47 protein-coding genes and 1 pseudogene are annotated in these 40,539 nt (G+C 71.3%); 17 read left to right on the top strand and 31 right to left on the bottom strand.

From position 1 onward, the window contains the following. The 3 genes from ACFFNX_RS03920 to dnaK form a co-directional block, all read right to left on the bottom strand. Positions 1-467 (bottom strand): DnaJ domain-containing protein (locus ACFFNX_RS03920; protein ID WP_378195192.1); only part of this gene is annotated, 467 nt, incomplete at its 3' end. Further along, positions 451-1,038 (bottom strand): nucleotide exchange factor GrpE, encoded by a 588-nt coding sequence (locus tag ACFFNX_RS03915; RefSeq protein WP_378195189.1) that lies wholly within the window; start codon positions 1,036-1,038, stop codon positions 451-453. The genes ACFFNX_RS03920 and ACFFNX_RS03915, both read right to left, overlap by 17 nt. Then, on the bottom strand, positions 1,035-2,927 hold the full coding sequence (gene dnaK / locus ACFFNX_RS03910; protein ID WP_378195186.1) for a molecular chaperone DnaK: 1,893 nt from the start codon (positions 2,925-2,927) through the stop codon (positions 1,035-1,037). Before dnaK ends, ACFFNX_RS03915 begins: the two co-directional genes overlap by 4 nt. 202 nt (positions 2,928-3,129) lie before the next feature. Here dnaK and ACFFNX_RS03905 point away from each other — a divergent pair, with 202 nt between their 5' ends. Then, positions 3,130-3,561 (top strand): DUF2267 domain-containing protein, encoded by a 432-nt coding sequence (locus ACFFNX_RS03905; protein WP_378195184.1) that lies wholly within the window; start codon positions 3,130-3,132, stop codon positions 3,559-3,561. Between the two features lie 297 nt (positions 3,562-3,858). Then, positions 3,859-4,230: a DUF2267 domain-containing protein gene (locus ACFFNX_RS03900; protein WP_378195181.1), complete on the top strand. Its 372-nt coding sequence runs from the start codon at positions 3,859-3,861 to the stop codon at positions 4,228-4,230. Between the two features lie 15 nt (positions 4,231-4,245). Here ACFFNX_RS03900 and ACFFNX_RS03895 read toward each other — a convergent pair whose 3' ends face one another. Next, positions 4,246-4,476 carry a hypothetical protein gene (locus ACFFNX_RS03895; RefSeq protein WP_378195178.1) on the bottom strand — a complete coding sequence of 77 codons (231 nt, stop codon included), beginning with the start codon at positions 4,474-4,476 and terminating at the stop codon, positions 4,246-4,248. Positions 4,477-4,567: 91 nt separating this feature from the next. After that, positions 4,568-6,235 carry an aa3-type cytochrome oxidase subunit I gene (gene ctaD / locus ACFFNX_RS03890; protein ID WP_378195175.1) on the bottom strand — a complete coding sequence of 556 codons (1,668 nt, stop codon included), beginning with the start codon at positions 6,233-6,235 and terminating at the stop codon, positions 4,568-4,570. A gap of 300 nt (positions 6,236-6,535) precedes the next feature. On the opposite strand from ctaD, the gene ACFFNX_RS03885 reads away from it, so the two are divergent. Further along, a complete protein-coding gene (locus tag ACFFNX_RS03885) occupies positions 6,536-7,462 on the top strand; it encodes a glucose-6-phosphate dehydrogenase assembly protein OpcA (protein WP_378195172.1) in 927 nt (308 codons plus the stop codon). Here ACFFNX_RS03885 and ACFFNX_RS03880 read toward each other — a convergent pair. The 6 genes from ACFFNX_RS03880 to ACFFNX_RS03855 all read right to left on the bottom strand — a co-directional run bounded on the left by ACFFNX_RS03880 (position 7,459) and on the right by ACFFNX_RS03855 (position 11,803). Continuing rightward, positions 7,459-7,881, bottom strand: coding sequence for a hypothetical protein (locus ACFFNX_RS03880; RefSeq protein ID WP_512699844.1), 423 nt, complete (start codon positions 7,879-7,881; stop codon positions 7,459-7,461). The genes ACFFNX_RS03885 and ACFFNX_RS03880 overlap by 4 nt on opposite strands. A 367-nt stretch (positions 7,882-8,248) precedes the next feature. Then, complete coding sequence (locus ACFFNX_RS03875) at positions 8,249-9,016, bottom strand: SDR family NAD(P)-dependent oxidoreductase (protein WP_378195169.1); 768 nt, start codon at positions 9,014-9,016, stop codon at positions 8,249-8,251. Between the two features lie 142 nt (positions 9,017-9,158). Further along, positions 9,159-9,644, bottom strand: a complete 486-nt coding sequence (locus ACFFNX_RS03870) for a cyclophilin-like fold protein (RefSeq protein WP_378195166.1) — start codon at positions 9,642-9,644, stop codon at positions 9,159-9,161. 17 nt (positions 9,645-9,661) lie between these two features. Then, positions 9,662-10,327, bottom strand: a complete 666-nt coding sequence (locus tag ACFFNX_RS03865; protein ID WP_378195163.1) for an SDR family NAD(P)-dependent oxidoreductase — start codon at positions 10,325-10,327, stop codon at positions 9,662-9,664. A 16-nt stretch (positions 10,328-10,343) separates the two neighbouring features. After that, entirely contained in the window at positions 10,344-10,754 is a 411-nt protein-coding gene (locus ACFFNX_RS03860; RefSeq protein ID WP_378195160.1) for a (R)-mandelonitrile lyase, read from the bottom strand. A gap of 32 nt (positions 10,755-10,786) precedes the next feature. Then, positions 10,787-11,803, bottom strand: coding sequence for a zinc-dependent alcohol dehydrogenase family protein (locus ACFFNX_RS03855; RefSeq protein ID WP_378195157.1), 1,017 nt, complete (start codon positions 11,801-11,803; stop codon positions 10,787-10,789). Between the two features lie 213 nt (positions 11,804-12,016). On the opposite strand from ACFFNX_RS03855, the gene ACFFNX_RS03850 reads away from it, so the two are divergent. The 3 genes and pseudogenes from ACFFNX_RS03850 (at position 12,017) to ACFFNX_RS03840 (ending at position 13,650) form a co-directional block, all read left to right on the top strand. Beyond that, on the top strand, positions 12,017-12,898 hold the full coding sequence (locus ACFFNX_RS03850; RefSeq protein ID WP_378195154.1) for a helix-turn-helix domain-containing protein: 882 nt from the start codon (positions 12,017-12,019) through the stop codon (positions 12,896-12,898). A gap of 115 nt (positions 12,899-13,013) precedes the next feature. Then, positions 13,014-13,310 (top strand): annotated as a pseudogene (locus tag ACFFNX_RS03845) (recombinase family protein); the annotation flags it as partial. A 19-nt stretch (positions 13,311-13,329) separates the two neighbouring features. After that, positions 13,330-13,650 carry a hypothetical protein gene (locus tag ACFFNX_RS03840; protein ID WP_378195201.1) on the top strand — a complete coding sequence of 107 codons (321 nt, stop codon included), beginning with the start codon at positions 13,330-13,332 and terminating at the stop codon, positions 13,648-13,650. 112 nt (positions 13,651-13,762) lie between these two features. Here ACFFNX_RS03840 and ACFFNX_RS03835 read toward each other — a convergent pair whose 3' ends face one another. The 7 genes from ACFFNX_RS03835 to ACFFNX_RS03805 form a co-directional block, all read right to left on the bottom strand. Next, positions 13,763-14,782 carry an ABC-2 membrane transporter-related protein gene (locus ACFFNX_RS03835; RefSeq protein ID WP_378195151.1) on the bottom strand — a complete coding sequence of 340 codons (1,020 nt, stop codon included), beginning with the start codon at positions 14,780-14,782 and terminating at the stop codon, positions 13,763-13,765. After that, positions 14,779-15,669, bottom strand: coding sequence for an ABC transporter ATP-binding protein (locus ACFFNX_RS03830; protein ID WP_378195148.1), 891 nt, complete (start codon positions 15,667-15,669; stop codon positions 14,779-14,781). The genes ACFFNX_RS03835 and ACFFNX_RS03830 overlap by 4 nt, the downstream gene beginning before the upstream one ends. After that, positions 15,666-16,058, bottom strand: a complete 393-nt coding sequence (locus ACFFNX_RS03825; RefSeq protein ID WP_378195145.1) for a GntR family transcriptional regulator — start codon at positions 16,056-16,058, stop codon at positions 15,666-15,668. Before ACFFNX_RS03825 ends, ACFFNX_RS03830 begins: the two co-directional genes overlap by 4 nt. Positions 16,059-16,681: 623 nt before the next feature. After that, a complete protein-coding gene (locus ACFFNX_RS03820) occupies positions 16,682-17,023 on the bottom strand; it encodes a cation diffusion facilitator family transporter (protein WP_378195142.1) in 342 nt (113 codons plus the stop codon). Between the two features lie 438 nt (positions 17,024-17,461). Further along, complete coding sequence (locus ACFFNX_RS03815; RefSeq protein ID WP_378195139.1) at positions 17,462-17,599, bottom strand: site-specific integrase; 138 nt, start codon at positions 17,597-17,599, stop codon at positions 17,462-17,464. A 541-nt stretch (positions 17,600-18,140) separates the two neighbouring features. After that, positions 18,141-18,425: a hypothetical protein gene (locus ACFFNX_RS03810; RefSeq protein WP_378195136.1), complete on the bottom strand. Its 285-nt coding sequence runs from the start codon at positions 18,423-18,425 to the stop codon at positions 18,141-18,143. A 373-nt stretch (positions 18,426-18,798) separates the two neighbouring features. Then, complete coding sequence (locus ACFFNX_RS03805) at positions 18,799-19,674, bottom strand: helix-turn-helix domain-containing protein (RefSeq protein WP_378195133.1); 876 nt, start codon at positions 19,672-19,674, stop codon at positions 18,799-18,801. A 386-nt stretch (positions 19,675-20,060) separates the two neighbouring features. On the opposite strand from ACFFNX_RS03805, the gene ACFFNX_RS03800 reads away from it, so the two are divergent. Next, the gene (locus ACFFNX_RS03800) at positions 20,061-21,401 is read left to right on the top strand and encodes an MFS transporter (RefSeq protein ID WP_378195130.1); all 1,341 of its coding nucleotides are present in this window, start codon (positions 20,061-20,063) and stop codon (positions 21,399-21,401) included. A 25-nt stretch (positions 21,402-21,426) separates the two neighbouring features. On the opposite strand, the gene ACFFNX_RS03795 is transcribed toward ACFFNX_RS03800, so the two are convergent. From ACFFNX_RS03795 to ACFFNX_RS03785, 3 genes are all read right to left on the bottom strand, one after another. Then, positions 21,427-22,026 (bottom strand): DsbA family protein, encoded by a 600-nt coding sequence (locus ACFFNX_RS03795; protein ID WP_378195126.1) that lies wholly within the window; start codon positions 22,024-22,026, stop codon positions 21,427-21,429. Between the two features lie 113 nt (positions 22,027-22,139). Further along, positions 22,140-23,555 (bottom strand): MFS transporter, encoded by a 1,416-nt coding sequence (locus ACFFNX_RS03790; protein WP_378195123.1) that lies wholly within the window; start codon positions 23,553-23,555, stop codon positions 22,140-22,142. A gap of 30 nt (positions 23,556-23,585) precedes the next feature. Continuing rightward, positions 23,586-24,416 (bottom strand): alpha/beta fold hydrolase, encoded by an 831-nt coding sequence (locus tag ACFFNX_RS03785; RefSeq protein ID WP_378195120.1) that lies wholly within the window; start codon positions 24,414-24,416, stop codon positions 23,586-23,588. 87 nt (positions 24,417-24,503) lie between these two features. Here ACFFNX_RS03785 and ACFFNX_RS03780 point away from each other — a divergent pair, with 87 nt between their 5' ends. Beyond that, positions 24,504-25,448: a LysR family transcriptional regulator gene (locus ACFFNX_RS03780; RefSeq protein ID WP_378195117.1), complete on the top strand. Its 945-nt coding sequence runs from the start codon at positions 24,504-24,506 to the stop codon at positions 25,446-25,448. 149 nt (positions 25,449-25,597) lie between these two features. Here the strand turns inward: ACFFNX_RS03780 and ACFFNX_RS03775 are convergent, their stop codons facing one another. Next, positions 25,598-26,392 (bottom strand): maleylpyruvate isomerase family mycothiol-dependent enzyme, encoded by a 795-nt coding sequence (locus ACFFNX_RS03775; RefSeq protein WP_378195114.1) that lies wholly within the window; start codon positions 26,390-26,392, stop codon positions 25,598-25,600. Continuing rightward, on the bottom strand, positions 26,389-27,219 hold the full coding sequence (locus tag ACFFNX_RS03770; protein ID WP_378195112.1) for an IclR family transcriptional regulator: 831 nt from the start codon (positions 27,217-27,219) through the stop codon (positions 26,389-26,391). The genes ACFFNX_RS03775 and ACFFNX_RS03770 overlap by 4 nt, the downstream gene beginning before the upstream one ends. A gap of 114 nt (positions 27,220-27,333) precedes the next feature. Between ACFFNX_RS03770 and ACFFNX_RS03765 the strand changes: the two genes are divergently transcribed. From ACFFNX_RS03765 to ACFFNX_RS03755, 3 genes are all read left to right on the top strand, one after another. After that, positions 27,334-27,993, top strand: a complete 660-nt coding sequence (locus ACFFNX_RS03765) for a nitroreductase family protein (protein ID WP_378195109.1) — start codon at positions 27,334-27,336, stop codon at positions 27,991-27,993. Positions 27,994-28,207: 214 nt separating this feature from the next. Beyond that, entirely contained in the window at positions 28,208-28,603 is a 396-nt protein-coding gene (locus ACFFNX_RS03760; protein WP_378195106.1) for an FAD-dependent monooxygenase, read from the top strand. Further along, complete coding sequence (locus tag ACFFNX_RS03755) at positions 28,582-28,935, top strand: hypothetical protein (protein ID WP_378195103.1); 354 nt, start codon at positions 28,582-28,584, stop codon at positions 28,933-28,935. Before ACFFNX_RS03760 ends, ACFFNX_RS03755 begins: the two co-directional genes overlap by 22 nt. Before the next feature lie 51 nt (positions 28,936-28,986). On the opposite strand, the gene ACFFNX_RS03750 is transcribed toward ACFFNX_RS03755, so the two are convergent. Beyond that, positions 28,987-30,177 carry a beta-1,3-glucanase family protein gene (locus ACFFNX_RS03750; RefSeq protein ID WP_378195100.1) on the bottom strand — a complete coding sequence of 397 codons (1,191 nt, stop codon included), beginning with the start codon at positions 30,175-30,177 and terminating at the stop codon, positions 28,987-28,989. Positions 30,178-30,330: 153 nt separating this feature from the next. Further along, positions 30,331-30,834, bottom strand: a complete 504-nt coding sequence (locus tag ACFFNX_RS03745) for a hypothetical protein (protein WP_378195097.1) — start codon at positions 30,832-30,834, stop codon at positions 30,331-30,333. 209 nt (positions 30,835-31,043) lie between these two features. On the opposite strand from ACFFNX_RS03745, the gene ACFFNX_RS03740 reads away from it, so the two are divergent. The 4 genes from ACFFNX_RS03740 (at position 31,044) to ACFFNX_RS03725 (ending at position 35,399) form a co-directional block, all read left to right on the top strand. Then, positions 31,044-32,171 carry a phosphotransferase family protein gene (locus ACFFNX_RS03740; protein WP_378195094.1) on the top strand — a complete coding sequence of 376 codons (1,128 nt, stop codon included), beginning with the start codon at positions 31,044-31,046 and terminating at the stop codon, positions 32,169-32,171. 3 nt (positions 32,172-32,174) lie between these two features. Beyond that, a complete protein-coding gene (locus ACFFNX_RS03735) occupies positions 32,175-33,275 on the top strand; it encodes an Rv3169 family protein (protein ID WP_378195091.1) in 1,101 nt (366 codons plus the stop codon). 71 nt (positions 33,276-33,346) lie between these two features. After that, positions 33,347-34,522 (top strand): 4-hydroxybenzoate 3-monooxygenase, encoded by a 1,176-nt coding sequence (locus tag ACFFNX_RS03730; protein WP_378195089.1) that lies wholly within the window; start codon positions 33,347-33,349, stop codon positions 34,520-34,522. Positions 34,523-34,571: 49 nt separating this feature from the next. After that, entirely contained in the window at positions 34,572-35,399 is an 828-nt protein-coding gene (locus ACFFNX_RS03725) for a phosphotransferase enzyme family protein (protein ID WP_378195086.1), read from the top strand. Between the two features lie 46 nt (positions 35,400-35,445). Here ACFFNX_RS03725 and ACFFNX_RS03720 read toward each other — a convergent pair whose 3' ends face one another. From ACFFNX_RS03720 to ACFFNX_RS03700, 5 genes are all read right to left on the bottom strand, one after another. Then, positions 35,446-36,309 carry an amidohydrolase family protein gene (locus ACFFNX_RS03720; protein WP_378195198.1) on the bottom strand — a complete coding sequence of 288 codons (864 nt, stop codon included), beginning with the start codon at positions 36,307-36,309 and terminating at the stop codon, positions 35,446-35,448. A gap of 96 nt (positions 36,310-36,405) precedes the next feature. Then, entirely contained in the window at positions 36,406-37,596 is a 1,191-nt protein-coding gene (locus ACFFNX_RS03715) for an MAB_1171c family putative transporter (protein ID WP_378195082.1), read from the bottom strand. 13 nt (positions 37,597-37,609) lie between these two features. Next, positions 37,610-38,113 (bottom strand): hypothetical protein, encoded by a 504-nt coding sequence (locus tag ACFFNX_RS03710; protein ID WP_378195079.1) that lies wholly within the window; start codon positions 38,111-38,113, stop codon positions 37,610-37,612. A gap of 67 nt (positions 38,114-38,180) precedes the next feature. Beyond that, positions 38,181-38,612 carry a helix-turn-helix domain-containing protein gene (locus ACFFNX_RS03705; RefSeq protein WP_378195076.1) on the bottom strand — a complete coding sequence of 144 codons (432 nt, stop codon included), beginning with the start codon at positions 38,610-38,612 and terminating at the stop codon, positions 38,181-38,183. Between the two features lie 38 nt (positions 38,613-38,650). Further along, complete coding sequence (locus ACFFNX_RS03700) at positions 38,651-38,839, bottom strand: hypothetical protein (RefSeq protein ID WP_378195073.1); 189 nt, start codon at positions 38,837-38,839, stop codon at positions 38,651-38,653. Between the two features lie 114 nt (positions 38,840-38,953). On the opposite strand from ACFFNX_RS03700, the gene ACFFNX_RS03695 reads away from it, so the two are divergent. After that, on the top strand, positions 38,954-39,943 hold the full coding sequence (locus tag ACFFNX_RS03695; RefSeq protein ID WP_378195070.1) for a hypothetical protein: 990 nt from the start codon (positions 38,954-38,956) through the stop codon (positions 39,941-39,943). A gap of 38 nt (positions 39,944-39,981) precedes the next feature. Here ACFFNX_RS03695 and ACFFNX_RS03690 read toward each other — a convergent pair whose 3' ends face one another. Continuing rightward, on the bottom strand, positions 39,982-40,116 hold the full coding sequence (locus ACFFNX_RS03690) for an SAM-dependent methyltransferase (protein WP_378195195.1): 135 nt from the start codon (positions 40,114-40,116) through the stop codon (positions 39,982-39,984). Positions 40,117-40,303: 187 nt separating this feature from the next. Here ACFFNX_RS03690 and ACFFNX_RS03685 point away from each other — a divergent pair, with 187 nt between their 5' ends. Further along, a complete protein-coding gene (locus tag ACFFNX_RS03685) occupies positions 40,304-40,462 on the top strand; it encodes a hypothetical protein (RefSeq protein WP_378195067.1) in 159 nt (52 codons plus the stop codon). The last annotated feature ends 77 nt before the right edge of the window (positions 40,463-40,539 follow it).

Genomic DNA, 40,539 nt, shown 5'->3' with positions numbered 1-40,539 from the left:
CGCGCGCCGTGGTAGGCGTCCGTGACCGACAGCTCGACCTGGGCCTCCTGGTCCGCGCCCGGCATCGGCCCCCAGCCGCCGCCGTACCGCGCCCGGCGGCCGCCCGCGCCGCGGCCGGCGAAGACGTCCCCGAACAGATCCTCGAAGTCGATCCCGCCGAACCCGCCACCGCCGGTTCCGGCTCCGGTACGGGTGCCGGCACGGGCGCGCGCCCAGGTCTCGGGATCGACGTCCTCGGGGACCCGGCGGAAGTCGGCGCCGAACGCGTCGTAGCGTTTGCGCTGCTCGGGGTCGGACAGCACCGAGTACGCCTCGGAGGCGTCCTTGAACCGCTCCTCGGCGTCGGGGGACTTGTTGACGTCGGGGTGGTACTGGCGGGCGAGCTTGCGGTAGGCGCGCTGGATCTCGTCCTGGCTCGCGGTCCGCGACACCCCGAGATCGGCGTAGAAGTCACGAGGCGGGGCCATCGGTCCGCCCCTTGGCGACCACCACCTGAGCCGGCCGCAGTTGCCGCGTTCCCTCGCCGTACCCCGGCAGCGTCACCGCGACCACGGTCCCCTCGGGCGCGTCGGTGTCCGCGAGGGTGCTCACCGCCTCGTGCCGGAACGGGTCGAACGGCACGCCGACGTCGTCCTGGCGGGGGTAGCCGAGGCGTGCGATGACGTCGCGGGCCTGGTCGAGGACGGCGCGGACGCCCTGGATGACGGCTCCGGGTTCGGTGTCGGCGTGTTCGAGGGCGCGTTCGAGGTTGTCCAGGAGGCAGCCACTGCGCGGCGGTACGGGCGCGTTCGGCGTCGCGTTCCTCGTCCAGGGCCCGGACGGTGCGTTTGCGGTAGTTGTCCAGGTCCGCCAGCGCCCGCCGCCACCGGTCCTCCAGCTCCGAGATCTTCGCCGCGGTGTCCTCTCCGGCGGCCTCGACCGGGCCCTGATCGGCCTCTTCGGCCGGTGCCCCGGCCTCGGCGGATGCCCCGCCGGGGTCCGGCGGCCAGGTGCGCGGCTCCCGCCCGGCCTCGCCGGTGCCGCCGCCCGCCGTCTCACTCATCGGTGGTGAACTCCGCGTCGATCACGTCTTCGCCGCCGGGCGATGGCCGTCCCGGTTCGCCGGGAGCACCCGGTCCTTCGGGCCCGCCGGCGGTGCCGATGGCGGACAGGCCGTGGTAGACCTGCTGGAGCTCGGTGGTCAGGGAACGGACCCGGTCGATCGGAGCCTCTTCCTTGATCGCTTGGCGGGCGTCGTTGATGAGCATCTGCGCCCGCGCCCGCTCGTGCTCGGGCACCCGCTCGCCGAACTCGCCCAGGCGCCGCTCGACCTGGTAGGCGACCGAGTCGAGGGTGTTGCGGGCGTCGATGGTCTCCTTGATCCGGGCGTCCTCGCTGCTGTGCGCCTCGGCGTCGTGGATCATCCGGTCGATCTCCGACGGATCCAGATTGGTGCTCTCACTGATCGTGATCGCCTGCTGGGCTCCGGTGTCCTTGTCCCGCGCCGAGACGTTCAAGATCCCGTTGGCGTCCACGTCGAAGGTCACCTCGATCTGCGGCTCTCCCCGTGGGGCCGGACGGATGTTCTCCAGCCGGAACCGGCCCAGCGTCCGGTTGTCCGCCGCACGCTCCCGCTCGCCCTGCAGCACCACCACGTCCACCGCCGTCTGGTTGTCCTCGGCGGTGGAGAAGGTCTCGCTGCGCCGCGCCGGGATCGTGGTGTTGCGGTCGATGGTCTTGGTCATCACCCCGCCCAGGGTCTCCAGGCCCAGCGACAGCGGCGTGACGTCCAGCAGCACGACGTTCTCGACCTCGCCCTTGAGCACCCCGGCCTGGATCGCCGCGCCGATCGCGACCACCTCGTCGGGGTTGACCGTCATGTTCGGCTCCTTGCCGCCGGTCAGCCGCCGTACCAGGGCCTGGACCGCCGGTATCCGCGTCGACCCGCCGACCAGGATCACCTCGTCGATGTCGTCGGCGGTGATCTTCGCGTCGCTCATCGCCTGCCGCATCGGGCCCTCGCACCGCGCCAGCTGGTCCGCGATCAACTGCTCGAACGTCGAGCGCATCAACGTGGTGTTCAGGTGCTTGGGTCCGGAGGCGTCCGCGGTGATGAACGGCAGGTTGATCGTCGTCTGCGTCACCGAGGACAGCTCGACCTTCGCCTTCTCGGCCGCCTCGAACAGCCGCTGCAACGCCTGCGGGTCGTCCCGCAGGTCGATCCCGGTGTCGCGCTTGAACTCCTCCGCCAGGTGGTCCACGATCCGGCGGTCGAAGTCGTCGCCGCCGAGGTGCCCGTCGCCGGACGTGGCCCGGACCTCCACCACGCCGTCCCCGACGTCGAGGATGCTCACGTCGAAGGTCCCGCCGCCCAGGTCGAACACCAGGACCGTCTCGTTGCCCTTCTTGTCCAGCCCGTAGGCCAGCGCGGCGGCGGTCGGCTCGTTGATGATCCGCAGCACCTCCAGCCCCGCGATCCGCCCCGCGTCCCTGGTGGCGTGCCGCTGGGCGTCGTTGAAGTACGCCGGGACCGTGATGACCGCCTCGGTCACCCGCTCGCCCAGGAACTTGCCCGCGTCATCGGCCAGCTTCCGCAGAACCAGCGCGGAGATCTCCTCCGGCGCGTACTGCTTGTCTCCCACCTGGAACCGCACCGCGCCGTCGGGCCCGGCGACGACGTCGAACGTCACCGCGTTCAGCTCACTGGACACCTCATCGAACCGACGCCCGATGAAGCGTTTGGCCGAATAGATCGTCCCCTTCGGATTCAGGATCGCCTGACGACGTGCCAGCTGCCCCACCAGCCGCTCGCCCTCGGGAGTGAACGCCACCACCGACGGCGTGGTCCGCGACCCCTCACTGTTCGGCACCACCGACGGATGGCCTTCGACCATCGCCGCGATCACCGAGTTCGTCGTCCCCAGATCGATCCCCGCCGCCTTCGGCATGACCCCTCCTCGCCCGAGGTGGACCCCTTTCGATACGACGCTGCTCGCCGTCGCTGCCGGCCGCATCCTCAACCTTGGTAGCGCTCGGACGACGAGGCCGTGATTCCCGTCCCGCCGTTCGTTTGCGCTGCGAGGGCCTGGGGGAGGGGCCCGTTATGGCGGTCTGGGGACGCGGTCGTAATCCCAAGGAACGGGGCACCGGATGACTCAGACGGGATATTCATCGTTCGACACCACGCTGCACAAGACGAATCGCATGTTGCGGCAGATCGAGGAATCCTGCGGCTGGCCGAAGGAGCGGCGGAACCAGTCCTACAACGCCCTGCGCGCGGTGCTGCACGCGGTGCGCGACCGCCTGACGGTCGACGAGGCGGCGCACTTCGCCGCCCAGCTGCCGATGCTGGTCCGGGGCCTCTACTACGACGGATGGCATCCGAGCGAGGTGCCCGTGAAGATGCATCGCGAGGAGTTCCTCGATCACATTCGCCGTGAGATGCCGCCGTACGAGGTGGAGGGCGGGGTCGAGAAGCTGGTGAGCTCGGTGACACAGGCGCTGCGGCTCTACGTCACCGACGGAGAGTGGGAGGGGATCAAGGCCGAGCTGCCCAAGGACCTGGCGGCGATGCTGCCCTGAGCACGGCGCGGACCCGCCCCGAGCACGGCGCGGACCCCGCCTCGCGGGGCCCGGCGGTATGGCGAGGCGCTGTGGACAACCCCGAAGGCCCTGGCGTACTACCCGGACTAGGGATGTCGCGCCGGGGCGTGGCGCATAGCGTCCGGCCGTGAGGGCCACTGACGTGTCGCCGCAGGAGAGTCGCACCGCGCCGCCCCCGCCGCCCGGCGGGGGCGGCGCGTCTCTGGGCCGCGGTCCGGGCCGCGTGCCGCGGCCGAAGGCGTACGCTCGCCGCTTCGTCGGCGGTCAGGAGGTGGCATGGAGTACTCCGGATTCCTCCAGATCACGCAGAGCGAGGCCGGCGGAGACTCCGAGGAGACCGAACGTGCCGTTCGGGCGGTCCTGACGACGCTGGCCGAACGCCTCTCCCGCGACGAGGCGCGTGACCTCCTCCAGCGGCTGCCCGTGGAGATCAGGCCCTGGCTGCACACCGAGCGTTCCGCCGAGCGCTTCGACGTCGGGGAGTTCCTGCGCCGCGTCGCCGAGCGCGAGGGCGTGGACCTCGAGTCCGCCGAACGCGACGCCCGCGCCGTCTTCGCCGCCCTCCGTGAGGCGGTGGGCCACGATGAGTACGCGGATCTGACCGTCCGGTTCCCGCCGGACTACGGCGTCCTGCTGCCCCGGCCCTGACTCCCGGCGGTCACGTCACATGCGCCGGCGGAGGAACTCCTTGCCCTGCTCCGCGCCCTTGCGGCTCTCGGCCTGGGCGCGGCGGAACAGATCGGCCAGTTCCGTGTCGCCCGCCCGGTCGGCGTCGGCGATGTAGGTCTCCAGCCTCAGCGCGTTCTTCAGGCACGTCTCGGTGAACCAGAGCAGGTTGTAGTCCTTGTCCGCGGTTCCGGTGATCTGCCCGGTCTCCTCGTTACGTACGGTCATGAGCGCCCCCTGTCGGCCGTTCGCGTTCCGCCATGAATACTGCTCAACTACCCGGCTTGACCTGGGCATATGTCGGATCCGAAGGGCGGCCTCACCCCTCGCCGGACAGGTCGCCGCCGGCCGGCAGCGGCGTGTGCGGATAGTGCAGGTCGAACGCCGGCCGGTCGGACCGGATCCGGGGGATCTCGCGGAAGTTGTGGCGCGGCGGCGGGGACGAGGTGGCCCACTCCAGCGAGTTGCCGTACCCCCAGGGGTCGTCGGCCATGATCTTCGGTGAGTGCCGGGCGGCCCAGTAGACGTTGTAGATGAACACCAGCGTGGACAGGCCGAGCAGGAAGGCGCCCGCGCTGGAGACGGCGTTCAGCGCCGTGAACGGCCTCCAGTAGTCGGGCACGCGCCGTTGCATGCCCTCCGCGCCGAGCCAGTGCTGGACGAGGAACGTCGTGTGGAAGCCGACGAACAGCAGCCAAAAGTGGATCTTGCCGAGCCGGTCGTTCAGCATCCGCCCCGTCATCTTCGGCCACCAGAAGTAGAACCCGGCGAACATGGCGAACACCACGGTGCCGAACAGCACGTAGTGGAAGTGCCCGACGACGAAGTAGCTGTCGGTGACGTGGAAGTCCAGCGGAGGCGAGGCGAGGAGCACCCCGGTCAGCCCGCCGAACAGGAAGGTCACGAGGAACCCGATCGACCACAGCATCGGCGACTCGAACGACAGATGCCCGCGCCACATCGTGCCGGTCCAGTTGAAGAACTTCACCCCCGTCGGGATCGCGATCAGGAACGACATGAAGGAGAAGAAGGGCAGCAGCACCTGGCCGGTGGCGAACATGTGGTGCGCCCACACCGTGGCCGACAGACCCGTGATCGCGATGGTCGCGCCGACCATGCCGACGTAGCCGAACAGCGGTTTGCGGCTGAACACCGGAATGATCTCGGTGATGATCCCGAAGAACGGCAGCGCGACGATGTAGACCTCGGGATGGCCGAAGAACCAGAACAGGTGCTGCCAGATCATCGCCCCGTTCGACTTGGCCTCGAACACGCGCGCGCCGAGCTTGCGGTCGGCCTCCAGGACGAGCAACGCCGCGGTCAGCACGGGGAAGGCCAGGAGCACCAGGACGCCGGTGAACAGGATGTTCCACGTGAAGATCGGCATCCGGAACATCGTCATCCCCGGCGCGCGCATGGTGACGATGGTCGTCATGAAGTTGACCGAGGTCAGGATCGTGCCCAGGCCGGAGAGCACCAGCCCCATGATCCACAGGTCCCCGCCCACGCCGGGGGAGTGGGTCTTGTCGCTGAGCGGCGTGTAGGCGGTCCAGCCGAAGCTCGCCGGGCCGTTCGGGTCGAACATCGACGCGAGCACCATGAGCCCGCCGAACAGGAACAGCCAGTAGCCGAGGGCGTTCATCCGCGGGAAGGCGACGTCGGGCGCCCCGATCTGCAGCGGCACCAGGAAGTTGGCGAAGCCGCCGAACAGCGGGGTCGCGAACAGCAGCAGCATGAGCGTGCCGTGCAGCGTGAACAGGCTGTTGTACCGCTCCTCGGTGACGAACTGCAGGCCCGGCGCGGCGAGCTCGGCCCGGATGATCATCGCCAGCAGGCCGGCGATGAGGAAGAAGCCGAACGCCGTCGTCAGGTACAGATAGCCGATCACCTTGTGATCGGTCGTGCTGAGCACGGAGACGACGCGTCCACCGCGGGCAGGCCGGGGCCGCTCCGGAGCGGTCGGTGGTGTACGCCCCGTAAGTACCATGACGGGTCTCCAGTACCGTCCGGCATCGCCACCCCCAGCCGTTCCCTCTGGGCGCGGCGGCCAACCCCGCCCCGCCGTCCCAGGTCGGAGCCTCGCGTCCGGGGGGCGGCTTGCCCAGGTTTTTACCCCGCACCCTTGATCCGGCGGAGCCGAAGAGGTCCGCTGGAAGAGGACGTGCATCACGCCCCGTGTCCCGGTCCGGCACCCGTACGGCCGGGGGAACACCATGGACGACGGGCGTCGGCGCGAGGCCGATCGCCCGGCCCGCGCACTCGCACCGGCGCCCGGGAGGTACGGATCATGATCATCGATCTGGTGGGCACGACGACCGGCAAGATCGAAGAGGCGCTCATCGCCGTACGTCACCGGGTGGGCGGTCCGGCGTGCGGCAAGGTGCTGACACTCGTGATCGTCACCGACGAGGTGGGCCAGTACGACGCGCTGCGATGCTCGGCCGAAGCGTCGCAGGACAGCCCCAGCCGGATCCTCGCCGTCATCCGGCGCAGCGGCGAGGAGCCCCGGCTGGACGCGGAGGTCCACGCCGGTGACACCGGCCCCGGCGAGACCGTCCTGATGCGGATGTACGGGTCGCTGGCCCAGCATGCCGAGTCGGCCGTGCTGCCGCTGCTGCTGCCCGACACGCCGGTCATCACATGGTGGCCGGGTGAGGCCCCGAGCCGCCCCGGCGACGAGCCCCTCGGCGACCTCGCCCAGCGGCGCATCACCGACGTCACCGGCAACGCCGACCCCCTCGAGGCGCTGACCCGGCTGGCGCTGGCCTACCGGCCCGGCGACACCGACCTGTCCTGGACCCGGCTCACACCGTGGCGCTCGCTGCTGGCCAGCGGGCTGGACAAGCCCTACGGGGCCATCACGGGGGTCTCGGTGGAGGCCGTGCTCGGCAACCCCAGCGCCGTGCTCCTCGCCTCCTGGCTGTCCGAGCGGCTGGCGGTACCGGCCGAGGTGGGCTGGTCCAACGGGCCGGGCGTGACGTCGGTCGCGCTGGAGACGACGTCCGGACGCCTCTGCGTGACACGCCCGGACGGGCGGGTGGCGACCCTCAGCCGCCCCGGCCAGCCCGACCGGCAGGTGGGGCTGCACCGGCGACCGAAGGCCGAGCTGATCGCGGAGGAACTGCTCCGGCTCGAACCCGACGAGATCTACCGCGAGGCCCTCCTGGGCTGGCCACAGAACGTCTCCCTCCGCGTCCCCGCCGGCGCGTCCTAGAACGGCGGCCGTAGATCGTGATCTTGTCGTCGCCTGCTGAGGCGGAACGCGTCCGAGAAATCCTCCGGCATGGCCAGCAGCCCGAATTCACCGGTCACGGACGCGAACTCCTTGCCCGTGACGTGCCGCCACCCCGCCTCACCGAGCCGGTAGAAGGCCTCGCTGTGCGATTTAGCAGGCGAATACGCCCTCCCACGCCTGGCCGCTTCCCGCTGGAGACGGACGACCACCATCGCCCACCAGCAGTGCGGATGCTTGAAAGCCTGGGGGTCGAGCTCCTCAAGCCCTGCGGCGATCTCCGCCCGGGGCGAGTGCATGCATGCACCCAGCCGGCGAACGAACTCGGCGAGGGCCTCCAGCGTGGTGTTCACGACCTCGAACTGGGGCTTTTCGTCGGCATCTCTCAAAGAGAGGAGCACGACGACCCCGTCATTCGCGTCTTCTCTGCACTACGTCAACCAGCCGATGACTGAATCCGCCGTGGAGGCTGAGATTTCCGCTCGCTGGCCGGGATGACAGCGGGTATTCAGGCTGGTCAGCGGGTGCGGCGTCGGCGCAGTCCGAGTCCTATCGCGATCACCCCGATGACGGCGGCGGTGATGGTGAGGAAGGTCCCCCACCCGGTGCCGGTGGTCGTAGTGGGTGTGGGTGTCTGTGGGATTGGGACCGTGCCGGTGGATCGTGTGGTCGCCGGGGTCGGGGATGCGCCGGCGGTGGTGAGGGTGAAGTGGAGCATGCGCAGGAGCTGGACGAGGACGACGAGGGGGAGGCGTGAGCAGGGTCTGACTATTGGGCGGTGTAGCCGCCGTCGACGGGCAGCGCGATGCCGGTGACGTAGCTGGCGCCGCCGCTGCACAGCCACAGGACGGCCTGGGCGATCTCGTCGGCGGTGCCGAGGCGGTCGATGGCCTGACCGGTTTCGGCCTGGGCGCGGTCGAGTTCGCCGCCGTCGATCATGGCGTCGACCATGGGGGTGGCGATGGTGCCGGGGCAGACGGCGTTGATGCGCACGCCGCGGGCGCCGTATTCGAGGGCGGCGCTCTTGGTCAGGCCGATCACACCGTGCTTGGTGGCGTGGTAGGCGGCGCGGCCGGGATTGCCGACGAGGCCGCCGAGGGAGGAGCAGTTGACGATGGCGCCGTGGCCCTGGGCGCGCATGTGGCGCAATTCGTGCTTCATGGCGACCCAGATGCCGCGTAGGTTGATGTTCTGGACGCGGTCGAACTGCTCGGCGCTCTCGTCGGCGGCATCGGTGGGCGGGGGCATGATTCCGGCGTTGTTGTAGGCCATGTCGAGCCGTCCGAACTCCTCGACGGTGCGGTCGACGGCCGCAGCGACCTGGTCCTCGTCGGTGACGTTGCAGACCAGCGCGAGGACCTGGTGGCCGTCGTCGGCGAGCTGCTTGGCCGCGGCGTGAACGGCGTCCTCGTTGATGTCGGCGAGGTCGACGGCGGCGCCGGCTTCGGCGAAGGCGCGGGCGGTGGCCAGGCCCATGCCGGAGGAGGCGCCGGTGACGAAGGCGACCTGGCCTGTGAAGTCGTAGGCGGGGTTCATGTCGTTGTTCTCTCGTGCGAGGTGAGGGGCAGAGGCGGACGGCGGGGCGTCCGTGGCCAGCGGACACAGGTACCTGCTCGGCGCCGTGTGGGGCCGGGTCGGTGTGCTGGTTGTGGGCCGGGACGGTCGCCGGGGGCGGGCGTCAGGAAGCGGATTCGATGGTGATGCGGGTCGCCCGGCCGAGCTGGTCGGCATGGACGTTGAGGTGGCCGAGGATGAGCAGGTCGGCGGAGGGGGCGGGCCCGTCCTGGTAGAAGAGGGCGAGGTTGCCCCAGGGCGCGTAGTAGGCGATGTCGCCGACCTGGGCCGCGGCCGGTTCCGGGGCGCGGTCGGTTGTCAGCCTGCGCGGCAGGTCGGCAACGCGCTCGGTGCTGTGGAAGTCGGTGAGGTCCAGGGTGAGCGGCAGCAGCTCCGCGAAGTCGCGCGCGGCTGGGCTGTCCTTCAAGGTGGCGCCGACGGGTTGGCCGTCGAGGGTGACCTGGATGCCCATGGGTGCGCTCCTCTCGGAGGGGGATGACGTGGCGGCGGGAGGGTTGTCCTGGGTGTCGCTGGAGCAGGCGGTCACGGTGAGCAGAAGGGCGGCGGCCGGAGCGGCGCGGGCCAGCGCGCAGCGGACGGTGGGGTACATGGGGGTCCCTGGGGTGGTCAGGTGGGCATGGGCTCGGCGTAGTACCGGAAGCCGTCGCGCCCTGTGTGGATGGCGTACAGGCGTTCGGCCAGCCCGTCAGGGCTGGCGTGCTCGGCGTCCGGGCGGATCGCGCCGGGAATGATCAGCTGGGCGGCGTGAATGTTCTCCGGCGCGAGGGCGTCGTGGAGCATCGCCGCGTAGGCGCTCTCGGCGGCGAACGCGATCGAGGTGCCGGCCACCTTGGGGTTCGGGCGCACGGCGCTGCCGCCGTTGACGAACAGCAGCGTGCCGCGGCCCAACTCCCGCATCCCGGGCAGGACAGCGTTCACACAGGTGACCGGTCCCTTGACGGAGAAGACCAGCGGGTCGTCCAGGTCGGTGGCGGTCGTCTCCAGCACCGGCTTCATGAAGTCGCCCCGCGGCACGGGGCTGAACTGGAGGATCTCGACGGGCCCGAGCGTGTCGGCGGTATCCCGCAGGGCCGTGGTGAGGGAGCCGGGATCGAGGACGTCGGCGGTGAAGCCGCGGGCCTGGATGTTGTCCCGGGCCAGCTCGGCGACCAGGTCTTTCTGATGCTCGGCGCTGCGGGAGATGAGGGCGACCGAGTGGCCGGCGGTGCCGAAGCGGCGGGCGGCGGCCAGTCCCAGGCCGGGGCCGGCGCCGATGAGGGCGAAGGTGGTCACGGTGTTCCTCTCCGGTTCAGGCGGTGGCCGGGGCGGCAGCGTACTCGGCGTCGGAGACGGGCGCGCCCCAGTGCACGACGTCGTGGGTGTCGTCGCCTTCGTTGATGGCGAGGTGGACCATCAGGCGGTTCGGGGCGGCGCCATGCCAGTGCTCCTCGTCGGCCTCGAACAGGACGCGGTCGCCGGGCCGGATGACTTCCACCGGTCCGCCGCGGCGCTGGCACAGGCCGACCCCCTCGGTGACGAACACGGTCTGGCCGAGCGGGTGGCGGTGCCAGTGCGTGCGGGCGCCGGGCATGAAGTGCACCAAGGACGCGGTGACGCGAGAGGGGGCCGGGGCGGCGGCGACCGGGTCGATGTAGACGTCGCCGGTGAACCAGTCGGCCGGGCCCTTGGCGGTGTCGAGCGAGCTGCGGGTGATCTGCACGAAGTGCTCCTTTGCGGGGGAGGGCCGGCGGGTCAGGGCTGGAGGAGGGTCTTGATGGCGCGGCGCTCGTCCATGGCCTTGTAGCCCTCGGCGACCTGGTCCAGGGACAGGGTGAGGTCGAAGACCTGGCCCGGGTCGATCCGGCGGGTCAGGACGCGCTCGATCAGGTCGGGGAGGTAGTGGCGTACGGGGGCGGGACCGCCGCGCAAACCGACGTGGGAGAAGAACAGCTCCTGCCCGTCGACGGCGACGTCGTGCGGGACGCCGACGAAGCCGACGTTGCCGCCGGGCCGGGCCGAGTGCAGTGCCTGGAGCATCGACTCGCCGGTGCCGACGCACTCCAGCACGGAGTCGGCTCCGATCCCGCCGGTGAGCTCCTTGATCCGCTCCACGCCCTCCTCGCCGCGCTCGGCGACGATGTCGGTGGCGCCGAACGCGCGTGCGAGCTCCTGCCGGGACGCGTGGCGGGACATGGCGATGATCCGCTCCGCGCCCAGTTCCTTCGCCGCGATCACCGCGCACAGGCCGACCGCGCCGTCGCCGACCACCACAGCCGTCGACCCGGGCTTCACCTCGGCGGCGTCCGCCGCCCACCAGCCGGTGCCCATCACGTCGGAGACGGCCAGCAGCCCCGGCCACAGGCTCTCGTCCGGCACGTCCTTGGTGGCGACGAGGGTGCCCTGGGCGTTGGGGATGCGCACGTACTCGGCCTGACAGGTCGACATGAACTCGCGGTGCAGGCAGTTCGACTGGAAGCCGTTAGCGCAGTTCGCGCAGGTGTTGTCGGAGGTCGCAAACGAGCCGACGACGAACTGGCCCGGTCTCACCGCGGTGACGGCCGAGCCGACCTCCTCCACGAAGCCGACGTACTCGTGGCCCATCGGGTGCGGGTCACCGACCGGCTCAGCGCCGCGGTAGGGCCACAGGTCCGAGCCGCACACACAGGTCACGGCCATGCGGATGACCGCGTCGGTCGGATAAATGATCTTCGGGTCGTCCACGGTCTCGAACCGGACATCGCCGGGAGCGTGAATCACTGCGCCGCGCATGAGAGGGGTCCTTTACGTGCCGGGCGTGCGGCCACCGGAAGGCCCGGGACCGCCGCCGTGTACGGAGACGGGGTGCACGCCAGCCGTGACGGGCCGGGCGGAGAGCACCACGTCATCCAGGGAACCCCGTGCTGGCGCCCGGAGCGAGGCACCATCAAGGGGTGTACCGGCAGTACATCCCTATGGCCGCGTGCGGGACGTACCGTCGAAGGCGTGGACAACCAGGAAGAGGTCCGCGAGTTCCTCACCTCGCGGCGCGCGAAGATCAGCCCCGAGCAGGCGGGCCTGCCCGCCGGCTCCCGTCGGCGGGTGCCCGGCCTGCGCCGCAGCGAAGTCGCCGCGCTCGCCGATGTGAGCGTGGAGTACTACGCCAAGCTGGAGCGCGGCAATCTCGCCGGCGCCTCCCCGGCGGTCCTCGAAGCCGTCGCCCGCGCTCTGAATCTCGACGATGCCGAATGCGCTCACCTGCTCAACCTGGCCCAGGCCGCCGACGGCTCCGACGCCCTCACCCGGCCCCGCCGCCGCACCAGCCGCACGTGGACGCCGCACCGGAGCCTGCAGTGGACCCTGGACGCGGTCACCGCCGGGCCGGCGTTCGTCCGCAACGGCCGCATGGACGTCCTCGCCGCCAACCCGCTCTTCGAAACGTTCTACAGCGACCTCTACGCCACCCGCGGCAACCAGCAGAACCTGGCCCGCTTCACCTTCCTCGACCCCGCCGCACGCCGCTTCTACCCGGACTGGAACACTTTCGCCGACATCACCGTCGCCATCGTCCGTACCGAAGCCGGCCGTAACCCGCACGACAAGGACCTGCACGACCTCGTCGGTGAGCTGTCCACCCGCAGCGACGAGTTCCGCACCCGGTGGGGCGCCCACAACGTCCGCCTCCACAGCACCGGCACCAAGCACTTCCACCACCACACCGTCGGCGACCTCATCCTCGCCTTCGAGGGCCTGGACCTCACCGCCGAACCCGGCCTCACCCTCACCATCTACACCGCCGAACCCGGCTCAGCTTCCGAAGAGGGCCTGCGTCTTCTCGCCTCCTGGGCCGCCACGCCCCAGACCCACACAGCCCACCCCATCGAATGAGGCTTCCGGCGTGACTCACCGCTAATCTGCCTGTCGTCAAATGACCCTTTGACGACAGGCGACCCGGACCATCGTCGGCCCGTTCGAAACACGGGAAAACCGGCGACCCGATCCAATGCGATCCGTTCCGGATCGACGACAGGGTTTGACGACAGATAGAACCGTCATCGGCGACAAAGCCAGCGGACGAAGGGGCGGCGTGGTCATGGCGGAGCTGGTCTACACGCGCGTGTCCACCGACGAGCAGAGCACCCAGCGGCAGACCCACCTGCTCGCCGAGGCCGGCCTCGTTGACGGCGCCGACGGCGTGCGGCTGTTCACCGACCCGGCCACCTCCTCGAAGATCCCCGCGCTGGAACGGGCCGGCTTCCGCGCGCTGGTCGGCTATGCGCGGCCCAGCGACCGGCTGACGGTCTCGGAGCTGTACGGCCGTGGCCGACCTGATGCCCGGCCTACCCGACCGGCCCCCACCCGCTGCCGACGCGCCACAGCCGGTGCGGGTCGAGATGCCGGGCAAGATCGCCCGATACCTGGCCGACCACGACGGCCTGGGCGACGCCGAATGGCAGGCCCTGCGGAAGGGACGTGAGGTGCGTCGTGGCCAGGGCTACAGCCTGCACCTCACCGCGCCGCCCGACGTACACCACGCGCTGCTTGCCGCCGCGGCGATGCTGGGCGACGAAGCGGCGTCCCCGGCGGAGCGCAAGGCATACCGGATCTACGCGGAGCGGCTGAACAACGCGACGCTGTGACGGACTACAACCGGATCACCGGGCGTGCACAGAACTTCGGACATCCGTGCAGGCCACTTCAGAGATGCCGGGGCCGGCCTCCGGACGGCGACCGCCCCCCCACAGCCCTTGATCAGGGCAGCCGGCGGAGCCGGTGGAAGCAAAAACCGGTGAGGCCGAGGGTGAGGAGCGCGTAGATGCCCAACTCGCACCACTGGAGGGACCAGAAGCGACCGGGCGGCTGGTAGGTCATCGCCTGCCGGTAGCCAAGCCGGTTGATCTCGGCCATGCACGCGTCCCGGGTCGGCGCGCCCTGGGAGGGCGCGCATGCCCCGGAGGTCAAAGACACCTTGACATCGCCGACGGCGCGCCCGGACGCGTCAATGGTGCGCTGGGACAGGATCCACGCGCCCGTTTCGGGCGGCTTGATCCGCAGGCGCACCGAACCGTCGGCGGTGTTGGCCATGAGGGATTTCAGGTTCGCGCCGGTGATCGCGGTGGTGGCACGGGTCGGCGGCAGCAGGTGGGGCCTGACCAGGAGCGGCACGGCGACCTGGACGGCGGCGAAGACGGCCAGAGTCAGGGCCATCGCGGGCACGGTTCGCCGGACGAGCATCCCGACGACCACCCCGAGGACGAACGCGAAGGCGGCATAGCCGACGGGGACGATGCCCCGCGCGCCGAACACCAGGGGCGACAGCCGCGGCAGTTCGTCCGCCGCGCTCTTGTCGATGGGGCCCGACCACCAGGTGATCGCCAGGCTTCCCAGCGCGGCGGCCGCCGTCGTGGCCAGCCCGACGAGCGCGAGCTTGACGGCGAGCCAGCGCGTGCGCGTGACGCTCTGGTTCCACACCAGCCGGTGGGTGCCGCTCTCCAGTTCGCGGCCGATCAGGGGCGCTCCCCAAAACAGTCCGACCAGGCCGGGCAGGAGCAGCACGAGGGCGATGAGCGCGAGGAAGACCATCTGGTGATCGTCGAAGAACTGCCCGGTGAACGTCGAGCAGTCGCCTGCGGCCGTGCAGGCCGACCGTCCGGAGGCGTAGTCGTCGGCAAGGCCGGGACCGGTGACGGCCAGGACGGCCGCCAGCGCGGCGAGCGCGGCGAAGCCCGTTGTCGCCTGGGTACGGAACTGGCGCAGTGTCAACCAGATCATCGCTGGACCTCCAGAGCCGGCCGGGCGCCTGTGTCCCCGTCGGGGTTCATGTAGGCGAGTACGAGGTCTTCGAGGCCGAGACCGCTGACGGTCCAGGCCGGGTCGTGGATCGGGCCTTCGGAGCGGACGATCAGGGTCGTCTGGCGGCCGGTGTGGCCGGCCGAGACGACATGCTGGTCGCCCGGCAGCCGGGCCGGGTCGCGGCGCGGCCCGGTAAGGCGGTGGTGTGCGGCCAGCAGCTCGTCTACCTCGCCCGCGATCCGGACCTGCGACGACACCAGCACGACCAGGTAGTCGCAGGCCCGCTCCAGGTCGGACACCAGGTGGGAGGAAAGCACGACGCCGAGCCCCTGCTCGGCGACGGCCTCCATCAGACTCTGCAGGAAGTCGCGGCGGGCGAGCGGGTCGAGTGCGGCGACCGGCTCGTCCAGGATCAGCAGCTCGGGCCGCTTGGCGATGCCGAGGGTGAGGGCGAGCTGGGCGCGCTGGCCGCCCGACAGCCGCCCGGCCCGTTGCGCGGGATGCAGGCCGAGCCGCTTGATCCGCTCCCACGCCAGGGCGTCGTCCCACGCAGGGTTGAGGCGGGCGCCCAAGCGCAGGTGCTCCTCGACGCTCAGCCCCGCGTAGACGGGGGTGTCCTGGGCGACGAAACCGACCTTGGCGAGTTGCTCGGGACCGGCGCCCGGACGGCCGCCGCACACCTCGATCGTGCCCGAGGTCGGGGTGAGCATCCCGGCGGCCAGGTTCAGCAGCGTGCTCTTCCCAGCACCATTGGGACCGACCAGCCCCACCACGCGCCCGGCGGGGATGTCCAAAGTGCAGTCCGACAGCGCCTGGCGGCGCCCGTAGGTCTTATTGAGTGCGCGGGCGCGCAGAGTGGCGGTCACGCGGTCTCCTCCTGTCCGGCGGTGTGAAAGGCCGACATGAACAGGGCCTCGATGCTCTCGTCGTCCAAGCCGGCCCGGCGGGCCTTGGCCAGCCAGCGCCGCAGCTCGGCGCGCAGCGGGCCGTGCGCGGCCAGCGAGGTGTGGGCGAGAGTTGCCGTCACGAACGTGCCGACCCCGGGACGGGCGGCGACCAGGCCTTCGTGCTCCAGTTCGCGGTAGGCCTTCAGCACCGTGTTGGGGTTGATCGCCAGCTGCGCCACGACCTCCTTGACCGTGGGAAGCCGGTCGCGCTCCTTCAGCAGCCCGAGCCTCAGCGCATGCCGGACCTGCCGGACGAGCTGCTGGTACGGCGGCAGCCCCGAGCCCGGATCCAGATGGAACTCAAGCACCGTTCCTCCATTTATCTAGGTGCCTAGTACTTTAGAGGGGTAGCGCAAGACCTTGTCAAACCCGCAGCTGAGAGCACCAGGCGCCATCGGGTCGGGCACCAGAATGTTGGGATCGCTCGTCAAGCCAGCAGGTCGACGCCTGAAGGAAGAACCTCAGCCGGACCGTCGCCGAAGATCGGCTCCCACCGCGCCCAGGCCTGCCACCCGGAAACCCGCGACGTCCCCATCGCGACAGCCCTCTGGCTGCAACAGGCCATGGACTGACACCACACCGCCACCCACATCCTGCCCCCGGCCTGCGCCTGAAGTTGTCCGGCGGCCGCATCACCAAACACGCCATCGACCTGGACAACGTCGCCGGACCCGCCATCGCCGACTATCTCCAGACACAGGGCTGAACGCGCACCCGGACCTATGTTCTCGTCGGGTTCTGCCGACTCATAGTCAGGCCGTCGGCTTCTCAAGCCTGGCGGGATCAATGCTCGCTGACCTCTTCGAGCATCTCCTCCGAGTCACGGTCCCGGGCGAGGACATCGAGCGCGGCCGCGCTCGCCTGGCCCCAGGCCTGCGGCCCCGCCGCCTACCTGGGAAGACGCCTCAGATGGCGGCTGGTGGTAACTCCCTTACCGGCAGGCCGACCACGGCGGCGATGGCAACCGCGAGCAGGTGCGAGACCGGCTGGGGTGGATCAGCCGGTCGATGGCGGCGTAGGCCGCGGCGATTGAGGGCGCCGCGATGGTCACCGAGATCGCGACCCCGGCCAGATCCTCGGCTCGCCCGTAGCCGTAGGTGTAGCGGCGGGTCGGCGGGCGCCGGCCCAGCACGAACGCGATTACCAGCGGGACCGCCGTGAGGGCGTCAGCGGCGTTGTGCAGCGTGTCCCCCAGCAACGCCACCGACCTCGAAATGGCGACCACGACCGCCTGGATGACCGTCGTGACGCCCAGCCCGCCAAAGAGATCCACAACGCCCGCATGCCTTCGGCCGAGGCCTCCATCGCTGCGTCGACCTTGTCGGCCGCCTCGTGGGAGTGCGGCCGGAACACATGCACGACCTTGTCCCAGACACCGGAAGAACCGTGTTCGTGGCCGTGCTCGTGGCGCTGCCCGCGATACCAATAGCCCCGCAGCGTCGGCGGCGTTCCCGGCGGGAAGTGCCCCATGCTGTTGAGCACGTTCCAGGCCAGCAGACCCGCACGGCGGCTGGTGTCCCCGCGCGAGTCGAGCACGAGACCGAGCCGGGCGCTTTCCTCGGCGTAGTGCAGGAGCGCTTCGGGTGTCAGGTCGGCCAGCGCGATCGCCTGGGTGGCCAGCGCGCAGCACACGTCGAACAGCGCGATGTACTGGTTGCGCCGGGAGGCGCGGCAGGCGGTGACCGCGGCGAAGAAGGCGTCCAGCCGCTCATCACACCTCCACCAGCGTCATCTTCGGGTCGTTGGCCATCCGGGTCGCGGCCGTGTGCCGCAGGTCATGCAACGTCCAGTTGGTGCCGAGCTTGTCGTTGGCGCGCTGCAGCACCCGCCGCATCGCCCAATACGACATCGGCCGCTGCTGTCCCCGCCGAGTCCGCCACAATGCTCACTCGCCGCGGGCACCCCGTCGGCGTCCAGGTACAACACCAGGTACCGGAACGCCTCCGGGCTGGCGGGCACCGCCTGACACAACCGAGTGCCTTTCGACACGACGTAGACGCGCAGCCCAGCCCAGTCGACATCGCCGACCGTAACTCCCAGCAGCTCGCTGGCTCGCGCGCCGCTCGAGACGTAGAACAGCAGCAGTGCCCGGTCCCGGTCGCACGTCATCGCGGCGAGCAGCTCATCCCACGCCGCGTCCGGCAGTGCTCGCGGAACGGCTTCGGGCACCCGCTGCCGCAGCCGGGCGCGCCGGAAGACCGGCGCCGCCTCGATCGGGCTGCGATGGGCCAGCGCGGAGCGGCGATCGGCCGAACTCGGCACCGGGTTGACCACCGGGCCGCCGCCGTGGTGGGCGTGGAAGGCATAGAACCCGTACACCACGCTCAAGGCGTGGTTGATCGTCCGAGGCGCGTACCCCTCGGCCAGCACCACCTTGCCAGTCCGCAGGTTCACCGTCCCGGGTGCGGGCGCGAGCGGCGACGCTGCGGATTACCCGCCGTCCGCATCCAGCCCACCAAGACGTCGACCTCCGCGCCGGTCGCCTTCTCCCAGGCCACCTCCAGCACCCACAACACCCGAAACCAGCGCAGCAGGTCAAAGGCGTAACTACGACACGTCAACACGCTCATATCGCTGAGCGCCAGCTCCTTCATGTAGCCGCTCACGGGCGCGACCTCCACGCCGCCACCATCCCGAACCACGAACGGCGGAAACCGGCCCGTCGACTTCTCCACGCTCCCGAGCCGAGGCACACCCGCCCGGCCCTCCATCAACGCCTGCCGCAACTTCGACACCCACCAAGCCTTCCGGTCGCCGAGCAGCCTGCCCGGGAATCGCAGTACTTGGTGTAGTCAACAGTCCAAGGAAGTACAGCATGTCGCCATCGGAGTCGGTTCCGCCCAGGATCAGGGCCCGATCGTCCTCGCCCAGGGAGATGACGGCGAACAGCCCGGGGGGCCCGTCGGGGATGTCCGTGCCGAAGTGCCCGCCTGCGCTCCTGGGCAGCCCGGTCTCGGTGAGGAGCACGAGGTCGGTGTCGGACAGCCCGAGTTCCCTCCCCGTCTCGGTCGTTCGTCGTGCGCGCGGCACCGACTTCTGGTGACGCGGTCACCAGAAGTCGGTGCAGGCGTTTCGGGGAAGGCCGGCCGGCCGGCGCGGTGTGTCGCCGCAGGCGCGGAACCTCCATCCCGGCGCGATCTCGTGGGCGCGGCTGGCGAAGGTGGCGCCGGTCGTGGTGAACGGGCCGCACTGGGTCCACGTCTTGCCGTCGTTGCGCGTCCAGTCCATCCAGACGCGGTCGCCGTACCGGGCATGGGTGATCTGCGCCCAGACCAGCTCGTGGCCGCCGATGCTCCGGGTGAGCAACTGCACCGTGGCCGTGTGGTCGCGGCCGTGCACCTGGACGGGCGCGAGCGGCGCCTGGCCGTCCTGCCGGCCCGGCCAGGGCCAGTCCTTGCAGGCGGCGAACTGCTGTACCACCGGGACGGCCTGGGAACGGGGCACCAGCCACCGTCCGACGAGCACGCCGGAGCCGCCGAAGACCAGCGCCGTCAGCGCGATCAGGGCGGCGACGACCAGCCGGCCGCGGCGATCGAGCCGGCGAAGCGGCACCCGGTCCCCGGCCGTCGCGGACGGCTGCGGATCCGGCGGCGCGGCCGGGTCCGGGAACGGTCCCGGCGGTGGCGGGCAGTCGCCCCGCCGGTGACCGTCCCCGGTGAGGTGGTTCCACAGCGGGCGCAGCCGCGCGGGATCGTCCCCGGCCAGCCGTGCCAGCCGCTCGATGACCGCCCACGGCGGGACGATCCGCCCGGACAGGTAGCGCGATATCGACGAGTCGCTGGCGTGGACGAGTTGTTCGAGTTCCTTGAGGCTCTTTCCGGTACGCGTCCGCAGCGCCTGCAGTTCGGCGGCGAGCCGCGGCCCGGCGTCGCAGTCCGCTGATTTCGACGGCTTCGGCGCGGGTTCTTCCGCAGGCCGTTTCATCCCACCGAATCCCATCCGGTTTGCGCGGTCGAGCGCTGCGACACTGTCATGGGCTGCCGTCCCGCGAATATTCCTCATTCCACGACATGCGGTGTTAATCCCACCACATGAGCCGTACATGTGGGGTGGAATGGGATCAACTCCCACATCGGGCGCGCAAGTCGCCGGGCGGTTTCGTCAAGCGGCGATGAGGGCTCGGCATTGTGGGCGTGATCTCGATTCGGTCCGCGTAAAGTCCCCGCGAGTGCAGGCACCAGCGCGGGAAAGGCGCTACCGATGAACGACCGTCATTCGTCCGGTTCTGGTCCTTTGGTCGGCATTGTTCGCGGCACGTCGCCGGGGCATCCGGCTCCTGACCCACGACGCGGCGGCGCTTAGCCCAGGCCGTGATCGACTCGCTGCGGGGCCCGACGTCCACCGGTCGGGCGGCCGCGCATCTGGCACGCATCACCGGTCCGCTGCGGACCGACTCGCGGTTCCGCCGGTGTTTCGTGGCCGACCAGGTCAACGCCGGCGGCACGACCATGGCGACGGGGGCGCTGGCCTTCACCGTGCTCGGCATCGGCGGCGGGGCGAGCGGGATCGCCATGGTGCTGCTGGCCACCATGACGGCGGGCATCCTCGCGGGCCCGCTGGGCGGAGTGGTCGCCGACCGGTTTCCCCGCGCGTCGGTCATCTCCGTCGTCCAGGTCATCATCGGGCTGATCACGATGATCGAGGCCATCCTGATCTTCACCGGCCGGGCCGCCGTGTGGAACCTCGCGACACTGGCCGCCGCGAACTCCGCCGCGGCGTCGTTCTCCGGACCCGCGCGTACGGGCCTGATCGGCTCGATCGTCGCGGAGGAGCAGCTGAGTGAGGCGAACGCCCTCAGCCAGTTGGCCCGGCACGTCGTCTTGACCATCGGCCCGGCGATCGGCGGGGCCGTCGTCGCGATGGCGGGCGCCGGCTACGGAGTGGGATGCAACGCCGTCTCCTTCTTCGTCTCCGGCGCGCTGATGGCGAGGATCCACGCGCCGTGCGCCGACCGGCGGCCGTCCACCATGCGCGCCGACCTGATCGAGGGCTGGACCACGATCCGTACCCGGCGCTGGATCTGGACCTGCCTCATCGGCGCCGGGGTCATGATCCCGGCCTGGCACGTCGGCTACGGCATTCTCGGGCCGCCGTACGCCGAGACCTGCCTGGGCGGCGCGTGGGCGTGGGGTTTGATCGCCTCCAGCCTCGGCTGCGGCATGGCGCTGGGCGCGGCCGTCTCGCTCATCTGGCGTCCGCGCCGGGCGGGGTGGACCAACTGCCTCGGGACGGCGGCACTGGCCCTGCCGGACCCGCTGATGGCGGCCGGGGCGCCGCTGCCGGCGGTGATGGCGGCGGTCGTCGTCGCCGCGTGCGGGCTGAGCATGTCGGTGGTGGCGTGGCGGACCGCGATCCAGCAGGACGTACCCGCGGACCAGCAGGGCCGGGTCTCGGCGTTCGCCGACATCGCCGAGATCGGCCTGACCCCGGTCGGCTACCTCCTGGTCGCACCCGCCACCGACGCCATCGGCATCCGGGCCACCCTGCTGGTGTGCGGGATCATCGTCGCCGGCGCCAGCCTGGCACCGCTGCTGAGCCGCGACGTACGGACACTGACCCTCGTGACCGCAGTCCCGCCGGTCGTCGAGGAGCTCCCCGACGACCCGGCACCGGACCTGACCCCGCCACCGGTGAGCACACCGGCCTCCTGACACCGCGGCACGGCCACGCGGCCGATCACAACCGCGGGCATGGCCCCGACCCCGCGCCGACCGCGAACGTCACGTAGACGGACCGGCCGAGGCGGGCGTGGCCGAGCATGCATCGGGTGAACGCCGGATCGGCCAGCGTGACCGGGCCGCCGACGCCGGCCGGTGACCCCTGGCCCTCCGTCCGGGGGTGTGGCGAACAGTGCGTGGGCGTACGGGACGAACCGGCCGCCACGCAGCCGGGGGAGGGCGACGCTCGCGACGAGCAGTGGCCGGTCGACAGCCGATCCAGGACAGCCATCGGCTGGCAGACGAGGGTGGTCAGCCCACTCGCGGCCAGGCGTTCCAGCGCCGAGCCGGCGGTCTCCTCGAACTGCTTGCAGAACGGGCACTGGAAGTCGATGACGATCGCCCCGCCGCCGTCCCCGTCCCGGCCGCCATCATCATCACCGTCGCCGCCATCGCCGCTGCCGCCCCCGTCGCCATCGCCGCCGACCCTCGCCCCGCCCCCGCCTCCGTCGTCGCCACCATCGCCGCTGCCGCTGCCGCTGCCGACACCGTCCCCGTCGGCCGGAGTGCCCCGGGGCATCTGCTCCGGTGCCGACGCGTGTGGTGTCGATGTCGTCATGTGGCTCTCTCGTCCCGGCGGGGAATGGCGGTCGGTGATCGTGCCGGGCCCCGGGGCGGTCGTGCCGGTCGCTTCCCGCCGCCCCGGCGGCCGATCCGCATCGGACCGGGGTCTCACACCCCGGTCGGCCTTGGTCCCGGTTCGGCATCGCCTCCGGCCGCCGTGCCCCGTGCGACCGGGGCCTCGTCCGCGAACGGCTCTCCGCGCAGCCGGAGGCTGATCAGCGCCGTGACGGCGAAGACGGCGCCCTCATAGGTCATGGCGTGCGAGAACGCGTCGCCGGGGAGGCCGAAGTAGGCCAGCCCGGCCGCGGTCACCCCGATCGAACCGCCGAGCTGCTGGGCCGTGGGCAGCAGCCCGGACACCGACCCCGCCGCGGCGCCGTCCACCTTCGCCAGCACCAGGGCGAACACCGACGTGGTGAACAAGCCGAACGCCGCGCCCCCGGCCGCCAGCACCGGTATCGCCGTCCAGCGGCCGGCCGTGGTCCGGATGAGGGGGGCGAGCGCGACGGCCATTCCCGCCAGCACCAGCGACGCGACCGTGAGCACCGCCGCCCCGTGGCGGCGGGACAGGGCGGGCGCGGCCCGGCTGCCCAGGACGGCCGCGGCCGCGAACGGTGCCGACACCAGCGCCGCGGAGACGGCCGGGTAGCCGAGGGCGGTCTGCAGGTGCAGGAACAGCAGGTACGTGAACGACGGCACGCCCGCGTTGAACACGAACACCAGCGACACCCCCCACCGTGCCGTCCGGTCGCGCAGTACCGACGGATGGATCAGCGGGTCCGGCCGGTACCGGAGCGTCGCGGCGAAACAGCCGAGCGCGGCCGCGGCGACGGCGAGACCTGCCCATGTCCACCAGGGCCAGCCCGCCTCCCGGCCCAGCGCCAGCGGCAGGATCAGCGCGCCGAATCCCACCGTGGTCAGGACCGCGCCCACCCCGTCCACCCGCTGTCCGCCGGCGCCACGCGTACGGGGCAGCACCGTCGCCCCCGCCAGCGAGACGAGCGTCACCGGCACCGTGACCAGGAACACCGGCCGCCAGCCGAGGCCGAACACGTCGGCGCCGACGAGCAGCCCGCCGACCAGCGGTCCGGCCAGTGAGGCCACGCCCATCGTGGCCCCGTAAAGGCCCATGGCACGCGCCCGTCGCGTCGCGGGCAGGGCGACCTGGATGATCGACAGCACCTGCGGGGCGACCAGGCCGCTGCCCGCGCCCTGCACCAGCCGCGCCGCGATCAACGACGCCGCGCCGGGCGCGGCGGCGCAGGCCACCGACCCGGCTGTGAAGATCACGGTGCCCACCACGAACAGCCGGCGGTACCCGTACCGGTCGCCCAGGCGTGCCGCCGTGATGAGCAGGCACGCGTAGGCCAGGGTGTATCCGGCGAGGACGAGCTGCACCGCGCCGGGACCCGCGCCCAGGTCGGCCTGCATCGCCGGGGCGGCGACCTGCGCGACGGTGACGTTGAGCAGTTGTACGAAGGTGGCGCTCAGCACCGCCGGCAGAACGAACCGTCCGCCGTTCACGACCGTCCGCCGTTCACGACCGTCCGCCGTTCACGAGACGAGGGCGGCGGCGAGCTCGTCCGGCCGGGCGGCGAACGGGCTGTGGCCGCCCGGGAGGGTATGCACGGTGAACGGCCTGCCGGGGAAGGCCGCGTCGGCCTCGGCGATCATCAGGTCCTGTACGGCGGGCGTCAGCGCCCGGTCATCCGCACAGCGCAGGAAGGTCCGCGGGATGCCTCCCCACCGCTCCGCGGTCAGCGTGACCGGGCTCGCCGGGATCGCCAGCGGCAGGTCGGGACTGAGCACCGAGCGCCAACGGTCGAACCGGTCCACGGGGGTGTCGTGGTAATGGGTCTGCCGCAGCTCTTCGACGTAGGCGGGGTCGGCCGAGATCGGGTTGATCCGTACGGCGCCCAGGGCGGCGGGGTCGCCGAGGTTGAGACCCTGCCCCAGCGCGGCGGCGTTCTCCGGCGAGCCGAGATAGTCCAAGAACCGCGGCCGTCCCCCCGGGACGAACGCGGTCAGGTACACCATCCTGTCGACGAGCCGAGGCGCCTTCTCCGCGGCCAGCGACAGGGGACCGCCGCCCGCGCTGTGCCCGACGAGCACGACACTGCGGTGGTGCCGGACCCGGCGCAGCGTCTCCACGACGGCCTCGGCGCACTCGTCCATCGTCACGGTGGCGAGTCGGGACCTCTCGGTCGCGAGGCCGGGCTGGCCGGGCAGCAGGTATCCGGTGGGCAGGGGAGCGTCGAAGCCGTGTCCGGGCAGGTCGACGGCCACACTGGCGGAGCCGAGCCCCACGAGTGCGCGCTGGGTCGCGGCCCAGTGCCCGGAGCCGTGCCAGGCGCCGTGTACGAGGACGAAAACCGTGCTGTTCATGCCCTCATCCCAGGCGATGACCATCGCGATATCCACGGAAAGATATGGCAGATGGCCTGGCGATATATCCGAGATATCGTCGACGCCATGGAGGCACGACACCTGCGGTATGCGCTCGCCCTCGCCGAGCACGAGCACTTCGGTCGGGCGGCCGGTGCGCTGGGGATCGCGCAGCCGCCGCTGTCCAAGCAGATCGCCGACCTCGAGCGCGAGGTCGGGGCCCGGCTGTTCGACCGTACGCGCCGGGGGGTGTTCCCGACGGCGGCGGGCGAGGCGTTCCTGGCCCGTGCACGGCGGGCGCTCGAGGAGATCGCGGCGGCCGTGGTCGACGCGGGCCGGGCCGCGCGCGGCGAGACGGGCCGGCTGCGCCTGGGGTTCATCGCCTCGGCGCTGCTCGACCCCCTGCCCGGCGTCCTGCGCCGGTTCGGCCGGGAGCGGCCGGACGTACGGCTCGAACTCCACGAGATGGCGACCAGCCGCAGCACCGCCGCGCTGGTCGCCGGCGAACTCGACGTGGCGATCACCCTCGGCCCGCCGCGGAACGCGGGAGCCGAGCACCTCGTCTCCGTGCCGATCGGGCACGATCACCTGATCGCCGTGGTGAGCACCGCGCATCCCTACGCCGGCCGGCCGTCGGTGACCGTGGACCAGTTGCGGCGGCAGCGGCTCATCGTGGCGGGCGGCGAGGACGAGCCCGCCGTCAGCGCCGGGTTGCGAACCCTGCTCGGCGAGGACTCCCCGGCGCTCGGCGGCGCGACCGTCGCCAGGGACGTCCACACGATCGTCGGCCTGGCCGCCTCCGGCGTGGGCGTCGGCCTGGGCCCGTCCCGGATGCTCGCGGTCCCGCGCCCGGGGACGTGGTTCTGCGAGGTGACCCCGCGCAGGCCCCTGCCCGACCTGATCCTGTCCTTCGCCGCGCGGGACCACTCGCCGGTGCTGGGCGCCTTCCTCGACACGATCCGGCGAAACTGCCCCGCGGTCGGCGCCGCGCTGGACGACCGGCTCCGCGCCCGGCGCGCAGAGCCCGGGTGAGCCCGGCCGACGACGACGTCCGAGCGCCCGACCACCGGCAACGGCGCTTGCGGCTCATCGTGCCGGTGGTCCGGCCCGGCGCGCGGCCACCGGCACGTACGCGGGATGCCGCCGGACACCCGCGTGGGCGTACGCCTCGGAGGCGGCCGTCAGAAGCCGGGGAAGACGCGGCGCAGATCGTCCAGCGTGAGCGTGCCGCCGGTGAGCTTCACCGAGTCCGGGGTGTGCGCGGGAGCGTGCCGGCCGGTGACCAGGCGCAGCCACCACTCCGCCGGCGCGGTCAGCGACGCGTCCGGGTCCGCCGGGGTGTCGGTCACCGTCACCGTCTCATCCACCCGGACCCCGAAGGACCGCTCCGGGGAGGTGGTGGTCACCGCGATCGTCACCGGCCGGCCGTCGAGTTCGGCGGCCTTGCCGACGAAGCCGATGAGCTGCCCGGCCTGCTCGAACAGCAGGGGAGCGGCCTCCGGCGCGAGCGTCGCCGCCGGGTCGAAGGCCGCCTTGACGTCCCACACGTGGTGGGCGACCTCGTTGAGCCGCAGCCCGGCGGCGGAGGCGAGGTCCACGGGCGCGGGCAGGAAGCCCAGGTCGATGCGGAGACTCTCCCTGGTCGGCGCGTCGATCGCCTCGTAGCGGCGCACCAGCGTCTCGTCGGCGGTCAGGAAGGTCTCGGCCCGCTCCTCGCGCGACATGGCGTCCCACCGCGCCCACACGCGCCGGTTGAAGTCACCGTCGGGGCTGCCGGTGCCGTTCAGCGCGCCATCCAGCGAGGCGAGGGCGATCTCCGCGCCGCTGCCCAGGTGGCTCAGCACCTGCGAGACGTCCCACTCGGCGGCCCCGGACGGGCGGGCCAGGTCGTCGGGGGTGAAACCGCGCACCATCGCCGCGAGGTCGTCGTGGCCGGTGCGCAGGGCCTGGATCGTCTCGTCCGCTCGGTCGCTCATTCGATGGTCTCCCGTGGGGTTGGGCTGCGACGGCCGCGGGTCGCGCGGCCCTGATCGAGAAGGTTAGACCGTGGCGTCGCGATGCCGTCGCGCGCCCGCCGCCCGCTGGAGCCGTCCTCGCTCCGGCGGCGCAGGACCTCACCGAGGATGGCGGCGAGGCGGGACGGCGAGGCGTTCGACGGGGCGGCCACCGCGATGACGGCCTCGCCCGCGCCGGGCAGCGGCGCCGCCACGGAGATGACGCCGCGCCGGTGCTCCTCCCTCTCCACGGCGATCCCTCGCGCGCGGACCCGGCGGAGCTCGGCGTCCAGCCCGCCGGGGGTCGTGATCGTGTACGGCGTCAACCGGGGGAGCGGGAAGCGCAGCGACCGCGACAGCGCGGGCACGCGCGTCAGCAGGACCTTCCCGGCCGCCGTCGCGTGCGGGGGCAGCGAGCCGTCGTCGTGGAGCACCGCCGATGACCCGGCCCGCTCCAGGACCCTGACCTCGGTGCCGTCGAGAACGGCCACGTACGCGTCCGCCCGCGTCCGCGCCGCGAGGTCACGCAGGGTGGGGAGGACGGCCTCGCGCAGCCGCCGGGGGCACGGGGCGGCGTTCCCGAGCCACCACAGGCGCTGCCCGATCCGGTAGGAGCCGTCGCGGAAGCGTTCGAGGCCGCCCCACTCCACGAGCTCGCGTACGAGGCGCAGGGCCGTCGGCATCGGCAGCCCGGTCCGCCGCACGATGTCGGCCAGCCGCAGCGCCTCCTGCGGCCCGGCGAACGCGTCGACCACCGCGAAGATCTTGCTGGCGACGGTTCGTCCCGCCTCATGTGCGTTGCCCGCCATCGCGCCTGTCCTTTCCGCCGCGCTCCGCGCCTTTCACTGGCCGAAAGCCCGCTCTTTCCGTACGGGACCGGCGGCCCGCAGGCTCGACGGCACCAACCCGTGAAGGAGTCTTCGATGACCGTGCCGGACCTCACCCCCGACGAACTGCTGGCGACGACGCGCATGGTCCGGCTGCGGCTCGACCTGACCCGCCCGGTGTCCCACGAGCTGCTGCGGGAGTGCGTCGACCTGGCGGTCCAGGCTCCGACCGGACGGAACCGGCAGCGCTGGCACTTCGTCGTCGTCACGGACGCCGAGCGCAAACGCGCGCTCGCCGACGTCTGGCGGGCGGGGATGGACAGCCCGATCGCCGCGGCCGACGCCGCGCTGACCGCGCAGGACCGGCGCCGCATGTACGCGGAGGGCGTCACCCTCGAACGCGCCCGGGCGGGCCTGGAGCGCCTCTACCACCATCTGCACGAGGTGCCCGCCCTGGTGGTGCCGTGCATCGAGGGCCGTACGGAAGGCGCGTCGATCGTCGGGCAGGCCAACACGTGGGGGTCGATCCTGCCCGCCGTGTGGAGCTTCATGCTGGCGGCGCGCGCCCGCGGGCTGGGCACCTGCTGGACCGGCGGCAACCTGCGCCGCGAACGGGAGGCGGCCGAGGTGCTCGGCATCCCGTACGCCGACGTGATGCAGGCGGCGCTCATCCCGGTCGCGCACACCGTCGGCACCGGCTTCCGGCCCGCGCGGCGCATCCCGACCGGTGAGGTGCTGCACTGGGACCGCTGGTAGGTCCCGCCCGTCAGTGTCCAGGCGCGCCGGGTCGGGCACGGGGGGTCTCCGGGCTACGCCGATGGTCATGTCGAGCCGCAACCCGGGTGCTTTTCCGGCTATTCCCACCGGGTGACTCGTCTCCGGCGGCGGCCATGGACGGTCGCGGCCGTGCCGCCTGGTGTCGATGGGACGGCCGTCGAGTCCTCGACACACGACCAGCCGGGAGGGCCGGATGCGCAGGATCCTCATCGTCGGAGCCGGCCAGGCGGGCCTGATGCTCGCGCTCGGCCTCCAGCAGGACGGCTATGAGGTCACCGTCATCTCCGCGCGTACCCCCGAGGACCTGCGCCATGGCCGGGTCATGTCCACCCGGTACATGTTCGGGCCCGCGCTCGCCCTCGAACGCTCCCGCGGTCTGCACTTATGGGACGACGAGGCGCCTCGCGCCGTCGGCCGGCGCGTCACGCTGGCCGCCTGGCTGGAGCTGTCCGAGGATCGCGGAGGCCGGGTCGCGTACCGATCCGTCTCCGCACCTTGTACGGCGGGTTCCCTCCCGTCATTCGTCACCCGATCGGCCGCCTGCCGTCCGGCTCCCGCGTGCTCGGCATGGCCGACGTCGTGGTCCTGAACGACCCGGTCGCCGGGCAGGGAAGCAACAACGCGGCCCACTGCGCCGCGATCTACCAGCGGCGCATCCGCGAGCACGGGGAAGAATCCTTCGACGAACCGTGGATGCGGGCCACGTTCGAGGCGTTCTGGGACTACGCGCGGCACAGCACGCGCCGGTCGAACACGCTGCTCGGACCGCTGCCCGAGCACGTACAGCGGGTTCTCCAGGCGGCCGCCCGGCATCCGGAGGTCGCCGCTCGTTTCGCGGCCGGGTCCGCCCGGCCCCCGACGCTCGACGACTGGCTGCTCGACCCTGACAAGACCGCCGCCTACCTGGCGTCGTTCTCCTGATCCCGCGCGTGCCCGGCCCGGTCGTCGCCGGGCCGGGCACGCGCCGGGCTCTCAGGCGACGGTGACGGTCAGGTGCTGCGGGTCGCCATCGCTCGCGGCGCCGGAGACGTCCGGCTGCCCGTCCGGGCAGACGTCGTCGTAGGGGAAGGCGTAGCCGATCGGGGTGTGGGCGTGCACGATCCGCGCCCAGTGGTTGGTGGTCGCGTCCTGGTAGAACCCCGACTCCGGGGTGCCGTTCGGCTGGTCGGCGCTGCTCAGGATGGTGCTGCGGTTGAACGCCGCGGCGATGCGCGCGAGCAGGCCCTTCTTGATGTCCGAGTCGCTCGGGTTGTTGGCGAACGGCCCGTCGTTGCAGGTGAAGATGTCCTTGGACGCCGGCCGCGTGAACGTGCTCCCGTCGTTGAAGGTGAGCACGCCGCCGTTGACGCGCCCGGTGAAGACGCCGCGTCCGCCCTGGATGTCCACCGTGAGATCGGTCCCGGCGTACTTGTCCCAGACCCGGCCGACGTAGTCGTCCCAGTACGAGGCGAAGGCGCCGGAGTCGCTCGCCATGTGGTCCTGCGGCGCGATGACCCGGAGGACGCCGTTGTCGCTGCGGATGACCAGCTCGTCCCAGGGCTGGCCGTCGGCGTTCTTCTGCGCGACGAGAGCGTCGGCCACCGCGTCGACCGCCCCGGCGGGCGCGGGGGCGACCGTGTGCGTCGAGTCGCCGACGAGTTCGAGTCCGATCGGCAGCGCGGTCAGCAGGTCGACGTAGGAGATGTTGGCGAACAGCTGTTCCGGGTTGTAGGTGAACTCACAGAACGACCAGGTCTTCTGGTAGTTCGCGTCGGACGGGTTGGCGAATGCCGGCTCGACGAGAGCCGGGCCGGGGTTGACGTAGAAGTCGAGCGTGTCGTTCTTCACGAAGTAGATGCGCGCGGCGTACATCTGGACGAGGGCGAGGTTCGCCTCGCCGCCGGCTCCGATCGGGATCGAGCAGTCCACGGGCAGCGGGGTCTGCGGGGCCGACGGCGATTCGAGATGGTACGGCGTGCCGTCGGCGCGCAGCAGCATCGGCTTGTCGGTGCCCTGTTCGCGGCCGGTGATGTAGGCGTTGACGGGGCTGGAGCCGTGGTTCGCGAGTGTGAGGGCGCACGTCGCGGCGGCCGCGGACGCCGGCCTGCCGAGCAGTCCGCGTCCGAACGGGACGGTGAGTGCGGCCGCTCCGGCCGCGGTGAGAAATGATCTGCGGGTGACCAACGGAACTCTCCTGGCGGGGTCGGTTCGGTTGCCGTTTGCCTTGACACACGTGTCATGGCGACACGGTGACGACTGTCAAGGTCCCCGATCCGCCACCCTACTGTCAAGAGTCCTTCCAATTAATCCGCAGGGTGATCGCATTGATCCGCGGGGTCACTCGGTCCGTTGCCCGCTCGTCGAGGCCGGGACGATGCGGTAGTCGCGCTGGAAGACGAGGTTGTGAAGGTCGGCGGCGACGATGGCGCGGAGGGTCGGCAGCGCACCGGCGGCGTGTTCGGGCGTGAAGACGTTGAGAGGCCAGTCACCGACGGTGGCACCGCGCAGGTGCGGGTGATGGAACCCGCTTCCATACCAGGCGCGGATGGTGATCGGATCGATGCCCGCGGCGCGTTGCTCGGGCCAGGAGAGTGCCCAGACGGCGTCGATCCCGTCACGGCCCTGGCGTACGCCGGTGGCGGTCACCTCGCCGGTCTCCAGGAGCAGGTGCGTGTTCACCTCGTGCAGCGCCTGACGGGCGTACGGGTCCAGCAGCCCGGCGGCGGCGGTGAACAGCCGTTCCTTGTCACGCCGGGGCCCGGCACCCCCGTGCGTGCCGTCCCGCAGATCGGCGAAGTGGCGCAGCAGCGCGTCGAGGGACTCCGGCCGTGTATCGGTCATGCCCCCATGCCTACCCGATACGGCCCACACCGTGGGACCGGTGGCGTGGGGTGGTCGATGACACCGGGTTCCCTAAGTACGGTTCATCCTCGCCCGGGGGTATCGGGGAACGTTGGGGCGGTCGGGGCCCTCACGGCAGATCTGTTCGTGTCGCGGCCCGCCGGGTAACCTCGGTGGAATTCCGCTTCAGCGGGCTGGGAGGAAGTTCGATGGATCGCCCACGCCCACCGGCAGGCCTGAGGCTGCGGCGCTCGGGCCGTGACACGGCCGCGTTACCCGCCCGCCTCGCCGCATGGCTGGCGACCGTGCTTCCCGCCGGGACCCGCGACCTCGGCGTGGCGTTGCTCGACGGCATCGACGCCAACGGCATGTCCTCGGAGACACTGTCCCTGGACGCCACCTGGACCGAGGACGACGGGCACCGGTCCGGCCGTTACGTCGCGCGGGTCGTCCCGGCGCCAGAGGACGTTCCGGTCTTTCCCGAATACTCCTTACGCGACCAGTACGAGACCATGCGCCTGGTCGGTGCGCTGACCGACGTGCCCGTCCCGCGCGTTCGCTGGCTCGAACCCACGGGCGAGGTGATCGGCAGCCCGTTCTTCCTGATGGACCGCGTCGACGGAGTCGTCCCCCGCGACGTGCTGCCCTACAACTTCGGCGGCAACTGGCTCTTCGACGCCGCGCCGGAAGACCGGCGCCGCCTCCAGGACCGTACGGTCGAGACGATCGCCCGGCTGCACGCCATCCCCGACGCGGGGTCGACGTTCGGCTTCCTCACCCCGCCCCACGGCGACAGCCCGCTCGCACGCGGCCTGGCGTACACGACGGCCTGGTACGACTTCGCCGTCACCGGCCTGGGCCGGTCTCCGCTGGTCGAGCGCGGCCTGGCCTGGCTCGCGGCCACCGTGCCGCGGACCCGCGAGACGGTCCTGTGCTGGGGCGACGCCCGGATCGGCAACATCCTCTACCGCGACTTCGCGCCCGCCGCCGTACTCGACTGGGAGATGGCCGCGCTCGGCCCGCGCGAGCTGGACGTCTCCTGGCTGATCCTCGCCCACCGGGTCTTCGAGTCGATCACCACGGCGCTCGCGCTGCCGGGCATGCCGGACTTCCTCCGCGAGGAGGACGTGACGGCCGCGTACGAGAAGGCCGCCGGCGTCACCCTGGACGACCTGCGCTGGTACCACGTGTACACCGGCGTGCGGTGGGCCATCGTGTTCATGCGGACCGGCGCCCGGCAGATCCACTTCGGTGAGGTCGAACGCCCCGCCGACATCGAGACCCTGCTCCACCATCGACCGCTGCTCGTCGATCTGCTCGATGAGGCAGGTGCGTAAGGCATGGTCGGCCCGCTCGACGAGTACCCCATCCACCAGGCCCCGCTGCCGGTCACCTGGCCGGCCACCGGTGACCGCAACTTCTACGACCGCTGTTACCTCAACGCGCACGACCGTACCGGCGACATCTTCGTCGTCACCGGAATGGGCTGGTATCCCAACCTCGGCACGAAGGACGCCTTCGTGCTGGTCCGGCGCGGCGACACGCAGACGGCCGTGCACCTCGGCGACGCGATCGACGACGACCGGCTGAACCAGCGGGTCGGCGGCTACCGGATCGAGGTCGTCGAACCGCTCAGGCGGCTGCGCGCGGTCCTGGAGGAGACCGAGGGCATCGCCTTCGACCTGACCTGGGAGGGGTCGTTCGACGTCGTCCGGGAGCAGCCGCACATCCTGCGCTCCGGAAGCCGGGTGACCCTCGACGCCCAGCGGTTCGCCCAGGTGGGCACCTGGTCCGGCTCGGTCGTCATCGACGGTGAGGAGATCGCGGTGACGCCGGACCGCTGGGTCGGCACGCGCGACCGTTCGTGGGGGATCCGCCCGGTCGGCGAGCCCGAACCGGCCGGCCGGCCCGCGGACCCGCCGTTCGAGGGCATGTGGTGGCTCTACCTGCCGCTGCGCTTCGACGACTTCGCGATCGTGCTGATCGCCCAGGAGGACCCGGACGGCTTCCGCACCCTCAACGACTGCACCCGCGTGTGGGGCGACGGCCGGGTCGAACAGCTCGGCTGGCCGCGCGTGGACATCTCCTATGCCTCCGGCACTCGCATCCCCACCGGTGCCGTGATCCGCTGCGGCGGAGCGTACGGGGAGCCCGTCACGCTGGAGGTGGAGTCGCTGCTGCCGGTCGCGCTGCACATCGGCGGTGGCTACGGCGGCGACTCCGACTGGTCCCACGGAGTGTGGAAGGGCCCGGGGTTCAGCGAACGGCGCACCTACGACCTGAGCTCCCCGGACGTCGCCGGCAGGATGATGTTCGGCATGGTCGACCACGTCGCGCGCGCCGAATGCGACGGCGCGACGGGCTACGGCCTGTTCGAGCACGGAGCGCTCGGCCGGCACGACCCGAGCGGCTTCACCGACTGGTTCACCGTCGCCCCCTGAACCCGCGGACACCTTCCACTCAGTGAAAGAGCGTGACCGTCTCGATACGGCGCCGGTCTTGACTGACCGACATGCGTACAGAGGTCGCCATCATCGGTGCCGGTCCGGCCGGCCTGCTGCTCTCCCACCTGCTGGCCCACGAAGGCATCGAGTCGGTGGTCATCGAGACCCGTACGCGCGAGTACGTGGAGGCCCGGATCCGGGCCGGCATTCTGGAGAGCTCGACCGTCGAACTGCTCGACGCCGTCGGGCTGGGGGATCGCCTGCACGAGGAGGGCGACGAGCACCGCGGCATCTATCTGCGGTGGCCGCACGAACGGCATCATCTCGACTTCGTCGACCTGGCCGGACGCAGCGTCTGGGTGTACGGGCAGACCGAGGTCACCAAGGACCTGGGCCGTGCGCGCGAGGCCGCGGGCCAGGAGTTCTGCTACGGCGTGAGCGACACCGCCGTGCACGACCTGACGACCGACCGTCCGTACGTCACGTTCCGGTCCGCGGACGGCCACGACGTGCGTCTCGACGCGGACGTCATCGCCGGGTGCGACGGCTCCTTCGGCCCGAGCCGCGGCGCGGTGCCCGGCGCCGCGAAGAGAACGTGGGAGCGTACCTACCCGTACTCCTGGCTCGGGATCCTCGCCGACGTGGCGCCGTCGACGGACGAGCTCATCTACGCCTGGCACCCGGACGGCTTCGCGCTGCACTCGATGCGCTCGGAGACCGTCAGCCGGCTGTACCTTCAGGTCGCCCCGGACGAGGACATCGCCGAATGGCCCGACGACCGGATCTGGGACGAGCTCGCCGTACGGCTCGGGCACGGGCAGGACGGGTGGGAGCTCACCCCCGGACCGATCACCGACAAGAGCGTGCTGCCGATGCGCAGCCACGTCATGGAGCCGATGCGGTACGGGCGGCTGTTCCTGGCCGGCGACGCCGCGCACATCGTGCCGCCGACGGGAGCGAAGGGACTGAACCTCGCCGTGGCGGACGTGGCCCTGCTGGCGCCGGCGCTGACGGCGATGCTCCGCAAGAACAACGCGGCCCTCGCCGACGCCTACTCCGACACGGCGCTGCGGCGGGTCTGGCGCTGCACGCACTTCTCCTGGTGGATGACGACGATGCTGCACGCCGGCGGCGACCCCTTCGACGCCCAGCTCCAGCTGTCCCAGCTACGGTGGGTGGCCGGCAGCAGGGCCGGGGCGACCGGGCTCGCGGAGAACTACGCCGGCCTGCCCATCGGCATGTGAGCATCCCGGGTCGTGGAGACGCAGGGCTACGGGGGGAGGGTAGGCGACGGTGCGGGCATCAGGGGTCCCGCGGGCGATGGCCGCGGCCGTGTCGATCACCTCATCGCTCGGCCTGACGGTCGACGACGCGATCGTTCTTCATGACTCGAACAAGCTCACTCTGCGCCTGCTGCCCTGTGACGTCCTGGCCCGGGTGGCGCCTGCGGCGGATCAGGTCGCACGGTTCGAAGTCGAGCTCGCTCAGCGGCTCGCCGAATCCGGGTGCCCGGTGGCGGCTCTCGAGCCTCGGGTGGAGCCACGCGTCCATGAGCGTGATGGCTTCGTCGTCACGCTGTGGACCTACTACGACCCCGTGACGCCTCGCGCGGCCTCACCGGCCGACTACGCCGACGCGCTCGCGCGGCTGCATGCCGGCATGCGCGAGATCGAGGTCCCGATGCCGCACTTCACGGATCGCGTCGAGCAGGCGCAACGACTCGTGGCGAACCGCGACCAGACCCCGGCGCTCGCCGACGCGGACCGGGCGCTGCTCGGCGACACGCTACGAAGCCTGAGACGAGTGGTCGGCGAGCACGGCGGCGCCGGGCAACCGCTGCACGGCGAGCCGCACCCGGGCAACGTCCTCACCACGAAGAGCGGGCTGCTGTTCATCGACCTGGAGACGTGCTGCCGTGGGCCGGTCGAGTTCGACCTCGCCCATGCGCCCGAAGAGGTCGGCGGGCACTATCCGGGTGCCGATCGGGACCTGCTGCGCCAGTGCCGGATCCTCGTGCTGGCGATGATCACAACGTGGCGCTGGGATCGAGGCGACCGGCTCCCCGGCGGACGCCGGCTGGGCACGGAGTGGCTCGGCCGGATCCGGGCGGCGCTCGATTGACGCAGGCGTCAGATCGTCCACCGGGCGGAGGCGCTCCGGCACGGCATCAGGCCAGGCCGAGCAGACGCGCGGCGTTGTCCTTCAGGATCAGCGGCCGGACCTCCGGCTTGATCTCCAGCGCGGCGAAGTCGGCCAGCCAGCGGTCCGGGGTGATGACCGGGTAGTCCGATCCGAACAGCACCTTTCGCCTCAGCGGGCCGTTCGCCGCGCGGACGAGTTGCCGTGGGAAGTACTTCGGCGACCAGCCGGACAGGTCGATGAAGACGTTGGCCTTGTGCGTGGCGATCGAGATGGCGGCGTCCTGCCAGGGCACCGAGGGGTGCGCGAGCACGATCGTCAGGTCCGGGAGGTCGGCGGCGACGTCATCGATCAGCATCGGGTCGGAGAAGCGCAGCTTGATCCCGCGTCCGCCGGGCAGCCCGGCGCCGATGCCGGTCTGCCCGGTGTGGAAGACCACGGGAACGCCGGCCTGCGCCGCCGCCTCGTACAGGGGATGGACGGCCGGGTCGTTCGGCGCGAACGCCTGCAGGGACGGATGCAGCTTAAGGCCGCGCGCCCCGGCGGCCACCAGGTCGGTGAAGAGGGCGACCGCGTCGGCGCCGTCGTGCGGGTCGACCGACGCGAACGGGACGAGCACGTCGGAGTGTTCGGCCGCCCCGGTCACGATCTCGTGGCTGGACAGGGCGGGGTGCCCGGTCGCGGTGTGCGCGTCGACGGTGAACACGACCGCGGCCAGGTTCCGCTCCCGGTAGTACCCGGCGATCCGCTCCAGAGTGGGCGTGCGGTCCTGCCCGGCCTTGAAGTACGCGGCCGAGGCGTCCATCAGCTCCCGGTCGAGCGAGTGGTGGCCGTGGGCGTCGGCCTCGACGTGGACGTGCGTGTCGATGGCGGTGACGGACGCCGGGTCGATGCTCATCCGGGCCGCCTCCGGCGGGAACATCCGTGTGGATCGGGCATCCGTTCGTTCCCCCTCGTGGCGGGCGCGTCGCTCGGAGCGTACCCGCCCTCACTCGGACGCGGCGAGCGAGGCCACGGTCGCCGGGACGACCGGCGACCGGGCGAAGGCACGTGAGACCTTCGTGAGCCAGGTGATCTCGGCGTCGAGATCGTGGCCGAGGGGCGGCGCCGGCGGCGGCAACGGCGTATCGGTCGTGCCCCGGCCCTGCGCCTTCGCCGCGATGCCCGCGGCGATCGCGGCGGCCTCGACGGCCGCGTGGATCTCCTCCTCGGGGAGCCCGGCGCGCCGCCCCAGGGTCCGGGCGACCTCCGTGGCGCCGGGGTGGACGTACGGGCGCAGCGCGAGCTGACCGTCCCTGATCTCGATGACCTGGCGGTACAGCAGGAAGCCCACGTCGCGGCGCCAGATCCGGCGGCCGGTGCGGTGGTGGGGCACCAGGCTGAAGTCCGGGTTGCTCTCGTGCAGGGCCAGCCAGAGCGGATGGAGCCGGCGGTAGGAGCGGCAGTCGCCGGCCCAGCGGACCAGCGCGCCGAGCCGGTCGCCCCACGCCGGAATCGTCACCCCCACCAGCAGGAGCGCCTCCGTGCCCAACTCCAGCGGCAGGTCCACGGGCCGGTCCAGCCAGCCGAGCGGCCGGCCGGTCTCCTCACCGACCAGCATCACGGTCTTGACGGCGAGGAAGGCGAGCCCGGACGCGCTTCCGGCCACGATGATCCGCAGCCCCAGGCGGAGGGAGGGCCGGTCGGTGAGCCGGGAGTAACGCAGTCCGAGCCGGGAGACCGACAGCAGGGCGATCGCGATGTACCAGACGTAGACGTAGAGGTAGACCGCGTCGACGTGCGATCCGGAGCGCGGCGTGTCGGGCTTCGGGGGCACCGCCACGAACAGGACCGCGACCATCACCACGGCCGCCGCCAGCCCCGCGTAGCTCCGCCGGGCCCGTACGCGCGCCGAGGACGCCGGGTAGTAGACGTGGGTGAGGAACACCCGCCCCGCGCCCGCCGCGCACATCGCGCCCATGTCGCTCAGCGCCTCGGCGAGATGCGGAACGCCACTGTTCTCGTCGATGGCCTTGGTGAACCACTGGACCGCCGTGGCCATGGTCAGGCTCGCCAGGCAGAGGCACACGGCCCAGCGGACCGGGTCGTCCCGCCGGCGGCGCAACCCGTAGAGCTTCTGTGCCAGGCCGAGCAGGAGCAGTCCCATGACGATCGCGTACGGCAGCACGGGCGTGCTCACGGGCTCACCCCGTTCAAATGCCGGACTCCAGGCGCCGGAGATGGTCGGCCGCGTCCGGATCCGTCACGCGTGGGGATCGGCGGGCCCGGCCGACCCGCTGGAGGATCATGGAGGCGAGCAGCTCGGCCTCCTGCTCCTCCTCGCTGGAGTACGCTCCCCGGCCCAGCACACGCCGGACCGTGCCCGGCGACAGGCTCGGGAACAGCCGGCGCGCGTGCTCGTCGCCGAGCCCGGTGCCCTCGACGTGGCCGCACAGCAGGTGGGCGACCTCGTGCAGGATGATGTGCTCCTGGTGCAGGGGTGTGGTCGCGCGTTCGTAGACGATGTAGTCGCGCTCTTCGGTGCTGACCCACAGGCCGCAGGGCGCGTCGGGCGGCAGGTCCATCACCAGCAGCGCGAGGGGCCGACCGCGGTCGCGGCCGATGCGCGCGCAGAACGCATGCACGTCGAACGGGCGCGGTAGGTCGAGTGACACTAACGTCGTCCGGCAGCGTTCGGTCAGCGCCGCGAAGTCCACATCCCAATTATGCCGGGTACGGCACCACGAATTTCGGTGTTAGACGTGACCGTTGTCCCGCCGGCTCTCATTTCTGCTCGTACGGGGGCAGGCCTTCCAGTTCGCGTACGCGGCTGATGACGTCGTTGATGGTGTCGAGGCTCTTGGCCGAGAGCCCGGACGCGCGGAGGGCGACGTCGCGCACTCCCGCGTCACGCATCGCCGCCAGCAGCCCGAGTTCGGCTTCCACCTGCGCGCTCGTCTCGTCGTCGAAGAAGTACGCGGGCGGCACGCCGAAGAACCGGGCGAGGGCGTTGAGATGCTTGAACGTCGGGTTGTCCCGCTGCCCGGTGCGCAGGTACCAGATGTAGGAGGCGGAGATCGTCACCTGCTGGTCGCGGACGATGGCCGCCGCCGCGTCCTCGTTGCTGTACTCGCGCCGGTCCGTCTCCCGGACCGTGCGGAACAGGTACTCCAGCTTCTCGGCGAGCGTCCGCCGCCGCGACTCGTCGTCGCCCAACCCCACTCCCTGCGACTGTCATGAATGCAATAGCTCGTTTATTCATACTTGTTGACAGTGATCCCGGAGGTCAAGTCTAATGAGAGCGCGTTCACTGATGTGAAGTAATCGTCCGTCGCGATCTCCACATGGGTCGAGCGCCGGTCGAGGTGATCGATGAACTCCTCCACCGGGCGGATGCCGGTTCCGAGCGCGGGGGCCTCGGCCTCCGGCCCGCCGGTGACCAAAAAGGTGATAAGCGCGGACCGTGATCCGCGTGCCGCTCCGCTGCGGCGTGAGCGGCGTATGGTGAGTGACCGCCCCGGTTTCGTCGCTGGCCTGAGCGTTCACGAGGAGTTCGGTTGAGCCAGGATTACCTGACCGTCCAGGTGCGGCAGGCCGGTGCGCTCTCCCACCCGACCGACCTGCTGGCGCTGAAATACGCCCAAGAATCCCATGGCGTCGACCTCGATGCGGCGCGCCAGCTCGACGTGGCCCGGCATCGGCTTCCGGGCGAGGGTGAACACCTTCTCGTGGAGGGGCCCGGCGTGGCGGCCGGCGCCGTCCTCTTCCTCGGGGTCCCGCCGCTGGACCGGTTCGCCTATCGGGAGATCCGGGAGTTCGGGCGCCGGGTGCTCGCGATCGCCGCGGCCGTACGGCCCCGGTCGCGTGACATCTCGCTCACCCTGCACGGTCCCGGCTACGGGCTGGATGAGTCCGAGGCGTTCGAGTCGGAGCTCGGCGGGATCTTCCAGGCCGTGTCCGAGGGCGCGTTTCCCGCCGGCCTGCGGACCGTGACGTTCGTCGAGGCGAACGCCCGCCGCGCCGAGCGGATGCTCGCCATGCTCGAGGACGTACCGCGCATCCCGCTCCCGCGGCCCGGCCTTTCGGGGAGCGCGATCACCGTCGCCGGCGACGGTCACGGGCGCCTGCGGTCCGCCGGGTACGACGCCGACACCAAGGAGCACGCGTTCATCGCGATGCCGTTCGCCGACTCGTTCGACGACCTCTTCCACTACGGCATCGTGCCGCCGGTCCGCGGGGCCGGCCTGATCTGCGAGCGCCTCGACGAGCTGAGCTTCACCGGCGACGTCGTCCAGCGGTTGAAGGAGCGCATCGACGCCGCTCGCATCGTCGTCGCGGACCTGACGAACGCCAATCCCAACGTGTACCTGGAGGTCGGCTACGCCTGGGGCCGCGACATCCCCACGGTGCTGATCTGCGACCAGAACACCCCTCTGACGTTCGACGTCCACGGCCAGCGGTGCCTCATCTACCGGTCGATCCGCGACCTCGAACACAAACTCACCCGGGAGATCGGCAATCTGCTGACCGGCGCTGGTCCGCTCTGATCCGCCGTCGCCAGGGAGGCCGCACGATCACTCCTGGGCTATCGGATCACGCCGACACCGGCGTAGTTCCAGACCGCCGACGGCGAGGGCGGGGTGTTCCGTTCGCGTCGCCAGTCCGAGGAGTAGACCAGGCCGGGGTCGAGCAGGTGCGTGCCGTCGAAGAAGGGCAGAATCTGCTCCCGCGTACTGGATTTCCGGTCTGCTCAATTGCCCCGAATGCAGTGGGAAGCTCTACCTGGGTGCTGGCCACACACCAGCGGGCAACCAGGACTGCGCTGTGGCGGACAGGCGAAAACCCGTGTCTCGTGCGGAAGGTTCAAGGGTTGTGAGGTCGGGCCGGTCATCGATCTCATCGAAACCATGTTCTCTGGTGACGAGACACCGGTTCTGGCTTTCCAGCGCGTCGCGGGGAACGCTTACGAGCAAGAAGCATTCAAAGCAAGCCTGAGCAAGATCCAGCCTCGCCTGTCCACGACGGAAGACGATGATGAGCTGGATCAGCTCGTCGCAGAGCGCTAGCTGTACTGTCCCGTGAGGTTGGGGATGCGGCTGGCGGGTGGTCGGCCTCCCAGCGCGGTGTGTGTGCGGTGGTGATT

The sequence above is a fragment of the Actinoallomurus acaciae genome, from assembly GCF_042429965.1.
Classification (GTDB): domain Bacteria; phylum Actinomycetota; class Actinomycetes; order Streptosporangiales; family Streptosporangiaceae; genus Actinoallomurus; species Actinoallomurus acaciae.
This window is presented reverse-complemented; position numbering and strand designations above follow the sequence as displayed.

Bases quoted from the DNA above. Each gene is read 5' to 3' on its own strand.
- ACFFNX_RS03795 (WP_378195126.1), bottom strand. From the start codon at position 22,026: ATGACGACATCGACACCACACGCGTCGGCACCGGAGCAGATGCCCCGG.
- ACFFNX_RS03780 (WP_378195117.1), top strand. From the start codon at position 24,504: ATGGAGGCACGACACCTGCGGTATGCGCTCGCCCTCGCCGAGCACGAG.
- ctaD (WP_378195175.1), bottom strand. From the start codon at position 6,235: ATGGTACTTACGGGGCGTACACCACCGACCGCTCCGGAGCGGCCCCGG.
- ACFFNX_RS03870 (WP_378195166.1), bottom strand. From the start codon at position 9,644: ATGTACCCCACCGTCCGCTGCGCGCTGGCCCGCGCCGCTCCGGCCGCC.
- ACFFNX_RS03745 (WP_378195097.1), bottom strand. From the start codon at position 30,834: ATGACCGATACACGGCCGGAGTCCCTCGACGCGCTGCTGCGCCACTTC.
- dnaK (WP_378195186.1), bottom strand. From the start codon at position 2,927: ATGCCGAAGGCGGCGGGGATCGATCTGGGGACGACGAACTCGGTGATC.
- ACFFNX_RS03855 (WP_378195157.1), bottom strand. From the start codon at position 11,803: ATGCGCGGCGCAGTGATTCACGCTCCCGGCGATGTCCGGTTCGAGACC.
- ACFFNX_RS03805 (WP_378195133.1), bottom strand. From the start codon at position 19,674: ATGAAACGGCCTGCGGAAGAACCCGCGCCGAAGCCGTCGAAATCAGCG.
- ACFFNX_RS03685 (WP_378195067.1), top strand. From the start codon at position 40,304: ATGTTCTCTGGTGACGAGACACCGGTTCTGGCTTTCCAGCGCGTCGCG.
- ACFFNX_RS03760 (WP_378195106.1), top strand. From the start codon at position 28,208: ATGCGCAGGATCCTCATCGTCGGAGCCGGCCAGGCGGGCCTGATGCTC.
- ACFFNX_RS03885 (WP_378195172.1), top strand. From the start codon at position 6,536: ATGATCATCGATCTGGTGGGCACGACGACCGGCAAGATCGAAGAGGCG.
- ACFFNX_RS03730 (WP_378195089.1), top strand. From the start codon at position 33,347: ATGCGTACAGAGGTCGCCATCATCGGTGCCGGTCCGGCCGGCCTGCTG.
- ACFFNX_RS03775 (WP_378195114.1), bottom strand. From the start codon at position 26,392: ATGAGCGACCGAGCGGACGAGACGATCCAGGCCCTGCGCACCGGCCAC.
- ACFFNX_RS03900 (WP_378195181.1), top strand. From the start codon at position 3,859: ATGGAGTACTCCGGATTCCTCCAGATCACGCAGAGCGAGGCCGGCGGA.
- ACFFNX_RS03875 (WP_378195169.1), bottom strand. From the start codon at position 9,016: ATGAACCCCGCCTACGACTTCACAGGCCAGGTCGCCTTCGTCACCGGC.
- ACFFNX_RS03770 (WP_378195112.1), bottom strand. From the start codon at position 27,219: ATGGCGGGCAACGCACATGAGGCGGGACGAACCGTCGCCAGCAAGATC.
- ACFFNX_RS03835 (WP_378195151.1), bottom strand. From the start codon at position 14,782: ATGATCTGGTTGACACTGCGCCAGTTCCGTACCCAGGCGACAACGGGC.
- ACFFNX_RS03895 (WP_378195178.1), bottom strand. From the start codon at position 4,476: ATGACCGTACGTAACGAGGAGACCGGGCAGATCACCGGAACCGCGGAC.
- ACFFNX_RS03815 (WP_378195139.1), bottom strand. From the start codon at position 17,599: ATGTCGTATTGGGCGATGCGGCGGGTGCTGCAGCGCGCCAACGACAAG.
- ACFFNX_RS03740 (WP_378195094.1), top strand. From the start codon at position 31,044: ATGGATCGCCCACGCCCACCGGCAGGCCTGAGGCTGCGGCGCTCGGGC.
- ACFFNX_RS03735 (WP_378195091.1), top strand. From the start codon at position 32,175: ATGGTCGGCCCGCTCGACGAGTACCCCATCCACCAGGCCCCGCTGCCG.
- ACFFNX_RS03755 (WP_378195103.1), top strand. From the start codon at position 28,582: ATGGCCGACGTCGTGGTCCTGAACGACCCGGTCGCCGGGCAGGGAAGC.
- ACFFNX_RS03905 (WP_378195184.1), top strand. From the start codon at position 3,130: ATGACTCAGACGGGATATTCATCGTTCGACACCACGCTGCACAAGACG.
- ACFFNX_RS03765 (WP_378195109.1), top strand. From the start codon at position 27,334: ATGACCGTGCCGGACCTCACCCCCGACGAACTGCTGGCGACGACGCGC.
- ACFFNX_RS03785 (WP_378195120.1), bottom strand. From the start codon at position 24,416: ATGAACAGCACGGTTTTCGTCCTCGTACACGGCGCCTGGCACGGCTCC.